Annotated in this window: 55 protein-coding genes and 1 tRNA gene (2 of these 56 running past the window's edge); 37 read left to right on the top strand and 19 right to left on the bottom strand. The window is 61.1% G+C overall.

Annotation, left to right across the window (positions count from 1 at the left end; translation table 11 throughout):
- Positions 1-408, bottom strand: the 5' end (the start) of a protein-coding gene (locus tag B0B52_RS14825; protein ID WP_077594422.1) for a nitronate monooxygenase family protein. It extends 750 nt beyond the left edge of the window; 408 of the gene's 1,158 nt are visible here — the first part of the coding sequence; its start codon is at positions 406-408; the stop codon falls past the left edge of the window.
- Positions 405-1,013, bottom strand: coding sequence for a glutathione transferase GstA (gstA, locus tag B0B52_RS14820; protein WP_077594421.1), 609 nt, complete (start codon positions 1,011-1,013; stop codon positions 405-407). Before gstA ends, B0B52_RS14825 begins: the two co-directional genes overlap by 4 nt.
- Positions 1,014-1,140: 127 nt before the next feature.
- Here gstA and B0B52_RS14815 point away from each other — a divergent pair, with 127 nt between their 5' ends.
- Positions 1,141-2,052 (top strand): LysR family transcriptional regulator, encoded by a 912-nt coding sequence (locus tag B0B52_RS14815; protein ID WP_077594420.1) that lies wholly within the window; start codon positions 1,141-1,143, stop codon positions 2,050-2,052.
- 16 nt (positions 2,053-2,068) lie between these two features.
- Here the strand turns inward: B0B52_RS14815 and B0B52_RS14810 are convergent, their stop codons facing one another.
- Positions 2,069-2,701 carry a LysE family translocator gene (locus tag B0B52_RS14810; protein ID WP_077594419.1) on the bottom strand — a complete coding sequence of 211 codons (633 nt, stop codon included), beginning with the start codon at positions 2,699-2,701 and terminating at the stop codon, positions 2,069-2,071.
- Positions 2,698-2,946, bottom strand: coding sequence for a DUF1272 domain-containing protein (locus B0B52_RS14805; protein ID WP_077594418.1), 249 nt, complete (start codon positions 2,944-2,946; stop codon positions 2,698-2,700). Before B0B52_RS14805 ends, B0B52_RS14810 begins: the two co-directional genes overlap by 4 nt.
- A gap of 180 nt (positions 2,947-3,126) precedes the next feature.
- Here B0B52_RS14805 and B0B52_RS14800 point away from each other — a divergent pair, with 180 nt between their 5' ends.
- From B0B52_RS14800 to B0B52_RS14775, 6 genes are all read left to right on the top strand, one after another.
- Positions 3,127-3,783, top strand: a complete 657-nt coding sequence (locus B0B52_RS14800) for a DsbA family oxidoreductase (protein ID WP_077594417.1) — start codon at positions 3,127-3,129, stop codon at positions 3,781-3,783.
- Between the two features lie 9 nt (positions 3,784-3,792).
- The gene (locus tag B0B52_RS14795) at positions 3,793-4,302 is read left to right on the top strand and encodes a GFA family protein (protein WP_077594416.1); all 510 of its coding nucleotides are present in this window, start codon (positions 3,793-3,795) and stop codon (positions 4,300-4,302) included.
- Between the two features lie 29 nt (positions 4,303-4,331).
- The gene (locus B0B52_RS14790) at positions 4,332-4,970 is read left to right on the top strand and encodes a glutathione S-transferase (RefSeq protein ID WP_077594415.1); all 639 of its coding nucleotides are present in this window, start codon (positions 4,332-4,334) and stop codon (positions 4,968-4,970) included.
- A 108-nt stretch (positions 4,971-5,078) separates the two neighbouring features.
- The gene (locus B0B52_RS14785; protein WP_139351953.1) at positions 5,079-5,543 is read left to right on the top strand and encodes a hypothetical protein; all 465 of its coding nucleotides are present in this window, start codon (positions 5,079-5,081) and stop codon (positions 5,541-5,543) included.
- 80 nt (positions 5,544-5,623) lie between these two features.
- Entirely contained in the window at positions 5,624-6,250 is a 627-nt protein-coding gene (locus tag B0B52_RS14780) for a LysE family translocator (protein ID WP_077594413.1), read from the top strand.
- Positions 6,251-6,271: 21 nt separating this feature from the next.
- Positions 6,272-6,658: a PaaI family thioesterase gene (locus B0B52_RS14775; protein WP_168173553.1), complete on the top strand. Its 387-nt coding sequence runs from the start codon at positions 6,272-6,274 to the stop codon at positions 6,656-6,658.
- Between the two features lie 19 nt (positions 6,659-6,677).
- Here B0B52_RS14775 and argA read toward each other — a convergent pair whose 3' ends face one another.
- Positions 6,678-8,027, bottom strand: a complete 1,350-nt coding sequence (gene argA, locus B0B52_RS14770; RefSeq protein WP_077594411.1) for an amino-acid N-acetyltransferase — start codon at positions 8,025-8,027, stop codon at positions 6,678-6,680.
- Between the two features lie 181 nt (positions 8,028-8,208).
- On the opposite strand from argA, the gene B0B52_RS14765 reads away from it, so the two are divergent.
- Together B0B52_RS14765 and hrpA are read left to right on the top strand one after the other, a co-directional pair.
- Entirely contained in the window at positions 8,209-9,522 is a 1,314-nt protein-coding gene (locus tag B0B52_RS14765) for a diguanylate cyclase domain-containing protein (RefSeq protein ID WP_139351952.1), read from the top strand.
- 73 nt (positions 9,523-9,595) lie between these two features.
- Complete coding sequence (gene hrpA, locus B0B52_RS14760) at positions 9,596-13,522, top strand: ATP-dependent RNA helicase HrpA (RefSeq protein WP_254425718.1); 3,927 nt, start codon at positions 9,596-9,598, stop codon at positions 13,520-13,522.
- Positions 13,523-13,625: 103 nt separating this feature from the next.
- On the opposite strand, the gene B0B52_RS14755 is transcribed toward hrpA, so the two are convergent.
- From B0B52_RS14755 to lptF, 6 genes are all read right to left on the bottom strand, one after another.
- Positions 13,626-13,784, bottom strand: coding sequence for a DUF3309 family protein (locus B0B52_RS14755; protein WP_077594410.1), 159 nt, complete (start codon positions 13,782-13,784; stop codon positions 13,626-13,628).
- Positions 13,785-14,043: 259 nt separating this feature from the next.
- The gene (locus B0B52_RS14750) at positions 14,044-15,228 is read right to left on the bottom strand and encodes a pyridoxal phosphate-dependent aminotransferase (protein ID WP_077594409.1); all 1,185 of its coding nucleotides are present in this window, start codon (positions 15,226-15,228) and stop codon (positions 14,044-14,046) included.
- A 20-nt stretch (positions 15,229-15,248) separates the two neighbouring features.
- Positions 15,249-16,187, bottom strand: coding sequence for a CysB family HTH-type transcriptional regulator (locus B0B52_RS14745; RefSeq protein ID WP_077594408.1), 939 nt, complete (start codon positions 16,185-16,187; stop codon positions 15,249-15,251).
- Positions 16,188-16,284: 97 nt separating this feature from the next.
- Positions 16,285-16,644: a sirohydrochlorin chelatase gene (locus B0B52_RS14740; RefSeq protein WP_077594407.1), complete on the bottom strand. Its 360-nt coding sequence runs from the start codon at positions 16,642-16,644 to the stop codon at positions 16,285-16,287.
- Positions 16,645-16,646: 2 nt separating this feature from the next.
- On the bottom strand, positions 16,647-17,801 hold the full coding sequence (gene lptG / locus B0B52_RS14735; RefSeq protein ID WP_077594406.1) for an LPS export ABC transporter permease LptG: 1,155 nt from the start codon (positions 17,799-17,801) through the stop codon (positions 16,647-16,649).
- Positions 17,798-18,925 (bottom strand): LPS export ABC transporter permease LptF, encoded by a 1,128-nt coding sequence (gene lptF, locus B0B52_RS14730; protein ID WP_077594405.1) that lies wholly within the window; start codon positions 18,923-18,925, stop codon positions 17,798-17,800. Before lptF ends, lptG begins: the two co-directional genes overlap by 4 nt.
- 73 nt (positions 18,926-18,998) lie before the next feature.
- Here lptF and B0B52_RS14725 point away from each other — a divergent pair, with 73 nt between their 5' ends.
- The 5 genes from B0B52_RS14725 to B0B52_RS14705 all read left to right on the top strand — a co-directional run bounded on the left by B0B52_RS14725 (position 18,999) and on the right by B0B52_RS14705 (position 23,256).
- On the top strand, positions 18,999-20,510 hold the full coding sequence (locus B0B52_RS14725) for a leucyl aminopeptidase (RefSeq protein ID WP_077594404.1): 1,512 nt from the start codon (positions 18,999-19,001) through the stop codon (positions 20,508-20,510).
- Positions 20,507-20,944 (top strand): DNA polymerase III subunit chi, encoded by a 438-nt coding sequence (locus B0B52_RS14720; protein WP_077594403.1) that lies wholly within the window; start codon positions 20,507-20,509, stop codon positions 20,942-20,944. Before B0B52_RS14725 ends, B0B52_RS14720 begins: the two co-directional genes overlap by 4 nt.
- On the top strand, positions 20,941-21,267 hold the full coding sequence (locus tag B0B52_RS14715) for a hypothetical protein (RefSeq protein WP_077594402.1): 327 nt from the start codon (positions 20,941-20,943) through the stop codon (positions 21,265-21,267). Before B0B52_RS14720 ends, B0B52_RS14715 begins: the two co-directional genes overlap by 4 nt.
- A 338-nt stretch (positions 21,268-21,605) precedes the next feature.
- Positions 21,606-22,805, top strand: a complete 1,200-nt coding sequence (locus B0B52_RS14710) for a branched-chain amino acid ABC transporter substrate-binding protein (RefSeq protein WP_077594401.1) — start codon at positions 21,606-21,608, stop codon at positions 22,803-22,805.
- Positions 22,806-22,884: 79 nt separating this feature from the next.
- Positions 22,885-23,256 carry a cupin domain-containing protein gene (locus B0B52_RS14705; RefSeq protein WP_077594400.1) on the top strand — a complete coding sequence of 124 codons (372 nt, stop codon included), beginning with the start codon at positions 22,885-22,887 and terminating at the stop codon, positions 23,254-23,256.
- Positions 23,257-23,338: 82 nt separating this feature from the next.
- Here B0B52_RS14705 and B0B52_RS14700 read toward each other — a convergent pair.
- The 4 genes from B0B52_RS14700 to B0B52_RS14685 form a co-directional block, all read right to left on the bottom strand.
- A tRNA-Ser gene (locus B0B52_RS14700) sits at positions 23,339-23,428 on the bottom strand.
- Positions 23,429-23,475: 47 nt separating this feature from the next.
- On the bottom strand, positions 23,476-23,850 hold the full coding sequence (locus tag B0B52_RS14695; protein WP_077594399.1) for a DUF2237 family protein: 375 nt from the start codon (positions 23,848-23,850) through the stop codon (positions 23,476-23,478).
- A gap of 23 nt (positions 23,851-23,873) precedes the next feature.
- Positions 23,874-24,788: an SPFH domain-containing protein gene (locus B0B52_RS14690; RefSeq protein WP_077594541.1), complete on the bottom strand. Its 915-nt coding sequence runs from the start codon at positions 24,786-24,788 to the stop codon at positions 23,874-23,876.
- 69 nt (positions 24,789-24,857) lie between these two features.
- Positions 24,858-25,286, bottom strand: a complete 429-nt coding sequence (locus B0B52_RS14685; protein WP_077594398.1) for an NfeD family protein — start codon at positions 25,284-25,286, stop codon at positions 24,858-24,860.
- Between the two features lie 164 nt (positions 25,287-25,450).
- Between B0B52_RS14685 and B0B52_RS14680 the strand changes: the two genes are divergently transcribed.
- Positions 25,451-27,727, top strand: coding sequence for an arginine/lysine/ornithine decarboxylase (locus B0B52_RS14680; protein WP_077594397.1), 2,277 nt, complete (start codon positions 25,451-25,453; stop codon positions 27,725-27,727).
- 25 nt (positions 27,728-27,752) lie between these two features.
- Here B0B52_RS14680 and B0B52_RS14675 read toward each other — a convergent pair whose 3' ends face one another.
- Positions 27,753-28,679 (bottom strand): DNA ligase, encoded by a 927-nt coding sequence (locus tag B0B52_RS14675; protein ID WP_077594396.1) that lies wholly within the window; start codon positions 28,677-28,679, stop codon positions 27,753-27,755.
- Positions 28,680-28,828: 149 nt separating this feature from the next.
- On the opposite strand from B0B52_RS14675, the gene B0B52_RS14670 reads away from it, so the two are divergent.
- On the top strand, positions 28,829-29,569 hold the full coding sequence (locus B0B52_RS14670; protein ID WP_077594395.1) for a GNAT family N-acetyltransferase: 741 nt from the start codon (positions 28,829-28,831) through the stop codon (positions 29,567-29,569).
- A 71-nt stretch (positions 29,570-29,640) separates the two neighbouring features.
- On the opposite strand, the gene fabI is transcribed toward B0B52_RS14670, so the two are convergent.
- The gene (gene fabI, locus B0B52_RS14665) at positions 29,641-30,441 is read right to left on the bottom strand and encodes an enoyl-ACP reductase FabI (protein ID WP_077594394.1); all 801 of its coding nucleotides are present in this window, start codon (positions 30,439-30,441) and stop codon (positions 29,641-29,643) included.
- 102 nt (positions 30,442-30,543) lie between these two features.
- On the opposite strand from fabI, the gene B0B52_RS14660 reads away from it, so the two are divergent.
- The 13 genes from B0B52_RS14660 to B0B52_RS14600 all read left to right on the top strand — a co-directional run bounded on the left by B0B52_RS14660 (position 30,544) and on the right by B0B52_RS14600 (position 48,951).
- Positions 30,544-32,379 (top strand): extracellular solute-binding protein, encoded by a 1,836-nt coding sequence (locus B0B52_RS14660; RefSeq protein ID WP_077594393.1) that lies wholly within the window; start codon positions 30,544-30,546, stop codon positions 32,377-32,379.
- Positions 32,380-32,383: 4 nt separating this feature from the next.
- Positions 32,384-33,406: a microcin C ABC transporter permease YejB gene (locus B0B52_RS14655; protein WP_077594392.1), complete on the top strand. Its 1,023-nt coding sequence runs from the start codon at positions 32,384-32,386 to the stop codon at positions 33,404-33,406.
- Positions 33,407-33,464: 58 nt separating this feature from the next.
- Positions 33,465-34,538, top strand: a complete 1,074-nt coding sequence (locus B0B52_RS14650; RefSeq protein ID WP_077594391.1) for an ABC transporter permease — start codon at positions 33,465-33,467, stop codon at positions 34,536-34,538.
- Positions 34,535-36,328 (top strand): ankyrin repeat domain-containing protein, encoded by a 1,794-nt coding sequence (locus tag B0B52_RS14645; protein WP_077594390.1) that lies wholly within the window; start codon positions 34,535-34,537, stop codon positions 36,326-36,328. Before B0B52_RS14650 ends, B0B52_RS14645 begins: the two co-directional genes overlap by 4 nt.
- Complete coding sequence (locus tag B0B52_RS14640) at positions 36,325-37,932, top strand: ABC transporter ATP-binding protein (RefSeq protein WP_077594389.1); 1,608 nt, start codon at positions 36,325-36,327, stop codon at positions 37,930-37,932. The genes B0B52_RS14645 and B0B52_RS14640 overlap by 4 nt, the downstream gene beginning before the upstream one ends.
- Before the next feature lie 368 nt (positions 37,933-38,300).
- Positions 38,301-38,873: a ribosome maturation factor RimP gene (rimP, locus tag B0B52_RS14635; RefSeq protein WP_077594388.1), complete on the top strand. Its 573-nt coding sequence runs from the start codon at positions 38,301-38,303 to the stop codon at positions 38,871-38,873.
- Positions 38,874-38,893: 20 nt separating this feature from the next.
- The gene (gene nusA / locus B0B52_RS14630) at positions 38,894-40,414 is read left to right on the top strand and encodes a transcription termination factor NusA (RefSeq protein ID WP_077594387.1); all 1,521 of its coding nucleotides are present in this window, start codon (positions 38,894-38,896) and stop codon (positions 40,412-40,414) included.
- Between the two features lie 27 nt (positions 40,415-40,441).
- Entirely contained in the window at positions 40,442-43,327 is a 2,886-nt protein-coding gene (gene infB / locus B0B52_RS14625; protein ID WP_077594386.1) for a translation initiation factor IF-2, read from the top strand.
- Positions 43,328-43,383: 56 nt separating this feature from the next.
- A complete protein-coding gene (rbfA, locus tag B0B52_RS14620) occupies positions 43,384-43,752 on the top strand; it encodes a 30S ribosome-binding factor RbfA (RefSeq protein WP_077594385.1) in 369 nt (122 codons plus the stop codon).
- A gap of 90 nt (positions 43,753-43,842) precedes the next feature.
- Positions 43,843-44,856: a tRNA pseudouridine(55) synthase TruB gene (gene truB / locus B0B52_RS14615; RefSeq protein WP_077594384.1), complete on the top strand. Its 1,014-nt coding sequence runs from the start codon at positions 43,843-43,845 to the stop codon at positions 44,854-44,856.
- 33 nt (positions 44,857-44,889) lie between these two features.
- Positions 44,890-46,713, top strand: coding sequence for a translational GTPase TypA (gene typA, locus B0B52_RS14610; protein ID WP_077594383.1), 1,824 nt, complete (start codon positions 44,890-44,892; stop codon positions 46,711-46,713).
- 235 nt (positions 46,714-46,948) lie between these two features.
- Positions 46,949-47,833 carry a DMT family transporter gene (locus B0B52_RS14605; protein WP_077594382.1) on the top strand — a complete coding sequence of 295 codons (885 nt, stop codon included), beginning with the start codon at positions 46,949-46,951 and terminating at the stop codon, positions 47,831-47,833.
- The gene (locus tag B0B52_RS14600; protein ID WP_077594381.1) at positions 47,830-48,951 is read left to right on the top strand and encodes an enoyl-CoA hydratase/isomerase family protein; all 1,122 of its coding nucleotides are present in this window, start codon (positions 47,830-47,832) and stop codon (positions 48,949-48,951) included. Before B0B52_RS14605 ends, B0B52_RS14600 begins: the two co-directional genes overlap by 4 nt.
- A 9-nt stretch (positions 48,952-48,960) precedes the next feature.
- On the opposite strand, the gene smpB is transcribed toward B0B52_RS14600, so the two are convergent.
- Positions 48,961-49,515, bottom strand: a complete 555-nt coding sequence (gene smpB, locus B0B52_RS14595; RefSeq protein ID WP_254425717.1) for an SsrA-binding protein SmpB — start codon at positions 49,513-49,515, stop codon at positions 48,961-48,963.
- Positions 49,516-49,570: 55 nt separating this feature from the next.
- Here smpB and B0B52_RS14590 point away from each other — a divergent pair, with 55 nt between their 5' ends.
- Both B0B52_RS14590 and B0B52_RS14585 read left to right on the top strand, forming a co-directional pair.
- On the top strand, positions 49,571-50,023 hold the full coding sequence (locus tag B0B52_RS14590; protein ID WP_077594380.1) for a type II toxin-antitoxin system RatA family toxin: 453 nt from the start codon (positions 49,571-49,573) through the stop codon (positions 50,021-50,023).
- A gap of 5 nt (positions 50,024-50,028) precedes the next feature.
- Positions 50,029-50,367, top strand: a complete 339-nt coding sequence (locus tag B0B52_RS14585; RefSeq protein ID WP_254425716.1) for an RnfH family protein — start codon at positions 50,029-50,031, stop codon at positions 50,365-50,367.
- A gap of 28 nt (positions 50,368-50,395) precedes the next feature.
- On the opposite strand, the gene B0B52_RS14580 is transcribed toward B0B52_RS14585, so the two are convergent.
- Positions 50,396-50,935 (bottom strand): DUF4124 domain-containing protein, encoded by a 540-nt coding sequence (locus B0B52_RS14580; protein WP_139351951.1) that lies wholly within the window; start codon positions 50,933-50,935, stop codon positions 50,396-50,398.
- 144 nt (positions 50,936-51,079) lie between these two features.
- On the opposite strand from B0B52_RS14580, the gene guaB reads away from it, so the two are divergent.
- From guaB to tadA, 6 genes are all read left to right on the top strand, one after another.
- Positions 51,080-52,549, top strand: a complete 1,470-nt coding sequence (gene guaB, locus B0B52_RS14575; RefSeq protein ID WP_077594378.1) for an IMP dehydrogenase — start codon at positions 51,080-51,082, stop codon at positions 52,547-52,549.
- 131 nt (positions 52,550-52,680) lie between these two features.
- Complete coding sequence (guaA, locus tag B0B52_RS14570; protein ID WP_077594377.1) at positions 52,681-54,294, top strand: glutamine-hydrolyzing GMP synthase; 1,614 nt, start codon at positions 52,681-52,683, stop codon at positions 54,292-54,294.
- 11 nt (positions 54,295-54,305) lie between these two features.
- On the top strand, positions 54,306-54,890 hold the full coding sequence (locus B0B52_RS14565) for a 2'-5' RNA ligase family protein (protein ID WP_077594376.1): 585 nt from the start codon (positions 54,306-54,308) through the stop codon (positions 54,888-54,890).
- Between the two features lie 53 nt (positions 54,891-54,943).
- Positions 54,944-55,579: an FMN-binding negative transcriptional regulator gene (locus B0B52_RS14560; RefSeq protein WP_077594375.1), complete on the top strand. Its 636-nt coding sequence runs from the start codon at positions 54,944-54,946 to the stop codon at positions 55,577-55,579.
- Position 55,580: 1 nt separating this feature from the next.
- Positions 55,581-55,802 carry a hypothetical protein gene (locus tag B0B52_RS14555; protein WP_077594374.1) on the top strand — a complete coding sequence of 74 codons (222 nt, stop codon included), beginning with the start codon at positions 55,581-55,583 and terminating at the stop codon, positions 55,800-55,802.
- A gap of 64 nt (positions 55,803-55,866) precedes the next feature.
- A protein-coding gene (gene tadA, locus B0B52_RS14550) for a tRNA adenosine(34) deaminase TadA (RefSeq protein WP_217349804.1) crosses the window boundary here: on the top strand, positions 55,867-56,424 show its 5' portion. The gene runs 822 nt beyond the window's last position; only the first 558 of its 1,380 coding nucleotides appear in the window; its start codon is at positions 55,867-55,869; its stop codon lies beyond the right edge, outside the window.

Here is a 56,424-nt window from a genome sequence, read left to right as displayed (position 1 = left end):
GAACACGGCGGGTCGGGCCGCCAGCAAGCCTGCCACCTGATCTTCGTAGCGCGGGCTGAAACGCTCGGGCCGGGTCGGCAGCGGTTCGCCGAGCTCCTTGAAGTAGGGGGCGAGCAGTGACAGGTGCTGCTCGAACTGCGGGTCTGTGAGTGGCGGGTCCTCGCTGTTTTCATGCGGCACCCACAGGTTCAATGCGAAAGGCCGTTTTGTTTTGAGGCGTATGGCCTGCGCCGTCTCTTCAATTTGCGCGCCTGTCAGGTGATGCACCCCGAACGAGCCCAGGCCACCGCTTTCGCAGACCGCCGCGGTCAGCGCCACGGAAGAGAGGCCGCCTCCGAAGGGGCCTTGCACAATAGGCGCCGCCAGGCCCAGCCTTTGGGTCAGGGCCGTGGTTTTCCAGCGGCTCATGCCAGCAGTCCTTCGGCCTTCAGGGCCTCGCGCACCGCGGGCCGACCGGCTACGCGCGCCAGGAAATCCTGCAGGTGCTTCAGGTCCGCCAAGTCCAGCGACACATATTTGGCCCAACCCGTCACCGCAAACAAATAGGCATCGGCCACGGTGAAAGACTGGCCGAGCAAATAGTCTTTGGACTGCAGCTGGGTGTTGACCCATTCGTATTTTTTGCGCAGGACGCTGGCCAGGGTTTTCTTGGCGCTGCTGTCCAGATCCGGGTTGAACAGTGGCGTGAAGGTTTTGTGCAGCTCCGAGGTGATGTAGTTCTGCCACTCCATCACGCGGTAGCGCTCCATGCTGCCGGCGGCCGGGAGCAAGTCGGCGCGGGCTGCCTTGTCGGCAATGTATTGCGCAATGATGGGGCCTTCGGTCAGGCGCTCGCCGTTTTCAAGCTCCAGCACGGGTACGGCTCCCTTGGGGTTGATGGCGTAGTAGTCGGCGCCGCCTGCGGTGGTGTGGGTGGCCGTGTCAACTTTTTCAAGCTTGAACGCCTGCTGCGTTTCTTTCAGAACGATGTGGGGCGCCAGTGAGCAGGCGCCAGGTGAAAAAAACAGTTTCATGGGGTTCCTTGAACAAGTTGAGTTGGGAAGGCCTCATGCTATTGATGATGTTTGGCGAGATAAATACAGGTTGATGAACTTCATAAGTTACATGGCGTAATAGATAATCCACAGAAAATCAAAAACCATGACCCGTCAATTCGATGATCTTCAGCTGGGAAGCATTGAGCTTTTTTGCCTTGCGGCAGAGCTCTGCAGCTTCACGGCGGCGGCAACAAGTGCCGGCCTCACGCCCGCTGCCGTGAGCCGCTCGGTGTCGCGTCTGGAGGAGAGACTGGGCGTGCGGCTTTTCACGCGCACGACGCGGCAGATACGGCTGACCGAAGCCGGCCGCGCTTACTTTGAACAGGTGCGGCAGGCCCTGGGACAACTGGTGGAGGCCGAGCGCGAAGCCACAGGCCAGCAATTGGTACCCGCCGGTGTGCTGCGCATCAGCCTCCCAACGCCGTATGGGCATTACCGCGTGCTGCCTCTGCTGCCTGCTTTTCGCGCCCTTTATCCGGCGGTGCAGGTCGAGGTCAACCTGAGCAACCGCAATGTCAACTTTGCCGACGAGGGCTACGACCTGGCCATACGCGGGCGTGCACAGCCCGACTCCGGCTTGGTCGCGCGCAAGCTTGAAGATGCCGCTTTGGTGGTGGTGGCCGCGCCTTCGTACCTGCAGCAGGCGGGAACGCCGGCCTCGCTGGAGGCTTTGCAGCAGCATGACTGCATCCAGTTTTTGTTGCCCAGCAGCGGGCAGAAAATCCCGTGGCTGTTCAGCCATGCGGGCAAGGAGCTGGATGTGGCTACCAGCGGTGGTTACTGCTGCTCGGAAGACCTGTTGGGCGGGGTGACGCTGGCCCGGCATGGCGCGGGCCTGCTGCAGACTTACCGTTTTATCGTCGAGGAAGACTTGCGCCAGGGCCGGCTGCAAGAGGTGTTGCAGCCTTTTGCGGGGCGGTCACGGCCGTTTTCACTGCTGTACCCGCACGGGCGGCACGTGCCCTTGCGGGTGCGCTTGTTCATCGACTTCCTGCTTGAAAAACTCAAGCAGTAAATGCATTTTTATGCGTTCATGAATTGGCGCGGCGGTAAAACGCCAGCGAACCGGCCAGTGCCAGCAACGCGCCGCCGCACGCACGGTCCAGCCACCGGGTGGCCGATGCCTTGAGCAGGCGAATGGCGCGTGCGCCCACAAATGAATACGCCAGCATGACGCTGAAGTCCAGCGAGGCGAAAACAATGGCGATCGTGAGGTACTGCGGCGTTTGCGCGGCCACCGGGTCAATGAACTGCGGCAGCAGGGCCGAGCAGAACAGGTAACCCTTGGGGTTGGTCGCGGCCACCAGGAAAGACTTCATGAAAATCGCCCGGCCGCCATGCTGGGTCTTCGCCGTGCCATCTGCCGGCAGCTCAAACCCGCCGCGCGAACGCAACATGCGCAAGCCCAGCCAGGCGAGGTAAATCGCGCCCACCCACTTCAGCACCGAAAACCAGAACTCCGATGCTGCCAGCAGTGCACCCAGACCCAGCGCCACCGCGCCGACGAGCACAAAGTCCGACACAACTGCCCCCAGCATGCCGGGCACCGAGCGGCGCACGCCATAGTGGGAACCATTGACCAGGGCCAGCAGCACGGTGGGCCCGGGCGTGGCGATGACCGCCAGCGCTACCAGAGAAAAAAGAAGCAGGGTGGTGGCGGTCATGACGCAGCTCCACAACCGGCAGGTTTGAATACCCGTTCAGTGGACGCCGGGTACTTGAGAAGTTTCCCGGCGGGCCGGCGTGGCCGGGCTACCAGTTCACCACCACAGTTGGGGCAAATCCCGTTGAGTTTGCCGGTGGCGCAATCGCTGCAGAAAGTGCATTCAAAGGTGCAGATACGCGCCTCGGGTGACTCGTTGGGCAAGTCCTTGTTGCAGCATTCGCAGTTGGGGCGGAGTTGGAGCATGGGGTGTCCTGGTTGCAAACACGAAGAAACGTAGAAGGCCCCGGCGGGGCAGCCAGGACGTATTCTGAAACATTTTTCACCGAGATGAACGAGAAGCCAGTTGGCCCGGCGGCGGGCGGGGTTGCTCGATAGTCATTACCATTGATCCTGAATTCCTACCTCTCTGTCAAGGACATACGCATGAACTCCCCCGCACCGGCAAAAATGAAAATCGACTTCGTCTCCGATGTGTCCTGCCCTTGGTGCGCCATTGGCCTCAAGTCGTTGGAGGAAGCAATAGGCCGCGTTGCCGGCCAGGTGCAGACCGAGCTTCATTTTCAGCCGTTCGAATTGAACCCGCAGATGCCGGCCGAGGGCCAGGACGTTGGCGAACACCTCGCTGAAAAATATGGCTCCACGCCCGAGCAGCTGGCGCGCAACCGCGAAATGATCCGCGCACGCGGGCAGGAACTGGGCTTTACCTTCACCGTGGGCGCGCGCAACCGCGTCTACAACACCTTCGACGCGCACCGCCTGCTGCACTGGGCCGAGGAGGAGGGGCGCCAGCTCGCGCTCAAGCAGGCCCTGTTCAAGGCCTATTTCACCGACGGCGAAAACCCGGGCTCGCACGAGGTGCTGGCCCGCGTGGCCGGCGAGGTCGGCCTGGATGCGGTGCGTGCGGCAGAAATCCTGGCTTCCGGCGAATACGCCGACGCGGTGCGTGAGCGCGAGCAGTTTTACCTGCAGCAAGGCATTCACTCGGTGCCGGCCATCATCATCAACGACAAGCACCTGATCTCGGGCGGCCAGCCTCCCGAAGTGTTTGAACAGGCCTTGCGCCAGATTGCCGCCGCCTGAAGCGCAGTCATGCCGGCCCCGAATGTTTACCCACTGCAAGGAGGCTGCGATTGCCGCACGGTTCGCTACCAGCTGGAATCTGCCCCGCTTTTTGTGCATTGCTGCCACTGCCGTTGGTGCCAGCGTGAAAGTGGCGCGTCGTTTGCGCTGAACGCGATGATCGAAGCGGACCGGGTCACCTTGCTGGCCGGTGCGCCGGAGGTGGTGGACACGCCCTCGGCCAGCGGCAAGGGCCAGAAGATTGCGCGCTGCCCGCAATGCCGGGTGGCTCTGTGGAGCAACTATTCAGGCGCCGGGCCTTCCGTTCGTTTTGTGCGTGTTGGCACGCTGGACGAGCCTGATCACCTGCCGCCCAATATCCACATTTTCACCGCGTCAAAACAGCCCTGGGTGGTGTTGCCGGAAGGCACGCCGGCCGTGCCGGCGTATTACGACCGCAAGATTTACTGGCCGGCCGCCAGCTTGGCGCGGCGTGAAGCGCTATTGGAAAAAATAGCAAAAATGGCCGCCCAACAATAATTCGTTCAACAGGAATCACAAGGGAATTCATGCAACTTATCGGAATGCTCGACTCGCCTTACGTTCGCCGGGTTGCGGTGTCTCTTCAATTGCTGGGGCTGCCTTTTGAGCACCGGTCGATCTCGGTTTTCCGGACCTTCGAGCAGTTCCGGGAAATCAATCCAGTCGTCAAGGCTCCTTCCCTGGTGTGTGACGACGGCACGGTGCTGATGGATTCCACCTTGATCATTGACTACGCCGAGAGCCTGGCTGCTCCCGGTAAATCCCTAGTGAGGGAAAAGGCGGCGGAGCGCCAGCACATCCTGCGACTGACCGGCCTGGCCCTGGCCGCATGCGAAAAAAGTGTCCAGATCATTTACGAGCGGGACCTGCGGCCCGCTGACAAGCAACATGCGCCCTGGTTGTCGCGGGTTACGGGGCAGTTGCTGGCCGCCTATGACGCGCTGGAGTCCGAGTGCCGGCTCAAACCCCTGGCACATGAAAGCCTGACCATCGACCAGGGCGGCGTGTCTGTGGCGGTGGCGTGGCATTTCACACAGATGATGTTGTCGGAAGTTGTTCCGGCAGCTGCGTTTCCCGCATTGCAGGCGTTTTCTGCAAAGGCGGAGAAGCTGAAAGAATTTGCTGCGGCTCCGCACGGAGCGGATACCTATAAAAATGCAGGCTAGCCGCGGGCTGAAAATCGTGCGTGAACAACACCCACAGGCTGGGCTGCGTACGCGGCAAACGCCGGCGTTGCCCTTCACCCTTCCTCCTTCCTGTTTGTAAAACCTGACATGCAAGAAGAATTCACGATTGACTCAACGCTCAATGTTTCGCCTTCGACGCTGTGGGCATCGACGTTCATGAATTCCGTGAACTGGGAACTATGGCCACTTGTCAGGATGACCGCACCCCTGGCGTGGCGGGACTACCCACCGGAGCGCTGGGAGTCTGGTCGCCTCCTGTTCAGGAGCTGGGTGTTGTTGCTGGGTGTGCTGCCGGTCGATCTGCACTCGTTTCGCCTGAAACACATCGATGCCGGCGAGGGTTTCCAGGAAAATTCTTCCTCGTGGCTGAACCGCGAATGGAACCATGAACGAAAGCTGCTTCCTGCAGCGGGAGGCTGCCGGGTGATTGACCATATTTCGGTGGTGGGGCGCGTGCCGCTGCTGACTGCCTTGCTAATGCCCGTCTACAGACTTGTCTTCCGGCATCGCCATGCACGTTTGCGGAGGAAATATGGGCAGGTCTCCAACTGACCAACTGACCAACTGACCGGCGCCCCGGCAAGCCGTAACATGCGATTGAAAACCTGCCCAACCCTTTAAGGAGAATTTCCGTGTCCCTCGAAGTCTGGCTGGCCTTTGTGGCCGCATCGGTGGTTCTGCTCATCATTCCGGGCCCGACCATCCTCACTGTGATCAGCTATTCGATGGCGCATGGCCGGCGTGCCAATGTGCCGCTGGTGGCGGCGGTCGCACTCGGTGACTCGACGGCTTTATTGTTGTCGTTGCTCGGCCTGGGGGCGCTGCTGGCCACTTCGGCGTTCTGGTTCACGGTGGTCAAATGGGCTGGCGGCCTTTACCTGCTTTACCTGGGCATCAAGCTGCTGCGCGCGGGCATCTCGCCCGCAGAGCTGGCCACGCCGGCGGCGCCGGGCTCGCGCTGGAAGCTGTTTGCCCACACCTGGCTGGTCACGGCGCTTAATCCCAAGGGCATTGTTTTCTTCGTGGCCTTTTTGCCGCAATTCATCACACCGGACGCCGGGTTGACGCAGCAGCTGTGGGTTCTTGCCGTCACCTTTGTGCTGCTGGCCACACTCAATGCCACCTTGTACGCGGTGTTTGCCGGCTCGGCGCGCAAGCTGCTGGCTTCGCCACGTGCGCAACGGCGTTTCAACATCGCGGGAGGCTCGCTGCTCGCGGCCGCCGGCGTATGGGCTTTGCTGGCCCGGCGCCCGGCCTGAGGTTTGTCACCGATGGAGAGCGTGAAACTTCGTTTTGTTGAACACGTCGGCATGCAGATCGAGGCGCAGGCCGGCGGGCGCAGCCGCTCCACGCTGGAGGTCGCGGCCTTTCACCGCAACTCGACGGGGCGTGTGCATGGCGGCGTGACATTCACGCTGGCCGATACAGGCATGGGTGCCGCGCTTTACCCGACGCTGGAGCCCGGGGAGCTTTGCGCAACGATCGAGATCAAGATCAACTATTTCAAGCCCGTCCTGGGTGGGCAACTGGTGTGCCTTAGCGAGGTCGTGAACAAGGGAAGACGTGTCGCCAACATGGAGTCTTCGGTGTATGTCGACGATGTTCTGGTGGCCAGGGCCAGCGGCAGCTTCGCGATCTTCAGACCTGCCGGGGCAGAGCCGGGCTGAAGCCTGCTCCCATCCACATTCAGCTCAGTTTTTTGACCAGCACCTGGCTTTTGCGGTTCAGGTTGTATTTGCGCTTGCGTGCTTCGGGCAGCCATTCGGGGTCCACCTGCACAAAGCCGCGCTTGATGAACCAGTGCATGGTGCGGGTGGTCAGCACAAAAATGCTGTCCAGGCCCATCAGTTTGGCGCGCTGCTCGACGCGCTTGAGAATGCGTTCGCCGTCGCCCTGGCTCTGGGTTTGCGGCGACACGGTGAGTGCGGCCATCTCGGCGGTTTTGGCTTCGGGGTAGGGGTAAAGCGCGGCGCAGCCGAAGATGACGCCGTCGTGCTCGATCACGGTGTAGAGGTCGGCGTCACGTTCAATTTCGGTGCGGTCTCGCTTGACCAGCGTGCCGTCTTTTTCAAAAGGCTCGATCAGCTGCAGAATGCCGCCCACATCATCGGCGGTGGCTTCGCGCAGGCTTTCGAGTTTTTCGTCAATGACCATGGTGCCTATGCCGTCATGCACATAGATTTCCAGCAGCAGGGAACCGTCCACCGCAAACGGCAGGATGTGGCTGCGCTCCACGCCGGCCTTGCAGGCCTTCACGCAATGCTGGAGGTAGAAGGCGGTGTCGGTCGGCTGGGTGGCATTGGGCAGTTGCGCGAGCAGTTTTTCGGCCGTCGCCAGCGGAAGTTCGGTGTCGATCGGATTGTCTTCACTCTCGGGCTCACCGGGGTTGATGCGGATGCCGGGAATTTCGGTGATGAAAATCAGCTTGTCGGCCTGCAGTTCAATGGCTACGCTGGTGGCGACTTCTTCCATGGTCAGGTTGAAGGCCTCGCCGGTTGGCGAAAAACCGAAAGGCGAGAGCAGCACCATGGCGCCGAAGTCCAGCGTGCGCAGGATGCCTTTGGTGTCGACCTTGCGCACCAGGCCTGAGTGTTTGAAGTCCACGCCATCGACAATGCCGACCGGCCGGGCGGTGATGAAATTGCCCGAGATGACGCGCACCGTGGAGCCGGCCATGGGGGTGTTGGGCAGGCCCTGGCTGAAGGCGGCTTCAATCTCGTAACGCAGCTGGCCGGCGGCTTCCTGCGCGCAGTCGAGCGCCACCGAATCGGTGATGCGCATGCCGTGCGAATATTTGGCCTCGTGGCCCTTGGCGGCCAGTTGCTCGTTGACCTGCGGGCGAAAACCGTGCACCAGAACAATCTTCACGCCCATGCTCTGGATCAGCGCCAGGTCTTGCGCCAGATGCTGCAGCTTGCCGGCGGCGATGGCCTCGCCAGCGATGCCGACCACAAAGGTCTTGCCGCGGTGCAGGTGGATATAGGGCGCCACCGAACGGAACCAGGGGACGAAGGTGAAATTGAAGACGGCGGACATGTGCGCGCTTTCGGGGTCGGATGGGTCAACAACAGGACGGCAAAACGGAAAAGCCGGGCACAAGCCACAGCTTTCCGGGCGATGGCGATGAGTGTAAGGGAGGAGTGGGGCAGACGGAGCCTCGGCGCAGGGGTTGCCTCGGGTGCGAAAGAGGCCTTTCCGTCCGATAATCCGCCCATTCATGGACAAACTCGCGTTCGGCTTCTGGGGGTGCTATTTCGGCATGACGGCCCTGATGCTGGCTGGCTCCGGGTTGGCATTTGCCCGTTCGCTTCATCGAATCTCTCTGAACGCCGCCCTGTCGGCCACGGCATCCAGTTTTTTTGTGGTCGCTTTTCTCGGCGGCCTCCCGATCGAAGATGAAGGCGTGCTGGCGCGCGTGTTGACGCACATTGCCATGCTGGTAGCGGCTTTTCTGGCCTATCTTCTGTTTTCCATTCTGGGTTTGCTGGAAGGGCGCAAGGCGCGGTTTCGTACGAGGCTTGCGATGATTGCCTTGACCCTGGGTGGCATGGGTGTGAGCTGGGCCTTGTCGCCGCAGCAGTCCCTGGCGCTTGGCATGGGCGTGGCCTGGTCCCTGGGCCTTTTGGCATTGGGTATGTCGCTTCGCAGTGTCTATCGCGGGGATCGCCTGGCCTGGACTGCGGTGTCCGGCGTGTTTTTCATGCTGATCGCCATGATCGGTCTGGGCTGGATTGCCCTGGCGCGCGGCCAGGCGCCGTGGCAGGTGCATGCGGTCAGTGCGCTTTCTGGAACGGCCTATCTCGTCACCATGGCGGCGGCTCTCTGGGCTCGCTATTCCTATCTGATCGAGCTGAATCAGGTCATGTCGCTTGGGCCCAGTTATGACCCGGTCACACGCATGCGGTCGCATACCGAAACAGGGCAGTTGTTAGGTGATATTTTCCGGCGCCGACGGGATGAGTTGCCTGAACAGGAAGCGCCGCCTGCACGGGATCCTGACGGTGCCGAAGAAACAGGCCCGGACGTGATGGGCGAAACCTTGCGCCGTCCAACCCGGTCTGTGGGCGTGATGGTCGTGAGCATAGGCAACCTGTACACGCTGGAGCGCCTGCATGGCACCGCCGCGGTCAATCACGCGCTTTACGTCTGTGCCGGTCGTCTTCAGCGTTCGGTGGCCGCCAACGTAGAGACCGGGCGATTTTCCGAAGACGGCTTTGTGCTCCTCATCCGCAACTGCAGCGACAGCGGCCAGTTGATCCGTCTTGCGCATCGGCTCGGGGCTCGTCTGTCGAAGCCGGTGACGCTCAACACTGTTCTGGAGGCGTCCCGCCGTGAGAGCGAGCAGACCCGCTGGCAGGCCGAAATCGGCATCGGCGTGCAGTGGGTGTCCGACCCGGCGGCCAAGGCCTCTGGCGTGTTGGCCGCCTGCAAGGCCATGTCGCGCACTGCCATGACCTATGCGAGCCGGGTGGCCTGGTTTGACAACGCCAGCGGCGAAGCGGTCGAACTGCCGGTGCCGGAAACCGCTTGAGCGCTTGCGCTTTGGCGTTTGGGTGCCGCCGTTCCTTCCGCGTCGATAATCAGAGGCTTTGAAACCTCATTCCGTGTCCTCGCCTCCTTTTCCTTTGTCTGTGCCTCCTGTTTCATTGCAGATTGATTTCCCCGAGTCCTTGCCCGTTTCCGGCAAGCGCGAGGAGATCACGGCTGCCATCGAAGCGCATCAGGTCATCATCGTCTGCGGTGAAACCGGCTCGGGCAAAACCACGCAGTTGCCCAAGATTGCGCTGGCGATGGGCCGCGGCAAGCTCAATTATCCGCAAGGCCAGGGCAAACTCATAGGCCACACCCAGCCGCGCCGCATTGCGGCCTCCAGTGTGGCCAAGCGCATTGCCGATGAATTGAAGACGCCGCTGGGCGATGTGGTCGGCTACAAGGTGCGTTTCCAGGACAGACTAAGCCGCGACGCCTCGGTCAAGCTGATGACCGACGGCATTTTGCTGGCCGAAACGCAGACCGATCCGCTGCTCAAGGCCTACGACACCATCATCATCGATGAGGCGCACGAGCGCAGCCTGAACATTGACTTTCTGCTGGGCTATCTGCGCCAGCTGCTGCCGCGCAGGCCGGACCTGAAAGTGGTCATTACCTCGGCGACGATTGATGCGCAGCGATTTGCCGACTACTTTGCTTCAAGCAAGGGGCCGGCGCCGGTCATCATGGTTTCGGGGCGCATGTTTCCGGTTGAGCAGCGTTACCGGCCCTACGAGGAGTCGCGCGACTACGACCTCAACGATGCGATCGCCGATGGCGTGGACGAACTCTGGCGCAATCCGCACAGCGCCGGCGACATCCTGATATTTTTGCCGGGTGAGCGCGAAATCCGTGAGGCGGCCGACCACCTGCGCAAACACTTGGCGCACCAGCCGCTGTTTCGCAATGCCGAAGTGTTGCCGCTGTTTGCGCGTTTGAGCCAGGCCGAGCAGGACCGCATTTTCGACGGCCACACCGGCCGGCGCATTGTGCTGGCCACCAATGTGGCCGAGACTTCGCTGACCGTGCCGGGTATCCGCTACGTGATTGATGCCGGCACGGCCCGCGTCAAGCGCTACAGCTTTCGCAACAAGGTCGAGCAGTTGATGGTCGAGCCGATCTCGCAGGCGGCCGCCAACCAGCGCGCCGGACGCTGCGGGCGGGTGGCTGACGGCATCTGCATCCGCCTGTACGACGAGCAGGACTTCCTGGGCCGCCCGCGTTTTACCGACCCCGAGATTTTGCGCAGCTCGCTGGCCGCGGTGATTCTGCGCATGAAGTCGCTGCACCTGGGCACCATCGAAAGTTTTGCCTTCATCGAGCCGCCGCAGGGCCGCGCGATTGCCGACGGTTACCAGCTGCTGGCCGAGCTGGGCGCCGTGGACGACGACAACGAACTCACCCCCGTCGGCCGCAGCCTGGCCAAGCTGCCGCTGGACCCGCGCGTGGGCCGCATGATCCTGGAAGCCAGGGACCGTCAGGCGCTGGACGAGGTGCTGGTGATCGCCAGCGCGCTCAGCGTGCAGGATGTGCGCGACCGGCCCATGGACAAGCAGGCCCAGGCCGACCAGCAGCACGCCAAGTTCGACGACGAGAAAAGCGAGTTCAGCGGCTACCTCAAGCTGTGGAAGTGGTTGGGCGATGTGCGCGGCGGCCATGATGCGGTGCACAAGCTGACGAATCGCCAGTACGAAAACCTGCTGCGCGAGAACTACATCAATATCCGGCGTGTACGCGAATGGCGCGACATTCACTCCCAACTGCACAGCGTGGTCGGGGAACAGAAATGGGTTCTGAATACCAAGCCGGCCAGTTACGAGCAGCTGCATTTGTCGATGCTGTGCGGCCTGCTGGGCAACCTCGGTATCAAGAGCGACGAAGACGACTGGTACCTGGGCGCGCGCGGCATCAGGTTCTACCGCCACCCGGGCGCCAAACTCAGCAAGAAGCCGGGCCGTTGGATTGTGGCTGCCGAGCTGGTGGAAACCACGCGCCTGTTTGGCCGCGGCATTGCCAACATTGAGCCGCAGTGGGTGGAGCAGGTGGCCGGGCATTTGCTGAAGAAGCAGCTGCTGGACCCGCACTGGGAAAAGAAGGCCGCGCAGGTCACGGCGCTGGAGCGGGCCACGCTGTATGGCCTGGTGATTTACAACGGCCGGCGCGTCAATTTCGGCCGGATCGACCCGGTGACGGCGCGCGAGATCTTTATCCGCGAAGCCCTGGTGGCCGGCAACTGGGACACCAAGCTGCCTTTCCTGGCGGCCAACCTCAAGCTGATTGAGCAGGTGCAGGACCTGGAGCACAAGGCGCGGCGCCAGGACGTGCTGGTCGATGAGGAACTGATTTACGCCTTCTACGACCAGCAACTCCCGGCGGACGTCTGCACGGGCGCGGGCTGCGAGCACTGGTACAAGGACGAAGTCAAAAAGCAGCCGAAGTTGCTGCTCCTGAGTCGTGAAGAGCTGATGCGCCACGAGGCAGCCGGCATCACGACGCAGGCCTTCCCTAAAACCCTGCGGCTCGGCGGCGTCGACTGCCTGGCGACTTATTTGCATGAGCCGGGCGATGCCAAGGACGGCGTGACGATTGACGTGCCGCTGTTTGCGCTGAACCAGGTGAATGAAGAACGCTGTGAGTGGCTGGTGCCCGGCATGCTGAAAGACAAGATCCAGGCATTGATCAAGACCCTGCACCAGCGGCCGCGCTCGCGCCTGGTGCCGCTGCCGGACACGGCGGCGCGCATGGCGGCGGAGCTGCTGCAGCCTGAGAAGTTTGGCGCCGGTTCGCTGACGGATGCCGTGCTCAAGCTGGTGCGCGATGCCACTTCGCTGGACATCAAGCGCGGCGACATGAAGCTGGACATGCTGCCGCCGCATCTGTTCATGAACTTCCGCGTGGTCGATGAACATGGCCGCCAGCTCGGCACGGGCCGCAACCTCGGCGCGCTCAAGGGCGAGCTGGGTTCGCAGGCGCGCGGGGCTTTCCAGGCACTGGCCGGGCTGAAAACTCGGGTGGCGCCTGAAAATATCGATACTTCAGAGTCAAATCGGCCTCCAGCCCAGCAGGGGCGGGCGCAAACAGCTCCTGAAAGCATAGCAAACCAGAAAGCAGCCACGGTCCGAACGCCCGAGCGCTACACCAGCTGGAGCTTTGGCGAGCTGCCCGAACTGATGGAAATCAGCAAGGGCAAACAGACGCTGATTGGTTTTCCGGCGCTGATCGACCTGGGCGACGCGGTGACCATCGAGGTGTTCGACGAACCCGATGTGGCCGCTGCCAAACACCGCGCCGGACTGCGGCGTCTTTTTGCACTGCAGATCAAGGATGCGCTCAAGTACCTCGAAAAAAACCTGCCTGACCTGCAGAAGATGGCCACCGCCTACATGCTGGTCGGCCGCGCTGCCGACAACTCGGGCGGCGGCACGCTGGAAGAACTGCGTGAGCAGATCATCGAAGTGGCGCTGGACCGGGCTTTTCTGCTGGAGCCGCTGCCGACCAACGAAACTGATTTTTTGAAACGCATCGCCGACGGGCGCGGGCGACTAACGCTGATTGCCAGCGAGGTTGCGCGGCTGGCGGCCACCATCCTGATTGAGTTTGCTGCGGCCCAGCGCAAGATCAAGGACACGAAAAATGCCGCCGAAGCGGCAACGGACGCGGCGCAGCAGTTGCAGCGCCTGGTGCCCAAACGTTTCCTGACGGCCACGCCGTACACCCAGCTGCAGCACTTTCCGCGCTACCTCAAGGCCATCACCTTGCGGCTGGAGAAATGGCGTGCTGACCCGGCGCGTGACGCGGCCCGCCTGGCCGAACTGCGGCCGCAGGAACAGCGTTACTGGCGCCTGGTGGCAGAGCGCAAGGGTGCGATGGATGCACGGCTGCAGGAATTGCGCTGGCTGCTTGAGGAGTTGCGTGTGAGCTTTTTTGCGCAGGAACTGCGCACACCGCAGCCGGTCAGCATCAAGCGGCTGGACAAGCTTTGGGCCCAGTTGAACAGTTGAACAGTCAGGCCACCACGACGGCGCGTTTCACACAAAGAAAAAGGACTCGAGCCGCATTGGCCGAGTCCTTTTTTTCAGAGGGTTTGCCTGATGCTCTGAGGCTCTATATTCGGCCCATCAGCAGCAAGACGATCAGGATGATGACGACCAGTCCCAAACCACCGCTGGGACCGTAGCCCCAGCTTCGGCTGTGTCCCCAAGTCGGCAACGCACCCACCAGAATCAGGATCAGGATGATGAGCAGAATGAGTGAAATCGACATGAAGAACTCCTTGTTATGTGTCTGAATTCTTGCCCGTTGGCAGGCAGATGACGGCAGGAGGGCGCGCTGCCGGATCGTCAGGGAGTTCCTACAGTTGGCGAAAGGAAAGGTGCTTCGGCGCAGGGTATCCGTCCCACTGCCAGACGGCCCAAAGGCGCAGCGCGATGGCTGAAAAAGAAGTAAAGCCGGAACCTGTGAGGGGAAACAGGCACTTGGCCCTTGTTTTCTGGGCGCCAATAGCTATCAATAAGATAGCGGGCTAAAGCTTGGCCAGGCGTTCCAGAGCCATGTTCAGCGTCTCGTCTTTCTTCGCAAAGCAGAAGCGGACAACGCGTTGATCGAAACCGTTCCCATAAAACGCCGACAGCGGAATGGCTGCCACGCCGATCTCGCTGGTCAGCCATTTGCAGAAGTCGGCTTCACCCAGGTCGCTGACCTCGGAGATGTCCACGCACTGGAAATAACTGCCCTCGCTGGGCAACAGCTTGAAGCGGGTCTTGGCCAGCCCCTTGCGGAACAGGTCGCGCTTGCGCTGGTAGAAGGCCGGCAGATCCAGGTAAGGGCGGGCGTCACCCATGTAGGTGGCCAGGCCGTACTGCACAGGTGTGTTGACGGTGAAAACATTGAACTGGTGCACCTTCCGGAATTCAGCTGTGAGGGAAGCAGGCGCTGCGACGTAGCCGACTTTCCAGCCGGTCACGTGGTAAGTCTTGCCGAAGCTGCTGACAATGAAGGCGCGTGCCGCGAGGCCTGGAAAGCGCGCGGCGCTCTGGTGCTCGCAGCCCTTGTCTGCGTCAAACACCATGTGCTCGTACACCTCGTCGCTGATCAACAGGACATCGGTGGGGGCCAGGATTTCCTGCAACCGCAGCATGTCCTCGCGTGTCCACACCGTGGCGCTGGGGTTGTGCGGCGAGTTGACGATGATCGCGCGGGTCTTGCGGCTGATGGCGGCGGAGATCTTGTCGAAGTCCGGTCGGAAGGTACCAGGGGTCAGGGGAACACGCACGGCGACGCCACCGGCAAGCTCGATGTTGGGCACGTAGCTGTCGTAGCAGGGCTCCAGCACGATGACCTCGTCGCCGGGATGCACAACGGCCAGGATGGCGGTGATGATTGCTTGCGTAGCCCCTGCGGTCACGGTGATCTCGGTGTTGGCGTTGTAGGCGCGGCCATGCAATTGCTGCAGCTTGGCGGCGATCGCTTCGCGCAGAACCGGCACACCCGGCATGGGGGGGTATTGGTTCAGGCCACGGCTCATCGCGTCGGTGACGGCGCCTACGAGCTTCGGGTCGCATTCGAAGTCCGGAAAACCCTGGCCCAGATTGACAGCATTCTTTTCAAGGGCCAGCGCCGACATCACCGTGAAAATGGTGGTGCCGACGGCGGGCAATTTGGTTTGCAGTTCGGGCGTGCGTTCGCTGACAGGGGGGGTGGTCGTCATGGTTTGTGGGTGTTCAAGGCTCAAAAGTCGCCGGGTCGGCTGCTCATGGCGCGGGTGATCTGGGCGCGGTCGAGTTTGTCGCTCAGCAGTTCGGCGAACTTGTAGACAAAGTTGCGCAGGTAGGCGCTGCGCTTGAAGGCTACGCGTGCGATGTTCACGCCGAACAGTTGGCCGCCGGGCACGGCGACCAGGTCGGCGTTGGTGCCGTCGTCTTTCAGGGCCATCTCGGCCACGATGCCGACGCCCAGGCCCAGCCGCACGTAGGTCTTGATCACGTCCGAGTCAATGGCTTCCAGCGCAATGCGAGGGTGCAGATGCTTTGCGGCAAAAGCCTGGTCGATTTTGGTGCGGCCTGTAAACGAGGGGTGGTAGGTAATCAGCGGCTGTTCAGCCAGGTCTTCCAGGGTGATGTTTTCCTGCTTGGCCAGAGGGTGGTCCAGAGGCAGCACCAGCATGTGCTGCCACTCATAACAGGGCAGCGTGACCAGTTCTTCGTATTGCGTGAGCGATTCTGTGGCAATGCCGATCTCTGCGACCTCGTCGATCAGCATGCGTGCCACCTGATCGGGCGACCCCTGGTGCAGGCTGACATTGACTTTGGGGAAGGCCTCGCGCAGTTTCGCAACCGGCACGGGCAGCACGTAGCGGGCCTGCGTGTGCGTGGTGGCAATGGACAGCGTGCCGTTGTCCTGCGCCGAAAACTGCTCGCCGATGCGGCGCAGGTTGCTCACCTCGCGCATGATGATTTCAATGCTCTTGAGGACGTGCGCACCCGGCTCGGTGACGCGTTTGAGGCGCTTGCCGTGCCGCGCAAAAATCTCCACACCGAGTTCTTCTTCCAGCTCGATGATGGCCTTGGAGACCCCGGGTTGGGACGTGTGCAGGATGCGCGCGGTTTCGGTGAGATTCAGGTTGCGCCGAACGGCTTCTTGCACAAAGCGAAATTGATGTAGGTTCATACCTGTTTTTTGCTAATTGCTCCCTTCATTATGCCGTTTGTGGCTAAAGAAATCGGGATGCAGCCTGAAAATGTGACGTCGCTGGTATGGCACCGAGTCAGGATAGGGCGATATCGGCCATCAAGGCTGTCAGCTGCGGATGCTCACCGGCGGTGGGTAGCAACTCGACGGCTATACCGGGGTGTTGAGACTGGAGCTCAGCGATCAGCCGCGGCAGGTCTTCCCGGGCATGTTTGCCAACCCCAAGAAACAAGGGGAAAGTCCTTATCCTCTGTGCGCCGGCAGCTATCAAATCAGTAGCGGCCTGGGCCAGGTCGGGACTGCACAGCTCCAGGTAGGCGCAACTGACCAGAGCCCGGGGGTCGCGCTTGCGGATCGTGTCTGCCACGGCTTCGATGGGCAAGCGCCACAAGGGGTCTCGCGAGCCGTGGGCAAGCAGGATGATGCCCTGCTTCATCGTCAGCGCCTCAGGACCAGCCAGCCGAATGCGCCTAGCGAGATGGCTGTGTAGAGAAGTCCGGGAGCCGCCGCCGCGAGCCAGGGCTGCCAGTGCTGCAGGTTGCCGATGTAGCCGAAGACGTTGTTCAGCAGGAAGAAGCTGATGCCGATCATCACGCCGCCAAAAACATAGCCGGCAATGCCGCCGCTGCGAAAGTGCAGGTAGGCAAAGGGCAGGGCGAGCACCACCATGACCAGGCAGCTCAGGGGGTAAAACACTTTTTTCCAGAATTCGATCTCGTAACGCTGGGCGGTCTGGCCGTTGGCGTTGAGGTGGCGGATGTAGCCGAACAGGTCGAGGGTGCTCATCCGCTCCGGCTTGAGCACAGCCACCGAGACCATCTCTGCGCTGATGTCCGTGGGCCAGCGGAACTGGCGGACCTTGTTGATGGTGATTTTGGCGGAATCGCGGCCCGCTGCTGTCGGGGAGGCCTGCCCCTGGCGCACGCTGAATTCGGTACGGGAGGCGTTCTCGAGTTGCCAGGAGTCGTCAGATGCAAACCGGGCGACGGGTGCCTGGGTGATGGACACCAGCAGACCCTTGTTGTTGAACTCGAAGACGCGCACTCTCTCCATTTCATTGTCTGGGGTGAGGGCGCCGACGTTGACCACGTAGCTGTTATAGGCCTGCTTTTCCTTGAGCCAGGCCCCTGTCTGGCCAATGGTGATTCGTCCTTGGTAACGTGCCTTGAGCAGTTGCGCACTGCGGTCGGCGGCGGGGGCGATGTAGTCGCCGATCGCAAAACAAAGAACGACAAAAAAGGCGCCCAGCGTCAAAAGCAGCCGCAGGGCGCGCCAGGGTTCCAGCCCGCTGGTACGCAGGATGGTGTATTCCGAGCTCTGCGCCAGCCGTGCCATCACAAAAATGGTGCCGATCAGAACCGAAATGGGGACCAGCTCGTAAAGGTGACTGGGAATCAGCAGGGCAACGTACAGCAGCGCGTGGCGTATCTGATAGGTGTTGATGTCGGCGCTGATGGCGCCCGCAGCGTTTTTGCCCAGGTATTGCAATTCGTCGACGAGGTCGAAGAAGAAGAACAGTGCCAGGAAACCTGCAGTTACAAAAGCGATGGAGGCCAGGACTTCGCCGTAAATCAGGCGGCGGATGGTTTTCATGCGGCCACCTTGCCGGCCTGTTTGCTGGCTTGCAGTTTGCGCTGGCGGCTGATGGCGCCCTTGAAGGTCCAGTTCAAGTGGCGCTTGGACAGCCAGGCCAGTGCCAGCAGCAGGGCGCCGCCATGCAGGGCCAGAAGAAAACCGGCGAAATTGGCGGTGCCGACGGTGATCCAGCTTTGGCCCAAATTCAGCAGGTTGTGATAGACCACAAAGGTGAACAAGACAAAAATCAGATTGCCGCTGCGTCCTGCGCGCGGGTTGACGCTGGCCAGCGCCAGCGCAATCACCACAAAGTTGATGGCGGCCAGCGCCATGCCCAGTCGCCAGGCCAACTCGCCCTGGTTGCTGCGGCTGGGTGAGCGCACCAGCTCACGGGTAGACCTGGACTTTTCGGGCAAGCTGTTGCCGTTGATCAGCGGGCTTTCCCCGGCCTTGCTTCCATATTCAGCAAACTCTGTGATCTTCAGCGCAGATCTGCCGACCTCGCTTTCAAGCCGCTGGCCGTTGTCAAGCATCAGCAACTGGGCGTTGCCCACCGTTTCAATGCGGCCAGCACCGGCAGTGGTCACTGAATTTTTGCCTTTTTCCGTGGAAGCAATGAAAACGTTGTTGCTGGCTTTTTCCTGGCTGACGTCGCGGTCAATGAAAAACACCCGGTTGCCGTTGGATGATTCCTGGAATTGCCCGGGGGAGACCCGTTCGAGGTCGCCGCGCTGTTCGTAGCGGTCTTTCATGTCCTGGGCCTGCTGGTTGGACCATGGCCAGACAAATATCGACAGCAAGGTGATCACCATAAGCACTGGCCAGGCAAAGCGGAACATGGGGACCAGAAAGAAGGCCAGGCCGCGGCCACTGACGAACCAGACGACCATTTCGCTGTCGCGATACATCCGGGAAAGTGTGCTCACCATGGCGACGAACAGGGAGAGCGTGAGGATGATGGGCAAGCGGCCCAGTGTGGTGTAACCCATGACCATCATCACGTCCTGCGGACTGACGCTGCCGCGCGACGCCTGGCCCAGGGTACGGATCAGGATGATGGTGAACACGATGGTCATCAAAACCACAAGGGTGGCCCCAAAACTGCGTGCCAGCTCTTTGCGGATCGAAGATTGGAATAACATCACCTGATACTTTGCCTTCTTTACCTTAACAACCGACGCTCGATAACAGCGTTTTCGCGCCCAACCTGCAATTATGGACTTTGAACTCAAAACCCTGACATCGCCCCGAATTTGTACCGAAAAATGTGATGCACTGATCGTCCTGCTGTCCGGTGAAACGCCCGGCGGCGCTGACCCGGTTTCCAAAATGGCTGCGCATGCCATCAGCGCAGGCGACTTTGACGGCAAGGCCGGCAAATTGCTCAACGCCTATCGCGTCCAGGGGGTCGCCGCCACGCGCGTTCTGCTTGCCGGAGCTGGAGACGGCAGCGCGAAAAGCATACGGAGCGCCGTGCATGCAGCGATGGGCGCTTTGAAAAACACCAATGCACGTCGTGTATTGATCAGCTTTTGTGCACTTTCGACCGTGGGTCAGGATGCGGTGCGAGCCGGCGTGCTGGCCTGCGCAGATGCCACTTACCTGTACAGCACGACCAAATCCAAGCCTGCTGAGCAAAAACTGAAGCAGGTTGTTGTTGCGGTCTCCACGCTGGCTTCAGCGCGGGCAGGATTTGACAAGGCCGTGGGTCTGGCCAAAGGGATGGCCCTGACCAAGGAATGGGCGAACCGCCCCGCCAATCACGCGACACCTACCATGCTCGCCCAGGCGGCCAAGGAGTTGGGCAAGCTGCCGAAAATCAAGGTGGAAGTATTGGGCCCCAAGGAGGTTGCCAAACTCGGCATGGGTTCTTTCATGGCCGTTGCCCAGGGTTCGGAAGAACCTCTGCGCTTTATTGTTCTCCGGTATGACGGCGGCGCCAAGGCCGAAGCCCCTGTGGTGCTGGTGGGCAAGGGCATTACCTTTGACACCGGCGGCATTTCCATCAAGCCGGCGGCGGAGATGGATGAGATGAAATACGACATGGGCGGCGCGGCCAGCGTGCTGGGCACCTTCCGCACCCTGGCCGAACTGCAGCCTGCGCTCAATGTGGTTGGCCTGATTCCTGCCTGCGAAAACATGCCCGACGGCAGGTCGGTGAAGCCCGGTGACGTGGTGACAAGCATGAGCGGCCAGACCATCGAAATCCTCAACACCGATGCCGAAGGCCGGCTGGTGCTGTGTGACGCGTTGACCTATGCCGAGCGGTTCAAGCCACGCGCCGTGGTGGACATCGCCACGCTGACCGGTGCTTGTGTGATTGCCCTTGGCGGTGTGCGCAGCGGCATGTTCTCCAGCGACGATGCGTTGGCCCAGTCGTTGGCGGTCGCAGGCGACAGCTCGCTTGACCTGTGCTGGCGCATGCCGCTTGACGACGACTATGCCGACGGCCTGAAGACTCATTTTGCCGATGTTGCCAACGTCGCCGGTCGTGCGGGTGGGGCGATTACTGCGGCCAAGTTTCTGCAGCGGTTTGCCGGCAAGTTTGCCTGGGCGCACCTTGATATCGCCGGCACAGCCTGGAAAAGCGGCGCCGCCAAAGGTGCCACCGGCCGGCCTGTGCCTTTGCTGGTTGACTTTCTGCTGAGTCAGGTTTTGCCTGCCCGTACGGCCAAATCGCCGGCGAGAACCCGGTCGCCGAAGCCCGCTTCCCGAACCAGGGCATGACAGAAGTCGCCTTTCATTTCAACGTGCCCGACAAGCTGGCCTACAGCTGCCGGCTGCTGCGCAAGGCGTGGGGCAGCGGCGCGCGCGTTGTGGTGACGGCCGAGCCGGAAACCCTCAGGCGGCTTGATCTCATGCTCTGGACATTTTCAGCACTGGAATTCGTGCCGCACTGTCATGTGGCGGCTGCCCCGGCCACGCTCGCGGTTACGCCAGTGGTGCTGGCTGATTCGCTGGAGGCGAGTCCGCATCACGAAGTCCTGGTGAATCTTGGGCAGCAGATTCCCGACGGCTTCGAACGGTTTGAGCGCTTTATCGAGTTGGTCACGCTGGCCCCGGACGACCGTACGGCGGCACGCAGCCGCTGGAAGCATTACGCTGACCGCGGCTATTCGCTGAAGCGGCATGACCTGGCCAGCGCGGGAGAGAAAACGTGAACCGCCCGCCACCCCGGTTTGTTCCCACGTTGCGAGAGGTGGTTCAGCCAACCGCCGCCCCGACCACGCCTGCTGCGAAAGCTCAGCCGGCCGTTCCCGCCGTGGACGTTCAGCGGCTGCAGGAGCAGATGGTGCATCGCGTGATGCAGCGAGTTGATCTGACACTCGACCGCTTGTTGCGAGAGACGGTGGGCCGGCTGGTTCTTGAGCACACCCAGGCACTGGCGCCCAGCCTTCGGGATGAAATTGAAATCGTTGTACGGCAGTCGGTTAATCAAGCGTTTGAACAGGAACTGGCCAGCCAGCTCGTCGACAAATCCTGAAGCGCTGTTCAGGGTACGGTGCATGTCCCGTCGGGAACGCAGTGCTGCCCCTTCATTTCCTCACGCTGAAACTCCCTGTTTTGCCTCACCAGCCTGGCCGGCGTCTGCATGGCGCGGCAGAGCGTTACCTCACCAAACTCCGTGGCAATCTGGCCTTACGCATAGATACATAAGAAACGCTAATGTTCTATCAATTTCAGTTCTTTCTGCGATTCTCCTGCACAACACTAGGGCTGCTCACTATGGTGTGGGCGCGAAAATTGCGTTATGTTCGCTGCTGTTGAGTAAAAAAAACAGTTCTCAACCATTAACGGTAATTTCCTAATTGGAGTGTATTTATGCAAATGAAATGGACTGCGGTCGCTTTGGCCGCCATGTTGGTTGTGGCTTGCGGCAAAAAAGAAGAAGCTGCTCCGGCCGCCACTGCACCTGCACCTGCTGCCCCCGTCGCTGCGGCTCCCGCACCGGCTGGTGATACGCTCGTCGTCAAAATCGGCCATGTGGCACCAGTTTCTGGCGCTCAGGCCCATTACGGCAAAGACAATGAAAATGGCGTGCGCATGGCCATTGAAGACCTGAACAAACAGGGCGTCATGATCGGCGGCAAAAAAGCCACCTTCGAAATCGTCGCTGAAGACGATGCTGCTGATCCGAAACAGGGCACGGCTGCCGCACAGAAACTGTGCGACTCCAAAGTCGCTGGCGTCGTCGGTCACCTCAATTCCGGCACAACCATCCCCGCATCCAAGGTCTACAACGACTGTGGCATCCCCCACGTCACCGGTGCTGCCACCAACCCCGACCTGACCAAGCCCGGCTACAAGACCACCTACCGCATCATCGCCAATGACTTGGCTCTGGGTGCTGGCCTGGCGTTTTATGCTGCCGACAAGCTCAAGCTGAAAAAAGTCGCCATCATTGACGACCGTTCTGCTTACGGCCAGGGCGTTGCCGACATCTTCAAGAAGACGGCCAAGGAAAAGGGCATGACCGTGGTTGACGAGCAGTTCACCACCGACAAGGCCACTGACTTCATGGCTATCCTGACCGCCATCAAGGCCAAAGGCCCTGACGCCGTGTTCTACGGCGGTATGGACCCACAAGCCGGCCCGATGCTGCGCCAGATGGAACAGCTCGGCATGAGCAAGGTCAAGTACTTCGGCGGTGACGGCATCTGCACATCCGAGATTGCCAAACTCGCTGCTGGCGCCAAGACTCTCGACAACGTGATCTGCGCTGAAGGCGGCGCATCGCTGGCCAAAATGCCAGGCGGCGTCGAGTGGAAGAAGCGTTACGACGAGAAGTACCCCAACCAGTTCCAGGTCTACAGCCCGTACACGTACGACGCGACCTTCGTTCTGGTCGACGCGATGAAGCGCGCCAACTCGAGCGATCCAAAGGTCTACACTCCTGAACTGATCAAGACCAGCTTCAAGGGCGTGACAACCACGATCGAATTCCTGCCCAATGGCGAGTTGAAGAACCCAGCCATCACCTTGTACAACTACAAGGAAGGCAAGAAGACCGCTTTGGAATAAGCCCTTCGGTCCTTAGTAAAAAGGCCGCCGAAAGGCGGCCTTTTTTTGTGCTCTTTATTTCATGCGTTCAAGGAGATTCATGTCAAACGTCGTTTCACCCAGGCAAGTTGCCGCCGGGCTGACCGAACTCTGGTCGCCCCGTGTCGTTGGCGAAGTTGACGATGCCTACATCAAGGTCGCGAAAGTCGAGGGCTCGCTTGCATGGCACAGCCACGAGAACGAAGACGAGCTGTTTTTCATTCTCAAGGGCCGCTTGCGCATTGAGATGGAAAGTGGGACGGTCGAGCTCAACGAAGGGGAGATGTTCATTGTCCCCAAGGGCGTGCGGCACAATCCCGTCGCGGAACAGGAGTGCCACCTCATGCTGATCGAGCGCAAATCGACGCTGCATACAGGTGACGTCGCAACCGAGAAGACGCGTTCGCTTGCGGAACAGCTGCGGCCGGTTTGAGCTTTGGCCGCGCTCAGCGGTGGCTGAACAGGGGAATCAGAAATAAAAAACGGACCCGAAGGTCCGTTTTTTGCTGACTGTCTGGCGGAAAGGGCGGGATTCGAACCCGCGGTGGGTATAACCCCACGCACGCTTTCCAGGCGTGTGACTTAAACCGCTCATCCACCTTTCCGCGAAGCCTCACATTGTAGCAGTGCAGGCCGCGGCAAATTGTTTGGGCTAGTGCAGCGCGCTGTGAAACCTGTGTTTTTCAAGCTGTGCACGTGTCACGAATTCCAGGGCATTGAGGTGGGTGGACTCCAGAACCACCGGCGGCGCGAAGCCGGCTTCCAGCGCTTCGCGCCAGCGGTTGGCGCACAGGCACCACCGGTCACCGGGTTTGAGCCCGGCAAAGCGGTGTTCCGGCCGCGGGGTGGAGAGGTCGTTGCCTCTTGCGGCTGAAAATACCAGAAAGTCGCTGTTGACCCGCACGCAGATCAGGTGCGAACCCAGGTCGGACTCGTCGGTGTTGCAGCAACCGTCGCGGAAATAACCCGTAAGCGGGTCATAAGAGCAGGGGACCAGCTCGGTCCCCAGCACGTTCTTGGCTGTCATGCTTGCCCTCTTTCGCTGTTCAGTCAGGCCGCTTTGGTGGACTGCACCATGGTCATGGCCGAGGTGATCAATGCAGACACTTCGGTCATGTTGCTTGGAACAATCAGCGTGGTCTTGGCATCGGCCGCAACGTGAGAGTAGGCCTCCATCGCTTTTTCGGCAACCTTGAGCTGCACGGCCATTTCACCGCCGGGCTGGCGGATGGCAGCGGCAACCACTTCGATAGCCCGTGCGTTGGCCTCAGCTACGGCCGTGATGGCAGCAGCTTCACCCTGCGCGTTGTTGATGGCAGCGAGTTTTTCGCCTTCGGAGCGGGCAATGAAGGCTTCACGTTCACCGGTGGCGATGTTGATCTGCTCCTGGCGGCGGCCTTCGGAAGCGGCAATCAGGGCACGTTTTTCACGCTCGGCGGTGATCTGCGACTGCATGGCGTGCAGGATTTCCTTGGGCGGCGTCAAGTCCTTGATCTCGTAGCGCAGCACCTTGACGCCCCAGTTCAGGGCGGCTTCGTCGATGGCGGCCACCACTTGGGCGTTGATGATGTCGCGTTCTTCAAAGGTCTTGTCGAGCTCAAGCTTGCCGATCACGGAGCGCAGCGAGGTCTGCGCAAGTTGCGTGACCGCGACGATGTAGTTGGACGAGCCGTAGCTGGCGCGCATCGGGTCGGTGACCTGGAAATACAGGATGCCATCCACCTGCAACTGCGTGTTGTCGCGAGTGATACAGACCTGGCTGGGCACGTCCAGCGGGATCTCCTTGAGGGAGTGTTTGTAGGCCACCCGGTCAATGAAGGGAATCAGGATGTTCAGGCCAGGCGTCAGGCTGCCGTGGTATTTGCCAAGGCGCTCCACGACCCAAGCATTCTGCTGGGGCACAACCTTCATGGCGCGTATGACAAAAATGACGGCAATCACCAGGATGACAAGTGCAATTTCCATTTTCATTGGGTTCTCCGGTAAATCAAAAAAAGAGGCCGGTATCGGCGCTGCAAGGCACCGTGGACTGTCTCACAGTTTTCCCACCACCAGCCGGTTGCCATCCAGTTGCTTGACCTTGAAGAGGCCTGGCTGCGGCGCGGAATCCTTGTCGGCGAGCACGACGGCCCACTGCGCACCGCGGTATTTGACACTGGCTGTGGCATCGGCGTTCCACTGCGCCACATGCACGGTCTCACCAATATCCATTTGCAGGTCGCGATTGGCCTGCGGTTCGGCCGGTTTTGGGCTTTGGCCGCGCTTCCAGTGCCAGAACACCACCGCGCCACCACCAACCACAGCTGCCACGAGGATTTGGGCTGTGTTGTCCAGGCCCAGGTGTGCCGCCAGAGCCGCTGCGGCCAGGCCCACGGCCAGCATCAGCAGGTAGAAGGTGCCCGTCACCAGCTCCACCGCCACAGCGCTGCCCGCCAGCAGCCACCAGATCGTTGATTCCGCCATGTTCAGGTTCTCCCGTTTCGTAAAAGCCACATTTTGGGCCCGAAGGCCAATTTGGCAAGCTTAACCGGCCTTCTGGAGGGCAGGGCCGGTTCGGACTTCATCAAATATCTCTACACTTCGGCCCTGATTCAATTTTTTTGGCAGTTCCAGGCAAAGGCCTTTTGATGAAATTCCGCTTTCCCATTGTCATCATCGACGAAGACTTCCGTTCCGAAAACACCTCCGGTCTGGGCATCCGCGCGTTGGCGCAGGCCATAGAAACGGAAGGTTTTGAGGTACTGGGCGTCACCAGCTACGGCGATCTGTCCCAGTTTGCCCAGCAGCAAAGCCGCGCCAGCGCCTTCATCCTGTCGATCGACGACGAAGAGTTCACGCCAGGTCCGGACCTCGACCCTGCCGTGCTGAACCTGCGCCACTTTATTGAGGAAGTGCGGCGCAAGAACCTGGATGTGCCGATTTACGTCTATGGCGAGACCAAGACCTCGCGCCACATTCCGAACGATATCCTGCGCGAACTGCATGGCTTCATCCACATGTTCGAGGACACGCCGGAGTTTGTGGCGCGCCACATCATTCGCGAGGCCAAAAGTTACCTCGAAGGCGTGCAGCCGCCGTTTTTCAAGGCGCTGCTCGATTACGCCGAGGACGGTTCCTACTCCTGGCATTGCCCGGGGCATTCCGGTGGTGTGGCCTTTCTGAAAAGCCCGGTCGGGCAGATGTTTCACCAGTTTTTCGGCGAAAACATGCTGCGCGCCGACGTCTGCAATGCGGTGGAAGAGTTGGGCCAGTTGCTGGACCACGACGGCCCGGTGGGCGCTTCCGAGCGCAACGCGGCCCGCATCTTCAACGCCGACCACTGTTTCTTCGTCACCAACGGAACTTCGACCTCCAACAAGATGGTCTGGCACCACACGGTGGCGCCCGGCGACGTGGTGGTGGTGGATCGCAATTGCCACAAGTCCATCCTGCACGCCATCATCATGACCGGTTCGATTCCGGTCTTCCTGAAGCCGACGCGCAACCATTTCGGCATCATTGGCCCGATTCCGAAGGAAGAGTTCGAGCCGGCGTCCATCCAGGCCAAGATTGCTGCGAATCCGCTACTCAAGGGCGTGGATGCCAAAAGCGTCAAGCCGCGTGTGTTGACCATCACCCAGTCCACCTACGACGGCGTGCTCTACAACACCGAAACCATCAAGGGCATGCTCGACGGTTATGTCGAGAACCTGCATTTCGACGAAGCCTGGTTGCCGCACGCGGCGTTTCACCCGTTTTACGGCAGCTACCACGCCATGGGCAAGAAGCGGTCGCGCCCCAAGCAGGCCATGGTGTACGCCACGCAGTCCATCCACAAGTTGCTGGCCGGTATCAGCCAGGCCAGCCATGTGCTGGTGCAGGACTCGCAAACCGTCAAGCTCGACAGGCACCTCTTCAACGAGGCCTTCCTGATGCACACCTCGACCTCGCCGCAATACAGCATCATTGCGAGTTGCGATGTGGCGGCCGCGATGATGGAGCCACCCGGCGGCACCGCGTTGGTCGAAGAAAGCATCCTGGAGGCGTTGGATTTCCGCCGCGCCATGCGCAAGGTGGCCGAGGAATACGGCGACGACTGGTGGTTCAAGGTCTGGGGGCCGGACAAGCTGGTGGACGAGGGCATTGGCCGCTCGGAAGACTGGATCATCAAGGGTGAATCCAAGAACGCCAAGGCCGGCGTCAACTGGCACGGCTTCGGCAAGATGGCGACCGGTTTCAATATGCTGGATCCGATCAAGTCCACCATCGTCACACCGGGCATGGACCTGAACGGCAAGTTTGCCAAAACAGGCATTCCTGCCAGCATCCTCACAAAATTCCTGGCCGAACACGGTGTGGTGGTGGAGAAAACCGGCCTGTACAGCTTCTTCATCATGTTCACCATCGGCATCACCAAGGGCCGCTGGAACAGCATGCTGACCGCGCTGCAGCAGTTCAAGGACGACTACGCCAAGAACCAGCCCATGTGGCGCATCCTGCCGGAGTTTTGCCAGAAATACCCGCGTTACGAAAAGATGGGCCTGGCCGACCTGTGCCACCACATTCATGCGCTGTACGCCAAGTACGACATTGCGCGCCTGACCACCGACATGTATTTAAGTGACCTGAAACCGGCCATGAAACCCAGCGACGCCTATGCGCACATTGCGCTGCACAAGACCGAGCGGGTGGAAATTGACAAGCTGGAAGGCCGCATCACGGTCGGGTTGGTCACGCCTTACCCGCCCGGCATTCCGCTGCTGATTCCCGGCGAAGTGTTCAACAAGAAGATCGTCGACTACCTGAAGTTCTCACGAGAGTTCAATTCGCAGTGCCCGGGCTTCGAGACCGACATTCACGGCCTGGTGGAAGAAGAGGACGCCAGCGGCAAGAAGCACTATTTTGCGGACTGCGTGAAAGAGTAAGCCCGGAGCCCTGTCTTGCTTGAGTTCAAGGACGCGCCGGAACCATGTCTTCCCGCACCCGCATGAAGCTCGCAAAGCGGGGAATACCGCTGTCATTGAGCCCACGATAACGGTAGGTGACGGTGCTGCCCACAGGCGGAGGGTAGCGGCGCTGCTCATCGCTGAAGCCGGTGCCGAGCTTGAAGCGCTGGCCGGGCTTGCCTGCCGCATCCGGCATTTCGACCAGCAATGCGCCCATCACGCCTTCGTACTTGCCCTTGCCGGGGACGTGTGCAACAACGCGGGCCTCCGTGTCTTCATGCGTCTTCACTTTGAGCAGGTCGTCACTGCGCAGACCTTTGTAAAGCGAAGCTCCGCGGTGCAGCATCAGGCCTTCGCCACCGAGCTTGACGGTTTTTGCCAGAAGGCGCTGCAATTCCGCATGGCTGGCCACGTGAAATTGCGTGACGGCCTGCACCCATGGCTGGTCGATGCGGCTGACGAGCCCGCTTAACACTGGAATGCGTTGAGTGAAAACGCCGGGATGCGCGGGCAGGTCAAACACCATGAACCGCATGGCGCGCCATGCCGCGTCATCGGCCGCCTGCTGGCGTACGGTTGAAACGGCTTTTGAGAACTGGCCGCGACCGGCCCAGAGTTCGCCGTCCATGGGTTCGCTGGGCCAGCCTGCAGTGAACCACCCCGGCGCGACGATGCGTTCACCGCCGCGTGTCAGCAGTTTTTCGCCGTCCCAGAAGGCCCGGACACCGTCATATTTTTCGCTGACCCAGTAGTCCTGGAGCACGATGCCGGGATGATAGACATTGGCCAGCATCAGGGCGGGGCTGCCAGCCGCAGCTGCCGGCAGCGAGGGGGCGAGCAGGCTCGCCAGCATGAACAGGCAGGACAGCGTGTGGGAAGCAAAAACGGTGCGCAAAGGGCGCCTCTCGCTGGAACAGTGGTTTTTAGTCATGGTGGTAAATTCAATGCATGATTTGTGCCACAAGCCCAGGTATGGCGGGTGCGAGCAGCTATCAAAATAATAGTGTCCTTGCCGCAGGCCCGGACGCCTTGCGGTGATGGTGGGCCGGTCACCGTAGTTTTTTTATTCACAGAATCCTCATGAACGCTGACGATATTGCATTCATAGAACGCGCCACCCTGGCCGCAGTTGCTCCTGAAGTCCTCGAAGAGCGGGAGGGCTGGCTCCTGCCGGTTGACAGCGGAACCGTGGGCCGCGCGAAAACTGCGGTTCCGCTGCGGCATACAGCCTGCGACCCTGGTGCCGCTGAATGGATCGAGGCGCATTACAGGGAGCGAGGTTCTCCGGCGGCGTTTCGTATCGCCACCAGCCCCTGTTTTGATGGTTTGCGGCGCGAGCTGCAACAACGGGGTTACGGTGCTCACAAGCCCACCCTGGTGCAGATAGGGACGGTGCAGCGCATGCGCAACGTGTCGTCGCAGCCTCCGGCTGAATGCGCTGATGCGCCAGATGCTGCCTGGACGGCGCTTTTCCTCGGCGAGGGTTTTGATCCCGTCGATGGTGCGAGTCGGGTCAAAACACTGAGCCGGGCAAGGGGCTCGGTGTATGCCGGCATCCGCGACGGCGCAGAAGTGCTGGCTGGCGGTGCGGCAGCGTTTGGCCACGGGTGGGTAAGCGTGCACGGCATGCGCACTGCGGCAGGCTATCGCGGCCAGGGCCTGGCTGGTCGTGTGCTGGCCGGCTTGGCTGATGCCGCGGCCGGCCGCGGCCTGGAACGTGTTTTTTTGCAGGTGGAGGCCGCCAACACCGCGGCCCAGGCGCTTTATCGCCGGGCTGGTTTTACGACGGCGTGGTGTTATGAATATTGGCAACGCCCCTGAGGGCTGGCAATTTGCTATGTATTTCATAGCTACTTGCGCCCGTGATAAAAGGGCTGAAAGCCCTTTTGGCTTCAATCCGCAGCGGGGTCGGTATCACGCGCTATGCCTGCGGTGTGGCTAAAACCGCCGTCCACGTAGGTGATCTCAGCGGTGACGCCTGACGCCAGATCCGACAGCAGGAACGCCGCCACGTTGCCCACGTCTTCAATGGTGACGTTGCGGCGCAACGGGGAGGCTGCGGCCACCATGCCCAGCAGCTTGCCGAAGTCCTTGATGCCGCTGGCCGCCAGCGTCTTGATCGGGCCGGCGCTGATGCCATTCACGCGCATGCCTTTGGGGCCTAGCGCTTCCGCCAGGTAACGCACACTGGCTTCCAGGCTGGCCTTGGCCAGACCCATGGTGTTGTAGTTGGGAATCGTGCGCAGTGCGCCCAAGTAGGTCAGGGTGAGCAGTGCGGACTTGGGGTTGAGGTAGGGCAGGGCCGCCTTGGCCATTGCGGGAAAGCTGTAGGCGCTGATGTCATGGGCAATCTTGAAACCCTCGCGGGACAGGCCTTCGAGGAAGTCCCCCGCAATCGCCTCGCGCGGCGCGAACCCAATGCTGTGCACCAGCCCGTCAAAGGTCGGCCAGGTTTTGGACAGGTCTGCGAAGAGCTTGTCGATCTGGGCATCGTCACCCACATCGCAATCAAAAATCAGGCTGGAGCCGAAGTCGGCGGCAAATTCGGTGATGCGGTCCTTGAAGCGCTCCCCGACATAGCTGAAAGCCAGCTCCGCCCCCTGGGCGTGGCAGGCCTTGGCAATGCCGTAGGCAATGGAACGGTTGGACAGTACGCCCGTGATCAGCAGCTTTTTGCCAGTAAGAAAACCCATCTTGTGCTCCAGTGTTTGCAATTGAACCGGCAAATGGTGCCGCGGGCGCTGTGCCCGTAAGGCCGGTGATTTCAGTCGACCCAAGTAGTGCAGAATTGTCGCATGAGGATTTTGCTGCGGTCGCTGTGTCTGGTGTGTGCTGTTCTGGGGGCCGCTCCGTCCTGGGCCGCACATGGTTATGCGCTGTGGGACGACCTGAAGTACCCCGCCGGCTTCGCCGCCTTCGACTATGTCAATCCCGCCGCGCCCAAGGGTGGTGAATTGCGCCTTGTCAGCAACCTGCGCTATTCCACCTTCGACAAATACAACCCCTTCACCATCAAGGGCTCGCCGCCGGCTTATCTGGCCACGCTGATGTTCGACACCCTCCTGGCCGGCTCCATGGACGAGACCGCCTCGGGCTACGGCCTCCTGGCTGAAGATGTCGAGGTCGCGCCTGATCGTCTGAGCGCCACCTTCCGGCTGCGGCGCGAAGCACGCTTCCACAACGGCGCACCGGTGGAGGCCGCCGATGTGAAGTACAGCTATGAAACGCTGATCGGCCCCTATGCCATGCCTTCGTACAAGTCGATGCTGGAAGACGTGGCCGGCGTTGATGTGCTGGACGCGCGCACGGTGCGTTTTCGCTTTCGCAAACCAAACCGCGAGTTGCCGCTGATGGCCGGCGCTGTGCCGGTGTTCAGCCGCGCCTGGGGCGTGGTTGACGGCAAGGCCAAGCGCTTTGACGAGGTGGTGACTGACATCCCGATCGGTAGCGGCCCTTACAAGATCGGTCCGGTGCGCTTCGGCAAGGACATCACTTATGTGCGCGACCCCAGCTACTGGGCGCGCGAGCTGAACGTGCGGCGCGGCAGCGCCAACTTCGACCACATCACGGTCAAGATCTACCGCGACAACACGGCACGGCTGGAGGCACTGAAAGCCATCGAGTTCGATTTGATGACTTTCTATTCCGCCGGCGACTGGGCGCGTCGGGTGACCGGCAAGCGTTTCGACGCGGGCGAGCTGGTCAAGGCAGAGCTTCCGCATCGCCAGGCGGCCGGTTTTCAGAGCTATGTGCTCAACAGCCGCAAACCGTTTCTTGCCGACCGCCGGGTGCGTGAGGCGCTGGGACTGGCGGTGGATTACGACTTCATGAACCGCCAGCTGTTCTACAACGGCTACCCGCGCGTGGTTGACCTGTTTGGTAATACCGATTGCCAGGCCACGGCAGAGCCGTCACCGGAAGAGATGGCGCTGCTGCAGCCCTGGCGCGGCAAGGTGCCCGATACCGTGTTCGGCCCGATGTACCAGCCGCCCAGGACCGAGGGGCCGGGCCTGTCCCTGCGGGCCAATCTGCGGCGGGCCCAAGCCCTGCTCAAGGAGGCCGGTTGGGAGTTTCGTGACGGTGCGCTGCGCAATGCCCAGGGCCAGGCCATGGTGCTCGATTACCTGGACAGCCGCGACACCGGCGTGCGCACGGTGGCGCCTTGGCTGCGCAATCTGGAAAAGCTGGGCATTGTGCTTCGCTTCACACCGGTGGACTTTGCCCTGTACCAGCAGCGGCTCGACAAGTTCGAGTTCGACATCACCAGCATCAATTTCCCGGGCACCCACAACCCGGGCCAGCAACTGACGGATATCTTCGGCAGCAAGGCGGCCGATATGGAGAACTCTGGCAACTACATGGGTGTGAAGAGCCCGGCAGTGGACGCGCTGGTGGCCGCCATTGTTCGCGCCCCCACCAAGGACAAACTGTTGCCCGCCTGCCGCGCGCTGGATCGGGTCATCATGCACAGCCATTACCTGATTCCCCAGTGGACACTGATGTCGCACCGCATGGCCTACAACGGCTGGCGCCTAGCCTTCAAACAGCCGATGCCACCTTATGCCAATGCCGAGGAATGGGTGATGGGCACCTGGTGGACCAAAACGCCGCCGGCCACGCAAGGAAAGTAAAGCCATGGTTGCCTACATCCTCAAGCGCCTCCTCCTGATGATTCCGACCTTGCTGGGCGTGCTGCTCATCACCTTCGCGGTGATCCAGTTCGTTCCGGGAGGGCCGGTCGAGCAGTACATGGCCGAAGCCAAAGGGGTTGGCGGTATCGAGTCCGGTGGCTCCAGCTACCGCGGCAACCAGGGGGTGGACCCCAAGCGCATCGCGCAGATCAAGGCGCTGTACGGCTTCGACAAACCGCCCGGCGAGCGGCTGCTGCAGATGCTGGGGCAGTTTGCGCGCTTTGACCTGGGCAAGAGCTTTTTCCAGAACAAGGATGTGTGGAGCCTGGTGCTGGAAAAGTTGCCGGTGTCCATCAGTCTGGGCTTGTGGACGTTTTTCATCAGCTACGGGGTGGCCGTGCCGCTGGGCGTGGCCAAGGCGGTGCGCGCCGGCTCCCGCTTCGATCTGGTGACCACGCTGCTGATCCTGGTGGGTTATGCCATTCCAGGCTTTGTGCTTGGTGTGGCGTTGCTGGTGATTTTTGGTGGCCAGTTGCAATGGTTCCCCCTGCGCGGGCTGACTTCGGCCAACTGGGACGAGCTTTCCTGGGGCGCGCGCATCGTGGACTACCTGTGGCACATCACCTTGCCGGTAACGGCCATGGTGTTCGGTAGTTTCGCGGTGACCGCCATGCTCACCAAGAACGCGTTCCTGGAAGAGATCCGCAAGCAGTACGTGCTGACGGCGCGGGCCAAAGGCCTGGGAGAGGGTCGGGTTTTATGGAAACACGTCTTCCGCAATGCGCTGATTCCCATCATCACAGGTTTCCCAAGCGCCTTCGTGGCAGCTTTTTTCACCGGCTCGCTGTTGATCGAAACCCTGTTTTCGCTCGACGGCATGGGCCTGCTGAGTTATGAAAGCGTGATCCGCCGGGATTACCCGGTAGTGCTGGGCACGCTGTACCTGTTCACATTGATCGGCCTGGTTACCAAGCTGATCAGCGATCTTTGCTACGTACTGGTGGATCCCCGTGTCAAGTTTGACTAATTCACCGCTCCCCCCCGAGGCGGCCGATGGCCGCTCCCCCCTCAAGGGGGCGCCGCCTGTGGACGGGCAGAGCCCGATCCACGGCGGCCCTGGCAAGGAAGGTCCCGTATCCGCTTCACCTTCCCGAAGGGCCTGGCGGCGTTTTCGCCGGAACCCGCTTGGCTTCTGGAGCCTGGTGCTGTTCTCGGCCATGGTCGTGCTCAGCCTGTTTGCCGAGGTGTTGTCCAATGACCGGCCGCTGGTGGTGCGCTACGAGGGCACGATCTACTTCCCCATCATTCGTGATTATTCCGAGAAGACCTTCGGCGGCGACTTTCCGACGCCTGCGGACTACCTGGACCCGTTCATCCGCGAGCGCATCACCAGCGGCGATAACTGGGCCATTTACGCACTTAACCCTTATGGATCGAGGACGCTGAACTACTTTGCCAAGTCGCCCAGCCCCGCAGCGCCCACCCGCGCCAATTTGCTGGGCACTGACGACCGAGGCCGCGACCTGCTGGCGCAGCTGATCTACGGTTTCCGGGTGAGTGTGCTATTCGGCCTGGCGCTGACGGCCATTGGCACGGTGCTGGGCATACTGGCCGGTGCGGTCCAGGGCTACTTTGCGGGCAAGACTGACCTTGCCTTTCAGCGCTTCATCGAGATCTGGAGCGCCATGCCCGAGCTGTACCTGCTGATCATTTTCAGCGCCATCTTTGCGCCCAGCGTGGCCTTGCTTTTGATTTTGCTGTCGATGTTTGGCTGGATGTCGCTGGCGGACTATGTGCGCGCTGAATTCCTGCGCAACCGGCAGATGGAATACGTGCGTGCGGCCCGCGCGCTGGGTGTGGGCAACGGCCGCATCATGTGGCGCCACATTCTGCCAAACAGCATGACGCCGGTCGTGACCTTTCTGCCATTTCGCATGAGTGGTGCGATCCTGGCCCTGACCTCGCTGGACTTCCTGGGACTGGGCGTGCCGCCCGGAACGCCGTCGCTGGGCGAGCTGTTGAGTCAGGGCAAGAACAACATCGATGCCTGGTGGATCTCGATCTCCACGTTTGCCGTACTGGTGCTGACCCTGCTGCTGCTGACCTTCATGGGTGACGCCCTGCGCGATGCGCTTGATCCGCGGAAGGCCGATAAATGAACGTGGTAGCGGTCGTTCGTTGCGTCGCCGGCGCGCTGCTGTTCGCCGGCTGCACTGCTACCGCGATCGCTGGCCCCAATCGGGCGAGGCTTTACCTTGATGTTTGGTTTGCTCCCCATTCGACGGTGCTGACGTCAGAGATCGACACGCGTGCCCGGCACTTCGCGTGCATGACTTCGGGATCCAAGGCAGAAATCACAGGCTTTATCGTCGGCTACGCCCATCCCGACGAAGGAGGCAAGGCCCTTGCCCTGGCACGCGCCGAAATGGTTCGACGCAGGCTGCAGGACCACATTGGCATCGAGGTTCAAATCTTCATTGAAGGCAAGGTAGATGATCAGCAAAGGCAGCAGGCATCACTCCGGTCGACCGCCCGCGCTGAGGTCGAGGTACAGGCCATTTTTCCAATGAGCGGCAACTTTGTCGTGGAAAGGCCTGGCCGCGCTTGCCCGGCGCCGCCGTGGCCCGATCTTGTGCATGAGTGGCTGGCCAGTCCGGACCACGCGACCGCCGCGGCAAGGTATGAACGAATCGCGACTCAAGCGCCGCACAAACGCGCTGAGGCACTGATCGCTGCCTACAGAAAGGACCGGCCGGACCTGCTGGACCTGGTGCTCACGCGGAGCGAGATGACCGCCCTGACGAACGTCGACCGCGGGCAGTTGCTTGCCGCGGCCGTTGGCCGCAACGACGCTTCCAGGTTGGAGCGTCTGGTCCGGCTGGGCTCGGGGCCGTCGAGAGTGTCGGGAGACGTTCTGAAGGTTGCGGTCTGCGCGGAAAATTCGGCCCTCATAGCCCGGCTGCTGGTGCACGGCTTTGGCGGCTCCGCCAATACCTCGGACCTGTTGGGTGCGTGGCGTTGCGCCATGCGAAGTCCCAGCGAATCGGCGTTGAGTCAGTTGCTGCGGGCTCGCGTGTCGTACCCCAAGGGCCAGTTCGTTGATCCTCCGTTGTTCGCAAATCCGAAGCGTATCGACCGGATTGAGCGGCTCGTGGCTGCCGGGGTTCCGGGCGGCACGGTCGATGACCAGTACCGCACCCTGTTTCACTATGTTGCCCTAGACTCGCCCGAAACAGTGAGCCGTTTGGTTCGACTGGGTGCGCCAGTGAATCGCAAGTCCGTGCAGTCCTTCCTCTGCACCCAGCCGGCGCTTCCGGTCGCGGCTTCGTATGCCCCTGTTGACGTGATGGAAGCGTTGCTCGCGGCAGGGGCGAGTCTCACCCACGCAGCTGAGACCACGCAGGGGCCTTGCAGTTCGGCTTACCGCCGCACAGTCTTGAGTTACGCACTTCGTTGTGACCACAAGTCAGCCGTCGACTTTCTCTGGGGCCGCGAGCCCGTCAACTTCATGCAGAACTCGGACGGGCACACGCATTTGCACGAACTGGCCTATGACGGCTACGAAGCGGCGAGATATGTGAAGTCCTTGGTCGACGCCGGCGTGCCCGTGGACTCACGGGACGCTTATGGCTCGACGCCCCTGCTAATCGCCGTAGCCAACCGCAGTGACCGGATGGTGGAGGAGTTACTCAAGTACGGCGCAGATCCGCGACAGCGCCTGAATGACAAAGGTCGCAGGCGATATGGCGGGCACGATCTTGATACGCTGATGGAATTCGCCATGCAAATTGCGAAGAACCCCCAATACTCGGGGGCCGCTAGTGGCTCCTGCTATATCGATAAGGCCAAGGCCCGGCTCGACTCGGACGAGCGGCGCTTGGCGCGACAGGCCGCGCCGGCGAAAATCGTGGCGCTGCTGCAGGCTGCGATCAAGGAAGGGCGGCCATGAGCCTGCTCGACGTCAAAGGCCTGCGCGTCTCCTTCGGCGGCAAGGACGTTGTGCGCGGCATTGATTTTTCCATCGCACCCGGCGAAAAACTGGCGTTGGTGGGCGAATCCGGCTCCGGGAAGACCGTGATGGCACTGAGCCTGCTGCGGCTGGTTCAGAACGCCGAATTGAGCGGCGTTGCAAGCCTTTCAGGCTTAGAGCCCTCGGCGGGTGTGCTTGATCTGCTATCAATTTCGGAGCTAGAGATGCTCGCAGTGCGGGGCCGGGAAATTGCGATGATTTTCCAGGAGCCGATGACGGCGCTTAATCCGCTGTTCCCAGTGGGCGACCAGATTGCCGAGGTGCTGCAGCTCAAACAAGGCCTCACCGCACGGCAGGCCTGGGCAGGGGCGGTCGAGGCACTGGCGGCCACCGGCATCCCCGAGCCATTGCGCCGCGCCAAGGCCTTCCCGCACCTGCTGTCGGGCGGCCAACGCCAGCGCGCCATGATCGCCATGGCGCTGGCCTGCCGGCCGCGCCTGCTGCTGGCTGACGAGCCCACCACTGCACTGGATGTGACGCTGCGGATGCAGATCCTGGAGCTGCTGTCCGACCTGCAGCGCCAGACCGGCATGGCGTTGCTTCTGATCACCCACGACTTGAATCTGGTGCGCAATTTCGCGGACCGGATCGCGGTGATGGAAAACGGCCACTTGGTAGAGCAAGGCGATGTTGCCTCGGTCTTCGCCGCGCCGCAGCATCCCTACACCCGCAAGCTGATCGACAGCCGGCCCGCCCGCGATGTGGCCGAAGTTCGACCTGATCCCACTGCCGCGCCGGTTCTGGAGGCTCAGGGCCTGAAGGTCACATACCCACTGTCCTTGCCCGGCGTGCGCGGCTGGTTTCGCAAGGGAGAGTTTGTGGCGGTCAAGGGAGCCAGCTTCCGCATTCCCGCCGGCCAGACGCTGGGGGTCATTGGCGAATCCGGGTCGGGCAAGTCGACGCTGGCTCTGGCCGCGTTGGGGTTGCATCCCTTCCAGGGGCAACTGCTGGCTACCGGCAAGCCCTGGAGCCGCAATGCAGCGAGCAACAGGAGCATGCGGCGTGCCGTCCAGGTGGTGTTCCAGGACCCTTTTTCCTCACTGTCACCGCGCATGACGGTGGAGGAAATCGTCGGAGAAGGTCTGCGTGTCCACCAGCCCGGGCTGTCCGCTGCCCAGCGGCGCACGCAGGTGTTTGAGTCCCTGGCGGAGGTGGGAATGGGTGAAGCGCAGTTTCCCGGGCTGCTGCAGCGCTACCCGCATGAGTTTTCGGGTGGGCAGCGCCAGCGGCTGGCGATTGCCCGGGCCCTGATCGTTCAGCCACAACTGCTGGTTCTGGACGAACCCACCAGCGCCCTTGACGTCACCATTCAGAAACAGGTGCTCCAGTTGCTGCAAAAACTCCAGCGTGACCGCGGCCTGAGCTACTTGCTGATCACCCACGATGTGGATGTGATCCGCGCGATGGCCCACCAGGTCATGGTCATGAAAGACGGCGAGGTGCTGGAAGAGGGGCCGGTCGAGCAGGTGCTGGAGCGGCCGCAGCATCCCTATACCCGCGTTCTGGTGGCCGCGCACACCTAGTGTCCTGTCCCACAAATAAAGGCGATATGAAATCGCCCATTCAGCCGCCATGCGGCGTTGCTCGTCGTTGCCATAGCTACGGCTATGTCGCCTCCTCGCGCCTTGCCTGACAGCTGACTGGACAATTTCATTTCATCACCTTATTTGTGGGATAGAACACTAGTACGGGCGAAGTTAATTCAAATTCATTAATTTCGGGTCTCGCCAGACACGGCGTGCTCCCACGCCCGGGCATGCAAACTGCTTGCGCGGGCGCCGTCAGCAGGCTACAATATGCGCTTCACGACCAAATGGGCGGGTTTTCACCGCCCATTTTTTTTGGGCGTTTGTTTTTGCAACCTGTTGTTAAGAGCTGCATTTAGAACTGAATGGCATTACACGAGACGATTGAGCAAACAGTCACTGGGCTGGGTTACGAGCTGGTGGATATCGAGCGCACCGGTGGTGGCTTGCTGCGCGTCACGATCGACCAGCCCTATGTTCAGGGTGCCGAGCAGTTCATCAATGCAGAAGATTGCGAAAAAGTCACGCGCCAACTGCAGTTTGTGCTGGAAGTGGAAGGCACGGCTTATTCCCGGCTCGAGGTGAGCTCGCCGGGCATAGACAGGCCTTTGCGCAGTGAAAAGGATTTTGAGCGGTTTGCCGGGGAGCTGGTGGACATCACGCTGAAGGCGCCCATCGGGGCAGCGGCGGCCGGCTCGGGCGTGGCGGCGAGCCGCAAAAAGTTTCGCGGCACGCTGGAACGTGCGGCAGCCGGATGGCAAATAGTGTGGAGCGAAGAGCCCGCCGCCAAACCCGGGCAGAAAGTAAGCAAGAAGCGGGTTCCCGCGCCGTTGCAGGCGCTGGGTTTCACGCTGGATGAAATCGTGCAGGCGCGTCTGGCGCCCGTTGTTGACTTCAAGGGACGCAGGCCAAAAAGCGCGCCCGGTACAGAGATATAAAAGAAAGGCAGGCTTGTGAAATGAATCGCGAACTGTTGATGTTGGTTGATGCCATCTCGCGTGAGAAAAATGTTGAACGTGACGTCGTTTTTGGCGCTGTCGAGCTTGCGCTCGCGTCGGCTACCAAAAAGGTGTACGCCGAGGGCACGGACATCCGCGTGGTGGTGGACCGCGATAGCGGCAACTATGAAACCTTCCGCCGCTGGCTGGTGGTTCCTGACGAAGCCGGCCTGCAAAACCCGGAAGCCGAAGAGCTGGTCAGCGATGCGCGCGAGGAAATTGCCGACATCGAAGAAGGCGACTACATCGAAAAGCCGGTCGAAAGCCTGCCCATCGGCCGCATTGGCGCGCAAGCCGCCAAGCAGGTCATCCTGCAGAAAATCCGCGATGCGGAGCGCGAAATGCTGCTCAACGACTTCATGTCGCGTGGCGAGAAGATTTTTGTTGGCACCGTCAAGCGCATGGACAAGGGCGACATCATTGTCGAGTCCGGCCGTGTTGAAGGCCGCCTGCGTCGCGGCGACATGATTCCGAAAGAAAACCTGCGCTCCGGCGACCGTGTCCGCGCCATGATCATGGAAGTCGACACCACCCTGCGTGGCGCACCCATCATCCTGTCGCGTACTGCGCCTGAATTCATGATCGAGCTGTTCCGCCAGGAAGTACCCGAGATCGAACAAGGCCTGCTGGAGATCAAATCCTGTGCCCGCGACCCTGGTTCGCGTGCCAAGATCGCCGTGCTGTCGCATGACAAACGCGTCGACCCGATCGGTACCTGCGTCGGCGTGCGCGGTACCCGCGTCAACGGCGTGACCAACGAACTCGCCGGCGAACGTGTCGACATCGTGTTGTGGAGCGAAGACCCGGCCCAGTTCGTCATCGGCGCGCTGGCCCCGGCCAATGTCTCGTCCATCGTGGTGGACGAAGAGCGCCATGCCATGGACGTGGTGGTCGACGAGGAAAACCTCGCGATCTCCATCGGCCGCGGCGGCCAGAACGTGCGGCTTGCCGCCGAGCTGACGGGCTGGAAAATCAATATCATGACGGCCGACGAGTCCGCTGAAAAGCAGGCCACGGAAACCGATACCAGCCGCAAGCTCTTCATGGAAAAGCTCGATGTGGACGAGGAAATCGCTGACATTCTGATCTCCGAAGGCTTCACCAGCCTGGAAGAAGTGGCCTATGTGCCGCTGCAGGAGATGCTGGAAATCGAATCCTTCGACGAAGACACCGTCAACGAGCTGCGTACGCGCGCCAAAGATGCGCTGCTGACCATGGAAATTGCCAAGGAAGAAAATGCCGAAGGTGTTTCGCAAAATCTGCGCGATGTCGAAGGCCTGACTCCCGAGCTGATCGCCAAGCTGACTGAAGCGGGTGTGAGCACCCGTGACGACCTGGCCGACCTGGCTGTGGACGAACTTACCGATATCACCGGCCAGTCTTCGGACGAGGCCAAAGCCCTGATCATGACCGCGCGTGCACATTGGTTTACCGATGAGGCTGCAGAGCCCGCAGCGCCGGCCACGGCCCAAGAGCAATGATCATGGAGGCCAGCAGGAAAAAAACATATGTCCAGTACCACTACCGTCGCTGAATTCGCAGCTGAACTGAATAAACCCACCGCCACCCTGATCGAGCAATTGACCAGCGCAGGTGTTGCCAAGGCGCAGGCGACAGATGCCCTGTCGGAGGCCGACAAGCAGAAGTTGCTGAGCTATCTGCAGGCTGCCCATGGCACCGCCAGCGCAGAGCGCAAGAAAATCACGCTGGTCAAGAAGTCGACCACCGAAATCAAACAGGCCGATGCGACCGGGCGCGCTCGGACCATTCAGGTCGAGGTTCGCAAAAAGCGTACCTTTGTCAAACGTGACGAAGGCTCCGAGCAGGCCGTGGAAGAGGTGTCCGCACCTGCTGCCGCGTCCCAGGCGCCCGTGATTGACGATGCCGAACTGGTGCGCCGCGAAGAAGAAGCCAGCCGCCACGCCGAGCTGCTGCGCCGCCAGGAAGAAGAGCTGTCGGAGAAACGCCGTCTGCGCGAAGAGCAGGACGCGAAGGAAGAAGCTCGCGAGCAACAGGAGCGCCAGGCCGCCGAGCAGACCGCTCAGGCCGCAGCTCAGGCGGCTGAAGCTATCGCCAAACAGACCAAGCCCGCGAGCAAGGCAGCTGCCGCCAAAAAAGCGGCGGCCGAGACTCCTGTGGCCGAAGATCCCGCCGTGGCCGAAAAAGCTGCAGCCAAGGTTGCGGAGGCCAGTGCCGCCAAGGCCAAGGCAACAGCCGAATTCCAGGCCGACGCCGTCAAGGTGCAGGATCTGCAAGATCGCCGCAAGAAAGCTGAAGCAGAAGCCGCCGGTATTCGCGCCATGATGAACGCACCCAAGCGCGTGCTGGTGCCCCACGTTGACCCCAAAGCGGTCATCAAAGGCACGTTGCACAAGCCAGCCGTGGTACCGGGCGCCGCCAAACCGGCAGCGCCGGGTGCAGCTGCAGGTGCCGCGGGCAAGAAGGAAGTCAAGTCGGAGAACCTGTCTTCGACCTGGAAAGATGACGCCGCCAAGAAAAAAGGTGAAATCAAGACCCGCGGCGCGACCGCCGTGCCGGGGCGGGGCAATTTCCGTGGTGGCCCGCGTGGCCGCCGCACGCCGGACCGCGACTCGCGCTCCGAGTCCACCTTTGTGGCGCCGACCGAGTTCAAGGTCATTGAAGTGCATGTGCCGGAGACCATCACCGTGGCCGAACTCGCGCACAAGATGAGCGTGAAATCGTCCGAGGTCATCAAGCACCTGATGAAGTTGGGCCAGATGGTCACCATCAATCAGCCGCTGGACCAGGATACCGCGATGATTGTGGTGGAAGAGATGGGCCACAAGGCCGTCACGGCCTCGCTGGACGATCCGGAGGCGTTTGCCGACGAGGACGTTCAGGGCCAGCAGGCCGAGTTGCTGCCGCGCGCGCCGGTCGTGACCGTCATGGGTCACGTCGACCACGGCAAGACCTCGCTGCTCGATTACATTCGCACCGCGAAAGTGGCCTCCGGTGAAGCCGGCGGCATCACCCAGCACATCGGCGCCTACCACGTGGAAACCCCGCGCGGCATGGTCTCCTTCCTGGATACACCGGGTCACGAGGCGTTTACCGCCATGCGTGCCCGTGGTGCTCAGGCGACCGACATCGTGATTCTGGTGGTGGCTGCCGACGACGGCGTGATGCCGCAGACCCGCGAAGCCATCAAGCATGCGAAAGCGGCTGGTGTCCCCATCGTGGTCGCGATCAACAAGATCGACAAGCCCGGCATCAACATGGAGCGTGTCAAGGGCGAGCTGGTCACCGAAGAGGTGATTCCCGAAGAGTTCGGCGGCGACGTGCCTTTTGTTGGCGTGTCGGCCCATACCGGCGCCGGCATTGATGCCCTGCTCGAACAGGTGCTGCTGCAGGCCGAAGTGCTTGAACTCAAGGCACCGGTCGATGCGCTGGCCAAGGGCCTGGTGATTGAAGCCCGCCTCGACAAGGGTCGCGGCCCGGTCGCCACCGTGCTGGTGCAAGCGGGTACCCTTAAGGCTGGCGACGTGGTGCTGGCTGGTTCGACCTTTGGTCGCGTGCGCGCCATGCTGGACGAAAACGGCAAGCCGATCAAGACGGCCGGTCCGTCGATCCCGGTGGAAATTCAGGGTCTGACGGAAGTGCCGCAGGCTGGTGATGAATTCATGGTCATGCTCGACGAGCGTCGCGCCCGTGAAATCGCCACCTACCGTGCAGGCAAGTTCCGCAATACCAAGCTGGCCAAGCAGCAGGCATCCAAGCTGGAGAACATGTTCTCCGACATCGGCGCAGGCGAGGTCAAGATGCTGCCCATCATCATCAAGGCTGATGTGCAGGGTTCGCAGGAAGCGCTGGCGCAGTCATTGCTCAAGCTCTCGACCGACGAGGTCAAGGTGCAGCTGGTGTACTCCGGCGTTGGTGGCATTTCCGAGTCCGACGTCAACCTGGCCATCGCGTCCAAGGCGGTGGTGATCGGGTTCAACACCCGTGCCGATGCCCAGGCCCGCAAGCAGGCAGAAAACAACGGTGTCGATCTTCGTTACTACAACATCATTTATGACGCTGTAGACGAGCTGCGCGCCGCGATGTCGGGCATGTTGACGCCGGACAAGAAGGAAGAAGTCATCGGCACTGCCGAGATCCGCCAGGTGTTCAAGGTCAGCAAGATCGGCTCCATCGCCGGCTGTATGGTCACCGCCGGTGTGGTTCGCCGCAACGCGCGTCTGCGCCTGCTGCGCGAAAACGTGGTCGTCTTCACCGGTGAACTCGACTCGCTCAAGCGTTTCAAGGACGATGCCAAGGAAGTCAAGGAAGGCTTCGAGTGCGGCTTGAACGTCAAGGGCTACAACGACATCCAGGTCGGCGACATGCTTGAATTCTTCGAGATCAGGGAAGTGGCCAGGACACTGGAGGTCTGATGCAGCAGGCTGGCCGCTCTCCGGGGCAGCCAGCCGACCGACAGACCCATTAAGTTATGCGTAAAAAATCATCCACCCCGAACCGCGGTTTTCGCGTTGCCGACCAGATCCAGCGCGATCTGACGGAGCTGATCGCGCGCGAGTTGAAAGACCCGCGGGTGGGGATGGTGACCATCCAGGCCGTCGAGGTGACGCCGGATTACGCGCATGCCAAGGTGTTTTTCAGCGTGCTGATCGGCGACCCGAAAGAGTGTGAAACGGCATTGAACCAGGCGGCAGGTTTCCTGCGCAACGGCCTGTTCAAGAAGCTGATGATCCACACGGTTCCAACCCTGCATTTCCAGTTCGACCGCACCACAGAACGTGCGGCCGACATGAACGCCTTGATTGCCAAGGCGGTTTCTTCCCGCGCCCAAGACGACTGAGTTCGCGCCGTTTCCCTTGATGACAGGTTCAGGGACAACGGTGCCAACAGAGCGCCCGGGCCAGCCCGTGCGCTGAGCCTGTCGGAATTTATGACGCAAACTTCTTCTCATCGCCAAAAGATACAGCGACGTCCCGTGCACGGCGTGCTGCTGCTCGACAAGCCGCTGGGTCTGTCGAGCAATCAGGCCTTGCAGAAGGCCAAGTGGCTGCTGCGCGCCGACAAGGCCGGTCACACCGGTACGCTGGACCCGCTGGCCACCGGCGTGTTGCCCCTCTGCTTTGGCGCTGCCACCAAGTTCAGCCAGCTTCAACTCGACGCCGACAAGACTTACGAGGCCGTGCTGCTGCTGGGCCAGAAAACCAGCACCGCCGATGCCGAAGGCGATGTGATTGAAACCCGGCCGGTGCCGGCCATCACGACGGAACTGCTGGCCGAGATGACGCGCCGCTTCACCGGCCCGCTGGCGCAGGTGCCTCCCATGTATTCGGCGCTGAAGAAAGACGGCAAGGCGTTGTACGAATACGCCCGCAAGGGTGAAGAAGTCGAGCGGGAAGCCCGCAACGTCACAATTTACAAGCTGAATATGACTCTAGTCCAGGATCCACGGGCGCAAGCAGCTATCAAAATAGTAGTGTCCTGCAGCAAGGGAACTTACATTCGTACCCTCGGTGAAGACATCGGGGAGGCCATCGGATGCGGTGCCCATCTGGGATCGCTGCGGCGGCTGGAGACCGGCGGCTATACCGACGGCCAGTGTGTCAGCCTGCCTTCGCTTGAAGCCATGAGCGAGGCTGAGCGTGAAGCCTGCCTGTTGCCGGTGCAGTCGCTGGTGGCGGCGTATCCGGTTGTCACACTCGATGCCGACAATGCAGGGCGTTTCCTGAGCGGCCTGCGTCGCCGTGGCAGCCCGGGCCAGTGGGGCCCTGATGCTGCGATGGTGCAGGTCTTCGGATCCGAGCCCGCGGCCTTCCTGGGCTCGGCCCATGTCACCGCTGACGAACTGATCCCCGGGCGCCTGCTCAGCCCGATTGAAATCCAGGACATGTTGGCGGCCCATTCACCCGTTTCTTCCAGCCCTGCGGCAAGCGCCGCAATGGCTTAGCACCAACGATTTGAAGTTTTTAGAAAGCGAACCATGAGTCACAAACAAATCCGCAATATCGCCATCATCGCCCACGTCGACCACGGCAAAACAACCATGGTCGACCAGCTGTTGCGCCAGTCCGGTACCTTTGCCGAACACGAAAAAGTGGTCGACACCGTGATGGACAACAACGCCATCGAAAAAGAGCGTGGCATCACCATCCTGGCCAAGAACTGCGCTGTGACCTGGGAAGGTACCCACATCAACATCGTCGACACCCCCGGCCACGCCGACTTCGGTGGTGAGGTGGAACGCGCCCTGTCCATGGTCGACGGCGTGGTGTTGCTGATCGACGCGCAGGAAGGTCCGATGCCGCAAACGCGTTTTGTGACCAAGAAGGCCTTGGCCCTGGGTCTGAAGCCCATCGTGGTGGTCAACAAGGTTGACAAGCCGGGTGCCAATCCCGACAAGGTCATCAATGCCGCTTTCGACCTGTTCGACAAGCTGGGCGCTACCGACGAACAACTCGATTTCCCGGTGGTATATGCCTCCGGCATCAACGGCTGGTCCTCGCTTGTAGAAGGCCCACCCAATGAGCAGTGGGGTCCGGACATGTCGGCCCTGTTCAATACCATCCTCAAGCACGTGCCGCATCAAGAAGGCGACCCTGCAGCGCCGCTGCAACTGCAAATTTCCGCGCTCGACTTCTCGACCTTCGTGGGTCGCATCGGCGTGGGCCGTATCAGCCAGGGCACGATCAAGCCCATGATGGATGTCGTGGTGATGGAAGGCCCGGATGGCAAGGCCATCAAAGGGCGGATCAACCAGGTGCTGACATTCCAGGGCCTGGAACGCGTGCAGGCGCTGGACGCCGGTCCAGGCGAAATTGTCCTGATCAACGGCATTAACGAAATCGGTATTGGTGTGACGATCACCGACCCGGTCAATCCTGCACCGCTGCCCATGCTCAAGGTCGACGAGCCGACGCTGACCATGAACTTCTGCGTCAACACCAGCCCGCTGGCCGGCCGTGAAGGCAAGTACGTCACCAGCCGCCAGATCTGGGACCGCCTGCAAAAGGAACTGCAGCACAACGTTGCCTTGCGCGTCAAGGAAACGGACGAAGAAGGTATCTTTGAAGTCATGGGCCGGGGCGAATTGCACCTGACCATCCTGCTGGAAAACATGCGCCGTGAAGGCTTCGAGATGGCTGTGTCCAAGCCTCGCGTGGTGATGAAGGAAGTCAACGGCGAAAAGCACGAGCCTATCGAGCTGGTGACGGCCGACATCGAAGACCAGCACCAGGGCGGCGTGATGCAGGCTTTGGGCGAACGCAAGGGCGAACTGGTGAACATGGAGCCGGACGGCCGTGGCCGTGTGCGCCTCGAGTACCGCATTCCGGCGCGTGGCCTGATTGGTTTCACCAATGAATTCCTGAATCTGACGCGCGGTTCCGGTTTGATCTCCAATATCTTCGACAGCTACGAGCCGCACAAGGGCGAGATCGGTGGCCGCAAGAACGGCGTGCTGATTTCCATGGACGACGGTGAAATTTTCACCTACGCCCTGGGCAAGCTGGACGACCGCGGTCGCATGTTCGTGCGGGCCAACGACCCTGTGTATGAGGGCATGATCGTCGGCATTCACTCGAGGGACAACGACCTGGTGGTCAACGCCACGCGTACCAAGCAGCTGACCAACTTCCGCGTGTCCGGCAAGGAAGACGCGATCAAGATCACGCCGCCTATCGAGTTGACGCTGGAGTACGGTGTCGAGTTCATCGAGGAAGACGAATTGGTCGAGATCACGCCCAAGTCGGTTCGCCTGCGCAAGCGTCACCTGAAAGAAAGTGACCGCAAGCGCGCTGGCCGTTGATGGCCCCCACGGTGAGTAACCGCCCCCACGGTCGCTCACTGCGTGTAGCTTCCTGCCCCCCGAGGGGGCCGCTGCGCCTGCGGTCTGGCAAAGCCAGTTCCGCGGCCCCTGCTGGAATGAAGTCGGGGAGGGTGGCGATATCGGGGTGAACGCTTGACACGGCCGCTGTGCGCTTCGCTCCCAGCGGCCTTTTTTTAGTGACACGGAAACAGTCGCCTGAACTTCTTTCATCATCATGAAACTCACGCATTCCAAAGCCGTACTGCTGATGATCGCGATCACCCTGATGTGGTCGATTGCGGGTGTGGTGACGCGCCATCTTGAATCGGCAAAAAGTTTTGAAGTGACCTTCTGGCGCAGCTTTTTCACGCTGTTGTCGCTGCTTGTCATCCTGCCGCTGTTCCAGGGCAGGGAGGTGTTCACCAGGATTCGCCGGGCCGGCCGCTTCCTGTGGCTGTCCGGTGTCTGCTGGAGCATCATGTTCACCGCCTTCATGCTGGCATTGACGATGACCAGCGTGGCTAATGTGTTGGTGACCATGGCGCTGGGGCCTTTCCTCACGGCGCTGATCGCCAGAGTTTTCATTGGCCATCGCATCCCGCCCCGGACCTGGGTGGCCATTGCCGTGGCCGGTGCGGGCATCGCGTGGATGCACGGCAGTCAGGTCAATCTGGGAGGTGGTGCAGCGCAGTTTGCCGGGACCCTGGTGGCCCTGTTGGTGCCCATGGCCGCAGCCGTGAACTGGACCGTGGTACAGCGCAGCCAGGCCCACGGCGAAAAAATCGACCTGGTGCCGGCCGTGCTGGTGGGCGCCGCAATCTCTTCACTGCTCACCTTGCCACTGGCTTTTCCGTTCGCCGCAACACCGCATGACATCGGCTTGCTGGCGCTGCTAGGTCTGGTGCAACTGGCGATTCCCTGCGTGCTGTCGGTCGTTTGTGCCCGCGTGCTGAAAGCGCCGGAGATGGCCTTGCTGGCACTGCTGGAGATTATTTTCGGCATCCTGCTTGCCTGGGTGGGAGCCGGCGAAGTGCCTGCTGCAAGTGTCCTGACCGGCGGCATGCTGGTCATCGGAGCGCTCGTGATCAATGAATTGATGGGTTGGAGACAGAGAGCATGAATCAGGCAACACACCTATCCGGCCACAGCGATATCCTGGCCGAGGTGCGCGGGCAGGTCGGCTTCATCACCCTGAACCGGCCCAAGGCACTCAATGCGCTGTCGCTGCAGATGGTGCGCGACCTGGCGGCAGTGCTGACGGCATGGCGCGATGATCACGCTGTTGTTGCCGTGGCGATCAGGGGGACCAACAAGGCAGGGCGCCCCGGCACTCCGGAAAGCCTCTTCGGCGGTTTCTGCGCCGGCGGCGATATCCGCTTTTTTCACCAGGTTGCGCTGGCAGGCGATTTGGAACTTCTCGATGCTTTTTTCACCGAGGAATACCGCCTTAACCACCTGATCCACAACTATCCCAAACCTTATATCGCCTTCATGGACGGCGTAGTGATGGGTGGCGGAATGGGAATCAGTGTCGGGGCGAAGCTCCGCATTGTGACCGAACACAGCAAGCTGGCCATGCCGGAAACCAATATCGGGCTGTTTCCCGATGTCGGCGGTGGCTATTTCCTGAGCCGCTGCCCGGGCAGCGCCGGTGAATACCTGGCGCTGACCGGTGCGGTGATTGGTGCCGCCGAGGCGCTGGCTTATGGTCTGGCCGATATCCAGCGGCCCGCCGCCAGCTTGCCTGCCCTGTGGGAGGAGCTTGCCTCAACAGCAGACCCTGAGCAATGGGTTGCTACGAATTTGGTAGCTGACAGCGTACGCGCTGAAAGGGCTAACGACCCATTTGATGCTTATTTTTCGCTGGCACGGGTAAAACACATCGTTGATGCCCTGGAAGCTGCGAAGGATGACGACTGGGCGAAAAAGACTGCCGCCATTTTGCGCAAACGTTCACCGCTGATGCTGCATGTCACGCTGGAGCAGATTCGGCGCGCCCGAAGCATGAGCTTGGGCGACGATTTGCGCATGGAGCGCGACATCGTCCACCACTGCTTTCATTTGCGGCCCGGCGCTGCGAGCGAGACGGTCGAAGGCATACGCGCGCTGGCGATCGCCAAGGACTACACACCGAAGTGGCAGCCAGCCCGGATTGAAGACGTCAAGCCGCCAATGGTGCAGGCTTTTTTTGCCAGCCCCTGGACAGCGGACACACACCCGCTGCGCGATTTGGCCTGACACTGCCGGTCAACGGCTTCGGGACTTCATCGCGCGCTCAACTTCCCGTTTGCCTTCCCGGTCCTTGATGGTGTCGCGCTTGTCGTGCTCACCCTTGCCCTTGGCCAGGCCGACCTCGCATTTGACCTTTCCAGCCTTCCAGTGCAGGTTGAGCGGCACCAGGGTGTAGCCTTTTTGCTCGATCTTGCCTATCAGGCGCCGGATCTCATCCTTGTGCATCAACAGCTTCTTGGTGCGCACGGAGTCCGGGCGCACATGCGTGGAGGCCGTGCCTAACGGATTGATCTGACAACCGATGATGAAGAGTTCGCCGTTGCGGATCACGACATAGCCGTCGGTCAGCTGCACCTTGCCTTCGCGCAGGGACTTGACCTCCCAGCCCTCGAGCACCATGCCGGCCTCAAACCTCTCTTCAATGTGGTAGTTGAAGATGGCTTTTTTGTTATCGGCAATTCGCACGGCTGCAGCGGCAGCTTTTGCGGTGAGATTGCTTGCGGGCTTGCCCGAAGGTTTTCCGGAGGACGCGGCGGCCGGTTTTTTGGAGGATGCTTCTTTGGTGGCCATGTATGGAAGTTAGGGGCGGCGTCGGCTAATACAATCGAGCGCAGCCTATGATTGTATGAAAACCGTTCACAAGTCCGTTCTTATCTGGTACAGCGCCGCCGAAATGTTTGCGCTGGTCACCGACGTTGCCAGTTACCCCCAGTTTTTACCCTGGTGCGACCAGGCCCAGGTGGTCGAGGAAGACGACAAAGGCATGACGGCCAATGTCGGAATCTCCATCGCCGGAATCCGCCAGAGTTTCACCACTCGCAACACCCATGTGAAAGACCGCAAGGTCTCGCTCAAGCTCGTCGACGGGCCTTTTTCAAAGCTCGACGGGCACTGGGACTTTACGCCGCTGGGTGACGGTACGGAGCGCGCCTGCAAGGTGAACTTCAACTTGCGTTACGATTTTGACAATGCTGCGCTGGCCGCGCTGGTAGGCCCCGTGTTCGACAAGATCGCAGGCAGCCTGGTCGACGCCTTTGTGAAAAGGGCGACGCAGGTCTATGGCGAGGCCGAGGTCTGAGCTCGGTGAACGCGCTGACCATTTCGCTGCTCTACTCGCCCGGGCCGCGGCAAGTACGGCAATGGGATATAAATTTGCCGGTTGGCAGCACCGTGGCGCAGGCCATTGCCGCCAGCGGTTTATTGCTTGAATTTCCAGAACTGGCGGATAGCCGCCTCTCGGTGGGAATTTGGGGGCGAAAAACCAGCTTGCGGCAGGTACTGAAGCATCAGGACCGGCTGGAGATCTACAGGGCCTTGCGGGTGGACCCAAAGATTGCCCGGCGAGAGCGTTTCAGCAAGCAGGGCGTCAAGAAATCAGGCCTGTTTTCCAAAAAGAGAGCAGGGGCCAAGGCGGGATACTGAAAGTGAAAGCACCGAATCCCGTGCAGGCCTATTTGCAGTCACTGTCCACGATGCCCTGGAGGCGTTTACTTTCAGTGGCGCGGGCATTGTCATCCATGAACTCGCGTTCACCTTTGGCGTTAACAGTGGAGATCCTGACTCCTGATTGAAAAGAGGCCAAGCCTTTTTTGGCGCGTTCGCAGTTGTCAGCCTTGCCCTTGGCCATTTTTTCTTCCTCAGCCTTTTTCTTGGCAGTTTCTTCTTCCTCGAGCTTCTTCTTTTTAGCTTGTAACTCGGCATCTTTGCCAGAAATTTTTGGCATATTCGGGTCCACTTTCCCCGCGGGAGGCGCCGCTGCAACTGCGCCTTCTGTGCCTTCGACTGGCGCCGTTGGTGCGACTGAGCGCCCTTTTTTGCCTCCAGGCTGCTTGAGGACGTCCTTGTCCTGTATGTCTGTGGGTGGCGGGCGGTCGCTGAAAACCTTGCGCCCATCTTTGCCTATCCACTGCCATTGCGCCGCTGCAGACAGTGCAAAAGTCCAGCCTGCAAGAATGAGAAGGAGGTGTTTGGGAGTCATTTTCAGTTCCATAGGGTCAGTGTACCGGCTGTACTCCCCGGTGGAGAAAATGTGTGGTTCCGTTCGTCGCCTTTTTGTAACGCGGCAGGGCAAGCTTTAGGCGCTAGGGTTTGTACCGACCGGCGCGGGTACAATCGTGTTTTTGGAGCTATCCCTATGCGCCTACTCGGCAAAGCGCTCACCTTCGACGACGTATTGTTGGTGCCAGCGTTCTCCCAGGTCCTGCCCAAGGACACCTCGCTTTCCACCCAGTTCTCAAGAAACATCCGCCTGAACCTCCCCCTGGTGTCAGCTGCGATGGATACAGTCACCGAAGCCCGGCTGGCCATTGCCATTGCCCAGGAGGGCGGCATAGGTATCGTCCATAAAAATCTCACAGCGCAGCAGCAGGCCGCCGAAGTGGCCCGGGTCAAGCGTTATGAGTCCGGCGTGGTGCGCGATCCCGTGGTCATCACGCCCGAGCACACCGTGCTCCAGGTCCTGCAGCTTTCCGAGCAGCTCGGCATTTCCGGTTTTCCGGTGTGCGACGGCGGCAAGGTGGTCGGCATTGTGACCAGCCGTGATCTGCGTTTTGAAACGCGTTACGACGTCAAGGCGCACCAGATCATGACGCCACGCGAGAAGCTGATCACGGTCAAGGAAGGCACTTCGGCCCTGGAAGCCAAAGCCCTGCTCAACAAGCACAAGCTTGAGCGCCTGCTGGTGGTCAATGACGATTTCGAGCTCAAGGGCCTGATCACCGTCAAGGACATCACCAAACAAACCAATTTTCCCAATGCCGCGCGCGACGGCTCTGGCCGCCTGCGCGTAGGCGCCGCCGTCGGGGTGGGCGAGGGGACGGAAGAGCGGGTGGAAGCACTGGTCAAGGCAGGTGTGGATGCGATTGTGGTGGACACCGCCCACGGGCACAGCCATGGCGTGATCGAGCGCGTGCGCTGGGTCAAGAAAAACTATCCGCAGGTTGATGTCATCGGCGGCAACATTGCCACCGGCGCCGCCGCACTGGCACTGGCCGAGGCCGGCGCCGACGCAGTCAAGGTCGGAATCGGCCCGGGCAGCATCTGCACCACCCGCATCGTCGCGGGTGTGGGCGTCCCGCAGATCATGGCTATCGACAATGTGGCGATGGCATTGCGCGGCAGCGGTGTGCCGCTGATTGCCGACGGCGGCATCCGTTACAGCGGCGACATCGCCAAGGCGATTGCCGCGGGCGCAGGTACTGTGATGATGGGCGGCATGTTCGCCGGCACCGAAGAAGCACCCGGTGAAGTCATTTTGTTCCAGGGCCGCAGCTACAAGAGCTACCGCGGCATGGGCAGCATTGGGGCGATGCAGCAAGGCAGCGCCGACCGCTATTTCCAGGAAGCCACCACCGGCAACCCGAACGCCGACAAGCTGGTGCCCGAGGGCATTGAAGGCCGGGTGCCCTACAAAGGCTCCATGGTCGCCATCATTTACCAGATGGCCGGCGGCTTGCGGGCGAGCATGGGCTATTGCGGTTGCGCCACCATAGAAGACATGCGCAACAAGGCCGAGTTTGTCGAGATCACGACCGCCGGCATACGCGAGAGCCATGTCCACGACGTGCAGATCACCAAGGAAGCTCCCAACTACCGGGCGGACTGATGTGGCCCCCACGTTCGCTCACTGCGTGTAACTCTCTGCCCCCCGAGGGGGCGCATTTTTCCTTGGGGCGGCCCGGCGGAAAAACCCCCACCCCCAGATTCAACGTGATTCGGTAGCGACTGTTCCATCCAATGCAGCACCAAAAAATCCTCATCCTCGATTTCGGCTCCCAGGTCACCCAGCTGATCGCGCGGCGCATCCGCGAAGCCCATGTGTTCTGCGAAGTACATCCCTGTGATGTGACCAGCGACTGGGTGCGCGAGTACGCAAAAGACGGCAACCTGAAGGGCATCATCCTCTCCGGCAGCCATGCCAGCCTGTGGGAAGACGAAACCCTGCGTGCGCCCGATGCGGTGTTCGAGCTCGGCTTGCCGGTGCTGGGCATCTGTTTCGGCATGTACGCGATTGCCCATGCCCTGGGCGGCAAGGTCGAAGGCGGGCACAAGCGCGAGTTCGGTTATGCCGAAGTCCGTGCCCGTGGCCACACCAAACTGTTTGACGGCATTCAGGACTACACGACCCCCGAAGGTCACGGCATGCTGCATGTCTGGATGAGCCATGGCGACAACGTGACCGAGATGCCACCCGGCTTCAAGCTCATGGCGTCCACCGACTCCTGCCCGATTGCCGGCATGGCTGACGAAGAGCGCAAGTATTACGCGGTGCAATTCCACCCGGAAGTTACGCACACCACCCAGGGCAAGGCCATCCTCGAGCGTTTCGTGCTGGACATCTGCGGCACGCGGCCTGATTGGGTCATGGGCGACTACATCAGCGAAGCGGTCGAGAAAATCCGTCAGCAGGTGGGCAAGGAAGAAGTCATTCTCGGCCTGTCCGGCGGTGTCGATTCGTCGGTCGCCGCTGCCCTGATTCACCGCGCGATCGGCGACCAGCTGACCTGCGTGTTTGTGGACCACGGTCTGCTGCGCCTGAATGAAGGCGACATGGTGATGGACATGTTTGTCGGCAAGCTGCACGCCAAGGTCATTCGCGTGGATGCGGCCGACCAATTCCTCGGCCATCTCAAGGGTGTGAGCGAACCCGAAGCCAAACGCAAGATCATCGGGCGCGAATTTGTTGAAGTCTTCAAGTCCGAGGCGGGCAAGCTCAAGAACGACCAGTCGCGCCATGTGGCCTGGCTGGCACAGGGCACGATTTACCCCGACGTGATCGAATCCGGCGGTGCCAAAAGCAAAAAAGCCGTCACCATCAAGAGCCACCACAACGTGGGCGGCCTGCCCGAGCAGCTCGGCCTTAAGCTGCTCGAGCCCTTGCGCGAACTGTTCAAGGACGAGGTGCGCGAACTCGGCGTGGCGCTGGGCCTGCCGCATGACATGGTGTACCGCCATCCATTTCCCGGCCCCGGTCTGGGCGTGCGCATCCTCGGCGAAGTCAAGAAGGAATACGCCGACCTGCTGCGCAGCGCCGATGCGATCTTCATCGAAGAACTCCGCAACTTCAAGGACGCGGAAACCGGCAAGAGCTGGTACGACCTGACCAGCCAGGCCTTCACCGTCTTCCTGCCGGTGAAAAGTGTGGGCGTCATGGGCGACGGCCGTACCTACGACTATGTGGTGGCCCTGCGCGCCGTGCAGACCAGCGACTTCATGACAGCCGACTGGGCAGAGTTGCCTTATGCGCTGCTCAAAAAGGTATCGGGCCGCATCATCAACGAAGTGCGCGGCATCAACCGCGTGACCTACGACGTCAGCAGCAAGCCGCCGGCCACGATTGAGTGGGAATAAGGGCTGCTCCCATGCTCGGGCAGTCGCTCTTGCCGGGTTTTGACGCCTCGCCCCACCTCACGGACCGGCTGTTTTTCGCGATTTTTCCGGATGCCGGGACTGCAACGCAGATTGCCGGTCTGGCGCAACAGCTGCGCGAAGAACATGGCCTCAGAGGCAAACCGCTGAAAACGGAGCGTTTCCATGTCACGCTGCATCACTTGGGCGATTACGCAGGGCTACCGCAGGATCTGGTGGATGTGGCCTGTGCAGCAGCCGCAAGCATTGCCGCCGCGCCATTCGACGTCACGTTTGATCGGGCGGCCAGCTTCTCTACCGCTCCGCGCAACCGGCCATTTGTCCTGCGTGGCGGCGATGGTGTCGCTTCATTGATCGCGTTTCAGCAGACCCTGGGTGATGCGCTGAAAAAGACTGTGCTCGGCCGCTGGGCCAAGCCGGCTTACACGCCTCACGTGACCCTGCTTTATGACGACCGCGGCGTTCCGGAGCAACCTGTGCCGGCGGTTTCCTGGACGGCCAGCGAGTTTGTTCTCATCCACAGCCTGATTGGCCAGACCCTGCATGTACCCCTCGCGCGCTGGCCTCTGTACGCTTGAACTGACGGGGTGGTCGGTTGGAGCCCTCGGGTTTTTATCCGATACTTCAAGTTATGTATTTGCCACCTCAATTCAAAGGTGATCGCACGCAGGCTGCGGCGCTGATCCATGCCCATCCCTTCGCCAGCCTGATCAGCGTGGACGATGCGGGGGTGCCCTATGTAACCCACTTGCCGCTGCACCTTGAGGACAGGGATGGACAACTGGTGCTGTTGGGTCACGTCGCCAAACCCAATCCGCACTGGCGGTACCTGCACGCCAGGCCGCAGGCCGTAGCGACTTTTCTGGGCCCTCATGCCTATATGTCGCCCAAGGTTTATCCGGATCTGGCGCGGGTACCGACCTGGAACTACCTGGCGGTGCACTGCACGGTGCAGGCCAGCCTGATTGAAGACCCGCTGGCCAAGGACCGGCTGCTCAAAAAGTTGATTGGCGACCACGAGCCGCCCTATGCCGAGCAGTGGCGTGGCCTGGGCGAGGAATTCGCCCACAAGATGCTGGCCGGCATTGTGGCCTTCGAGCTCCAGGTGACCGACTTGCAGTGCAAGATGAAACTCAACCAGCACCGGCCCGAGGCGCACGCTGCCATGAAGGCCATCTACGCCGCTGGTACGGCTGACGAGCAGGCCTTGGCCACCTGGATGGACAAGCTGGGCATGAATTCCCCAACCGCAGACAAGGAGACCTGACATGCGTGCCGTTTTCGGAGTCCTGAGCGTATTGATTGTGGTGCTGATCGTCGGTTTACTGGTGAAAAAACAGCTGTCCCCGGCGCCGGTGAAAGTAGCCCCGGCAGATGCCGGCGTGACCCTGCCGGTGCCGGCCGCGGCGCCCCAGCAGCAGGTCCAGCAGGTGCGTCAGCAGATCGAAAGCACGCTGCAGCAGGCCAGGCCCATGCCTGAGGATAAATAAGACATCAAATCGGCCTCTGGCCCTTATGCTGCCTGCGAAAGCAGCTATCAATAAAGAAGCAACTATGAGCGACGCCGACTTCATGCAATTGGCGCTGGCGCAGGCCCGGGAGGCTGCCGAGGCAGGCGAGGTTCCGGTAGGCGCCGTGCTCGTGCGGCAGGGGCAGGTGATTGCCACCGGCCGCAATGCACCGATTGATACGTTGGACCCGACAGCCCACGCCGAAATGCGTGCCTTGCGGGCGGCTGCCCACGCACTGGGCAACTACCGGCTGGACGAATGCGAGCTGTTCGTCACACTCGAGCCCTGCGCCATGTGTTCCGGTGCCATGCTGCACGCCCGGCTCAAGCGGGTGGTGTTCGGTGCGCCGGATCCCAAAACTGGCGCCGCCGGCTCGGTGATTGACCTGTTTGCTAATCGCCAGCTCAATCACCAGACCCAGGTGCAGGGTGGGGTGCTGGCCGATGAATGCAGCGCCGTGCTGCAGGGCTTTTTCAGGGACCGGCGCGACAGTCAGCGCCAGCAGAGCCAGGCGGCACATCCCTTGCGGGACGATGCGCTGCGCACGCCCGAGAGCGCCTTTGCGTCCCTGCCGGACTACCCCTGGGTGCCGAACTACATC

The sequence above is a fragment of the Polaromonas sp. A23 genome, assembly GCF_002001015.1.
In the GTDB taxonomy this organism is placed as follows: Bacteria; Pseudomonadota; Gammaproteobacteria; order Burkholderiales; family Burkholderiaceae_C; genus Polaromonas.
Note: the sequence above shows the minus strand (reverse complement) of the source record. Positions and strands in the feature narration are given on the sequence as shown.

Coding starts and splice junctions, on each gene's coding strand:
- rimP (WP_077594388.1), top strand. CDS start 38,301: ATGGCATTACACGAGACGATTGAGCAAACAGTCACTGGGCTGGGTTAC.
- fabI (WP_077594394.1), bottom strand. CDS start 30,441: ATGGGTTTTCTTACTGGCAAAAAGCTGCTGATCACGGGCGTACTGTCC.
- infB (WP_077594386.1), top strand. CDS start 40,442: ATGTCCAGTACCACTACCGTCGCTGAATTCGCAGCTGAACTGAATAAA.
- B0B52_RS14755 (WP_077594410.1), bottom strand. CDS start 13,784: ATGTCGATTTCACTCATTCTGCTCATCATCCTGATCCTGATTCTGGTG.
- B0B52_RS14805 (WP_077594418.1), bottom strand. CDS start 2,946: ATGCTCCAACTCCGCCCCAACTGCGAATGCTGCAACAAGGACTTGCCC.
- lptF (WP_077594405.1), bottom strand. CDS start 18,925: ATGTTATTCCAATCTTCGATCCGCAAAGAGCTGGCACGCAGTTTTGGG.
- lptG (WP_077594406.1), bottom strand. CDS start 17,801: ATGAAAACCATCCGCCGCCTGATTTACGGCGAAGTCCTGGCCTCCATC.
- B0B52_RS14800 (WP_077594417.1), top strand. CDS start 3,127: ATGAACTCCCCCGCACCGGCAAAAATGAAAATCGACTTCGTCTCCGAT.
- B0B52_RS14605 (WP_077594382.1), top strand. CDS start 46,949: ATGAAACTCACGCATTCCAAAGCCGTACTGCTGATGATCGCGATCACC.
- B0B52_RS14790 (WP_077594415.1), top strand. CDS start 4,332: ATGCAACTTATCGGAATGCTCGACTCGCCTTACGTTCGCCGGGTTGCG.
- B0B52_RS14750 (WP_077594409.1), bottom strand. CDS start 15,228: ATGACGACCACCCCCCCTGTCAGCGAACGCACGCCCGAACTGCAAACC.
- guaA (WP_077594377.1), top strand. CDS start 52,681: ATGCAGCACCAAAAAATCCTCATCCTCGATTTCGGCTCCCAGGTCACC.
- B0B52_RS14695 (WP_077594399.1), bottom strand. CDS start 23,850: ATGACAGCCAAGAACGTGCTGGGGACCGAGCTGGTCCCCTGCTCTTAT.
- B0B52_RS14655 (WP_077594392.1), top strand. CDS start 32,384: ATGGTTGCCTACATCCTCAAGCGCCTCCTCCTGATGATTCCGACCTTG.
- B0B52_RS14690 (WP_077594541.1), bottom strand. CDS start 24,788: ATGGAAATTGCACTTGTCATCCTGGTGATTGCCGTCATTTTTGTCATA.
- B0B52_RS14745 (WP_077594408.1), bottom strand. CDS start 16,187: ATGAACCTACATCAATTTCGCTTTGTGCAAGAAGCCGTTCGGCGCAAC.
- guaB (WP_077594378.1), top strand. CDS start 51,080: ATGCGCCTACTCGGCAAAGCGCTCACCTTCGACGACGTATTGTTGGTG.
- B0B52_RS14560 (WP_077594375.1), top strand. CDS start 54,944: ATGTATTTGCCACCTCAATTCAAAGGTGATCGCACGCAGGCTGCGGCG.
- B0B52_RS14680 (WP_077594397.1), top strand. CDS start 25,451: ATGAAATTCCGCTTTCCCATTGTCATCATCGACGAAGACTTCCGTTCC.
- B0B52_RS14670 (WP_077594395.1), top strand. CDS start 28,829: ATGAACGCTGACGATATTGCATTCATAGAACGCGCCACCCTGGCCGCA.
- gstA (WP_077594421.1), bottom strand. CDS start 1,013: ATGAAACTGTTTTTTTCACCTGGCGCCTGCTCACTGGCGCCCCACATC.
- smpB (WP_254425717.1), bottom strand. CDS start 49,515: ATGGCCACCAAAGAAGCATCCTCCAAAAAACCGGCCGCCGCGTCCTCC.
- B0B52_RS14685 (WP_077594398.1), bottom strand. CDS start 25,286: ATGGCGGAATCAACGATCTGGTGGCTGCTGGCGGGCAGCGCTGTGGCG.
- B0B52_RS14645 (WP_077594390.1), top strand. CDS start 34,535: ATGAACGTGGTAGCGGTCGTTCGTTGCGTCGCCGGCGCGCTGCTGTTC.
- nusA (WP_077594387.1), top strand. CDS start 38,894: ATGAATCGCGAACTGTTGATGTTGGTTGATGCCATCTCGCGTGAGAAA.
- truB (WP_077594384.1), top strand. CDS start 43,843: ATGACGCAAACTTCTTCTCATCGCCAAAAGATACAGCGACGTCCCGTG.
- rbfA (WP_077594385.1), top strand. CDS start 43,384: ATGCGTAAAAAATCATCCACCCCGAACCGCGGTTTTCGCGTTGCCGAC.
- B0B52_RS14640 (WP_077594389.1), top strand. CDS start 36,325: ATGAGCCTGCTCGACGTCAAAGGCCTGCGCGTCTCCTTCGGCGGCAAG.
- B0B52_RS14740 (WP_077594407.1), bottom strand. CDS start 16,644: ATGAAGCAGGGCATCATCCTGCTTGCCCACGGCTCGCGAGACCCCTTG.
- B0B52_RS14815 (WP_077594420.1), top strand. CDS start 1,141: ATGACCCGTCAATTCGATGATCTTCAGCTGGGAAGCATTGAGCTTTTT.
- B0B52_RS14660 (WP_077594393.1), top strand. CDS start 30,544: ATGAGGATTTTGCTGCGGTCGCTGTGTCTGGTGTGTGCTGTTCTGGGG.
- B0B52_RS14600 (WP_077594381.1), top strand. CDS start 47,830: ATGAATCAGGCAACACACCTATCCGGCCACAGCGATATCCTGGCCGAG.
- argA (WP_077594411.1), bottom strand. CDS start 8,027: ATGTCCGCCGTCTTCAATTTCACCTTCGTCCCCTGGTTCCGTTCGGTG.
- B0B52_RS14720 (WP_077594403.1), top strand. CDS start 20,507: ATGACAGAAGTCGCCTTTCATTTCAACGTGCCCGACAAGCTGGCCTAC.
- B0B52_RS14795 (WP_077594416.1), top strand. CDS start 3,793: ATGCCGGCCCCGAATGTTTACCCACTGCAAGGAGGCTGCGATTGCCGC.
- typA (WP_077594383.1), top strand. CDS start 44,890: ATGAGTCACAAACAAATCCGCAATATCGCCATCATCGCCCACGTCGAC.
- B0B52_RS14705 (WP_077594400.1), top strand. CDS start 22,885: ATGTCAAACGTCGTTTCACCCAGGCAAGTTGCCGCCGGGCTGACCGAA.
- B0B52_RS14555 (WP_077594374.1), top strand. CDS start 55,581: ATGCGTGCCGTTTTCGGAGTCCTGAGCGTATTGATTGTGGTGCTGATC.
- B0B52_RS14710 (WP_077594401.1), top strand. CDS start 21,606: ATGCAAATGAAATGGACTGCGGTCGCTTTGGCCGCCATGTTGGTTGTG.
- B0B52_RS14785 (WP_139351953.1), top strand. CDS start 5,079: ATGCAAGAAGAATTCACGATTGACTCAACGCTCAATGTTTCGCCTTCG.
- B0B52_RS14765 (WP_139351952.1), top strand. CDS start 8,209: ATGGACAAACTCGCGTTCGGCTTCTGGGGGTGCTATTTCGGCATGACG.
- B0B52_RS14675 (WP_077594396.1), bottom strand. CDS start 28,679: ATGACTAAAAACCACTGTTCCAGCGAGAGGCGCCCTTTGCGCACCGTT.
- B0B52_RS14580 (WP_139351951.1), bottom strand. CDS start 50,935: ATGGAACTGAAAATGACTCCCAAACACCTCCTTCTCATTCTTGCAGGC.
- B0B52_RS14590 (WP_077594380.1), top strand. CDS start 49,571: ATGAAAACCGTTCACAAGTCCGTTCTTATCTGGTACAGCGCCGCCGAA.
- B0B52_RS14565 (WP_077594376.1), top strand. CDS start 54,306: ATGCTCGGGCAGTCGCTCTTGCCGGGTTTTGACGCCTCGCCCCACCTC.
- B0B52_RS14810 (WP_077594419.1), bottom strand. CDS start 2,701: ATGACCGCCACCACCCTGCTTCTTTTTTCTCTGGTAGCGCTGGCGGTC.
- B0B52_RS14725 (WP_077594404.1), top strand. CDS start 18,999: ATGGACTTTGAACTCAAAACCCTGACATCGCCCCGAATTTGTACCGAA.